The organism is Pseudomonas sp. Marseille-Q1929 (assembly GCF_017316265.1).
Lineage (GTDB): Bacteria > Pseudomonadota > Gammaproteobacteria > Pseudomonadales > Pseudomonadaceae > Aquipseudomonas.
This window is the reverse complement of the sequence record NZ_JAFLWU010000038.1, coordinates 1-46,684: the sequence shown is the minus strand read 5'-3', so window position 1 is coordinate 46,684 and position 46,684 is coordinate 1. Positions and strand designations below refer to the sequence as shown.

44 protein-coding genes are annotated in these 46,684 nt (G+C 61.4%); 7 read left to right on the top strand and 37 right to left on the bottom strand.

Features of this window, described 5'->3' with window-relative positions; all coding sequences use genetic code 11:
* Positions 1-236: 236 nt before the first annotated feature.
* The 5 genes from araH to J1G37_RS26410 all read right to left on the bottom strand — a co-directional run bounded on the left by araH (position 237) and on the right by J1G37_RS26410 (position 5,308).
* Positions 237-1,202, bottom strand: a complete 966-nt coding sequence (araH, locus tag J1G37_RS26430; protein ID WP_026137114.1) for an L-arabinose ABC transporter permease AraH — start codon at positions 1,200-1,202, stop codon at positions 237-239.
* Positions 1,203-1,219: 17 nt separating this feature from the next.
* A complete protein-coding gene (araG, locus tag J1G37_RS26425; RefSeq protein WP_207046472.1) occupies positions 1,220-2,719 on the bottom strand; it encodes an L-arabinose ABC transporter ATP-binding protein AraG in 1,500 nt (499 codons plus the stop codon).
* On the bottom strand, positions 2,716-3,696 hold the full coding sequence (locus J1G37_RS26420) for a substrate-binding domain-containing protein (RefSeq protein ID WP_124526699.1): 981 nt from the start codon (positions 3,694-3,696) through the stop codon (positions 2,716-2,718). Before J1G37_RS26420 ends, araG begins: the two co-directional genes overlap by 4 nt.
* Before the next feature lie 30 nt (positions 3,697-3,726).
* Positions 3,727-4,548 (bottom strand): SDR family oxidoreductase, encoded by an 822-nt coding sequence (locus J1G37_RS26415; RefSeq protein WP_207046471.1) that lies wholly within the window; start codon positions 4,546-4,548, stop codon positions 3,727-3,729.
* A gap of 280 nt (positions 4,549-4,828) precedes the next feature.
* Complete coding sequence (locus J1G37_RS26410) at positions 4,829-5,308, bottom strand: GNAT family N-acetyltransferase (protein WP_010208407.1); 480 nt, start codon at positions 5,306-5,308, stop codon at positions 4,829-4,831.
* A 184-nt stretch (positions 5,309-5,492) separates the two neighbouring features.
* Between J1G37_RS26410 and J1G37_RS26405 the strand changes: the two genes are divergently transcribed.
* Both J1G37_RS26405 and J1G37_RS26400 read left to right on the top strand, forming a co-directional pair.
* Positions 5,493-6,695, top strand: coding sequence for an MFS transporter (locus tag J1G37_RS26405; RefSeq protein WP_207046469.1), 1,203 nt, complete (start codon positions 5,493-5,495; stop codon positions 6,693-6,695).
* Positions 6,696-6,729: 34 nt separating this feature from the next.
* Positions 6,730-7,056: a hypothetical protein gene (locus J1G37_RS26400; protein WP_207046467.1), complete on the top strand. Its 327-nt coding sequence runs from the start codon at positions 6,730-6,732 to the stop codon at positions 7,054-7,056.
* Positions 7,057-7,165: 109 nt separating this feature from the next.
* On the opposite strand, the gene J1G37_RS26395 is transcribed toward J1G37_RS26400, so the two are convergent.
* The 20 genes from J1G37_RS26395 to J1G37_RS26300 form a co-directional block, all read right to left on the bottom strand.
* Positions 7,166-8,071: a PfkB family carbohydrate kinase gene (locus J1G37_RS26395; RefSeq protein ID WP_207046465.1), complete on the bottom strand. Its 906-nt coding sequence runs from the start codon at positions 8,069-8,071 to the stop codon at positions 7,166-7,168.
* Positions 8,064-9,530, bottom strand: coding sequence for a cytosine permease (locus J1G37_RS26390; RefSeq protein WP_207046463.1), 1,467 nt, complete (start codon positions 9,528-9,530; stop codon positions 8,064-8,066). Before J1G37_RS26390 ends, J1G37_RS26395 begins: the two co-directional genes overlap by 8 nt.
* 200 nt (positions 9,531-9,730) lie before the next feature.
* Positions 9,731-10,732, bottom strand: coding sequence for an ADP-ribosylglycohydrolase family protein (locus tag J1G37_RS26385; protein WP_207046461.1), 1,002 nt, complete (start codon positions 10,730-10,732; stop codon positions 9,731-9,733).
* A complete protein-coding gene (locus J1G37_RS26380) occupies positions 10,729-11,442 on the bottom strand; it encodes a GntR family transcriptional regulator (RefSeq protein ID WP_207046459.1) in 714 nt (237 codons plus the stop codon). The genes J1G37_RS26385 and J1G37_RS26380 overlap by 4 nt, the downstream gene beginning before the upstream one ends.
* A 70-nt stretch (positions 11,443-11,512) precedes the next feature.
* Positions 11,513-12,073 (bottom strand): DUF1285 domain-containing protein, encoded by a 561-nt coding sequence (locus J1G37_RS26375; protein ID WP_207046457.1) that lies wholly within the window; start codon positions 12,071-12,073, stop codon positions 11,513-11,515.
* A gap of 16 nt (positions 12,074-12,089) precedes the next feature.
* Entirely contained in the window at positions 12,090-12,695 is a 606-nt protein-coding gene (locus J1G37_RS26370; protein WP_017737748.1) for a DUF4823 domain-containing protein, read from the bottom strand.
* A 203-nt stretch (positions 12,696-12,898) separates the two neighbouring features.
* Positions 12,899-13,867, bottom strand: a complete 969-nt coding sequence (locus J1G37_RS26365; protein WP_207046455.1) for a radical SAM protein — start codon at positions 13,865-13,867, stop codon at positions 12,899-12,901.
* Positions 13,868-13,982: 115 nt separating this feature from the next.
* Positions 13,983-14,636 carry a TetR/AcrR family transcriptional regulator gene (locus J1G37_RS26360; RefSeq protein WP_124526710.1) on the bottom strand — a complete coding sequence of 218 codons (654 nt, stop codon included), beginning with the start codon at positions 14,634-14,636 and terminating at the stop codon, positions 13,983-13,985.
* A 429-nt stretch (positions 14,637-15,065) separates the two neighbouring features.
* Complete coding sequence (locus tag J1G37_RS26355) at positions 15,066-15,851, bottom strand: TatD family hydrolase (protein ID WP_124526711.1); 786 nt, start codon at positions 15,849-15,851, stop codon at positions 15,066-15,068.
* Between the two features lie 63 nt (positions 15,852-15,914).
* Positions 15,915-16,904: a DNA polymerase III subunit delta' gene (locus tag J1G37_RS26350; RefSeq protein WP_207046453.1), complete on the bottom strand. Its 990-nt coding sequence runs from the start codon at positions 16,902-16,904 to the stop codon at positions 15,915-15,917.
* Positions 16,897-17,529 carry a dTMP kinase gene (tmk, locus tag J1G37_RS26345; RefSeq protein WP_207046451.1) on the bottom strand — a complete coding sequence of 211 codons (633 nt, stop codon included), beginning with the start codon at positions 17,527-17,529 and terminating at the stop codon, positions 16,897-16,899. The genes J1G37_RS26350 and tmk overlap by 8 nt, the downstream gene beginning before the upstream one ends.
* A gap of 19 nt (positions 17,530-17,548) precedes the next feature.
* Positions 17,549-18,649: an endolytic transglycosylase MltG gene (mltG, locus tag J1G37_RS26340; RefSeq protein WP_207046449.1), complete on the bottom strand. Its 1,101-nt coding sequence runs from the start codon at positions 18,647-18,649 to the stop codon at positions 17,549-17,551.
* A 1-nt stretch (position 18,650) separates the two neighbouring features.
* Positions 18,651-19,466 carry an aminodeoxychorismate lyase gene (pabC, locus tag J1G37_RS26335; protein WP_207046447.1) on the bottom strand — a complete coding sequence of 272 codons (816 nt, stop codon included), beginning with the start codon at positions 19,464-19,466 and terminating at the stop codon, positions 18,651-18,653.
* Entirely contained in the window at positions 19,466-20,710 is a 1,245-nt protein-coding gene (gene fabF / locus J1G37_RS26330) for a beta-ketoacyl-ACP synthase II (RefSeq protein WP_026136914.1), read from the bottom strand. The genes pabC and fabF overlap by 1 nt, the downstream gene beginning before the upstream one ends.
* 125 nt (positions 20,711-20,835) lie before the next feature.
* Entirely contained in the window at positions 20,836-21,072 is a 237-nt protein-coding gene (gene acpP / locus J1G37_RS26325) for an acyl carrier protein (protein WP_003175607.1), read from the bottom strand.
* 191 nt (positions 21,073-21,263) lie between these two features.
* Positions 21,264-22,007 carry a 3-oxoacyl-ACP reductase FabG gene (gene fabG, locus J1G37_RS26320; RefSeq protein ID WP_207046445.1) on the bottom strand — a complete coding sequence of 248 codons (744 nt, stop codon included), beginning with the start codon at positions 22,005-22,007 and terminating at the stop codon, positions 21,264-21,266.
* 31 nt (positions 22,008-22,038) lie between these two features.
* Positions 22,039-22,977: an ACP S-malonyltransferase gene (gene fabD / locus J1G37_RS26315; protein WP_122514644.1), complete on the bottom strand. Its 939-nt coding sequence runs from the start codon at positions 22,975-22,977 to the stop codon at positions 22,039-22,041.
* A 126-nt stretch (positions 22,978-23,103) separates the two neighbouring features.
* The gene (plsX, locus tag J1G37_RS26310) at positions 23,104-24,114 is read right to left on the bottom strand and encodes a phosphate acyltransferase PlsX (protein WP_207046443.1); all 1,011 of its coding nucleotides are present in this window, start codon (positions 24,112-24,114) and stop codon (positions 23,104-23,106) included.
* Positions 24,115-24,118: 4 nt separating this feature from the next.
* Complete coding sequence (gene rpmF, locus J1G37_RS26305) at positions 24,119-24,301, bottom strand: 50S ribosomal protein L32 (protein ID WP_008152339.1); 183 nt, start codon at positions 24,299-24,301, stop codon at positions 24,119-24,121.
* Positions 24,302-24,314: 13 nt separating this feature from the next.
* On the bottom strand, positions 24,315-24,845 hold the full coding sequence (locus J1G37_RS26300) for a YceD family protein (protein WP_017737760.1): 531 nt from the start codon (positions 24,843-24,845) through the stop codon (positions 24,315-24,317).
* A 105-nt stretch (positions 24,846-24,950) separates the two neighbouring features.
* Between J1G37_RS26300 and J1G37_RS26295 the strand changes: the two genes are divergently transcribed.
* Positions 24,951-25,529 carry a nucleoside triphosphate pyrophosphatase gene (locus J1G37_RS26295; RefSeq protein WP_207046441.1) on the top strand — a complete coding sequence of 193 codons (579 nt, stop codon included), beginning with the start codon at positions 24,951-24,953 and terminating at the stop codon, positions 25,527-25,529.
* Between the two features lie 134 nt (positions 25,530-25,663).
* Here J1G37_RS26295 and J1G37_RS26290 read toward each other — a convergent pair whose 3' ends face one another.
* Genes J1G37_RS26290 through rluC form a run of 3 tightly spaced genes read right to left on the bottom strand, consistent with a single transcriptional unit; the run spans position 25,664 to position 28,277 of the window.
* A complete protein-coding gene (locus tag J1G37_RS26290) occupies positions 25,664-26,647 on the bottom strand; it encodes a S49 family peptidase (protein ID WP_207046439.1) in 984 nt (327 codons plus the stop codon).
* Positions 26,648-26,668: 21 nt separating this feature from the next.
* A complete protein-coding gene (locus tag J1G37_RS26285; RefSeq protein ID WP_207046437.1) occupies positions 26,669-27,331 on the bottom strand; it encodes an HAD-IA family hydrolase in 663 nt (220 codons plus the stop codon).
* Positions 27,318-28,277 (bottom strand): 23S rRNA pseudouridine(955/2504/2580) synthase RluC, encoded by a 960-nt coding sequence (gene rluC / locus J1G37_RS26280; protein ID WP_071483181.1) that lies wholly within the window; start codon positions 28,275-28,277, stop codon positions 27,318-27,320. The genes J1G37_RS26285 and rluC overlap by 14 nt, the downstream gene beginning before the upstream one ends.
* A 759-nt stretch (positions 28,278-29,036) precedes the next feature.
* Between rluC and rne the strand changes: the two genes are divergently transcribed.
* Positions 29,037-32,165, top strand: coding sequence for a ribonuclease E (rne, locus tag J1G37_RS26275; protein WP_207046435.1), 3,129 nt, complete (start codon positions 29,037-29,039; stop codon positions 32,163-32,165).
* A 187-nt stretch (positions 32,166-32,352) separates the two neighbouring features.
* Here the strand turns inward: rne and J1G37_RS26270 are convergent, their stop codons facing one another.
* From J1G37_RS26270 to J1G37_RS26260, 3 genes are all read right to left on the bottom strand, one after another.
* Positions 32,353-32,937, bottom strand: a complete 585-nt coding sequence (locus J1G37_RS26270; protein ID WP_207046433.1) for a nucleotidyltransferase family protein — start codon at positions 32,935-32,937, stop codon at positions 32,353-32,355.
* On the bottom strand, positions 32,934-33,887 hold the full coding sequence (locus J1G37_RS26265) for an XdhC family protein (protein WP_207046431.1): 954 nt from the start codon (positions 33,885-33,887) through the stop codon (positions 32,934-32,936). Before J1G37_RS26265 ends, J1G37_RS26270 begins: the two co-directional genes overlap by 4 nt.
* A gap of 136 nt (positions 33,888-34,023) precedes the next feature.
* The gene (locus J1G37_RS26260) at positions 34,024-35,355 is read right to left on the bottom strand and encodes a dicarboxylate/amino acid:cation symporter (protein WP_017738180.1); all 1,332 of its coding nucleotides are present in this window, start codon (positions 35,353-35,355) and stop codon (positions 34,024-34,026) included.
* A 339-nt stretch (positions 35,356-35,694) separates the two neighbouring features.
* On the opposite strand from J1G37_RS26260, the gene J1G37_RS26255 reads away from it, so the two are divergent.
* A complete protein-coding gene (locus tag J1G37_RS26255; protein ID WP_207046429.1) occupies positions 35,695-36,693 on the top strand; it encodes an AraC family transcriptional regulator in 999 nt (332 codons plus the stop codon).
* A gap of 120 nt (positions 36,694-36,813) precedes the next feature.
* Here the strand turns inward: J1G37_RS26255 and J1G37_RS26250 are convergent, their stop codons facing one another.
* The 3 genes from J1G37_RS26250 to J1G37_RS26240 are packed head-to-tail and all read right to left on the bottom strand — an operon-like array spanning position 36,814 to position 39,161.
* Entirely contained in the window at positions 36,814-38,160 is a 1,347-nt protein-coding gene (locus J1G37_RS26250; RefSeq protein ID WP_207046427.1) for an ATP-binding protein, read from the bottom strand.
* On the bottom strand, positions 38,157-38,834 hold the full coding sequence (locus J1G37_RS26245; protein ID WP_207046425.1) for a response regulator transcription factor: 678 nt from the start codon (positions 38,832-38,834) through the stop codon (positions 38,157-38,159). The genes J1G37_RS26250 and J1G37_RS26245 overlap by 4 nt, the downstream gene beginning before the upstream one ends.
* An 18-nt stretch (positions 38,835-38,852) precedes the next feature.
* On the bottom strand, positions 38,853-39,161 hold the full coding sequence (locus tag J1G37_RS26240) for a hypothetical protein (RefSeq protein ID WP_207046423.1): 309 nt from the start codon (positions 39,159-39,161) through the stop codon (positions 38,853-38,855).
* A 111-nt stretch (positions 39,162-39,272) separates the two neighbouring features.
* Between J1G37_RS26240 and J1G37_RS26235 the strand changes: the two genes are divergently transcribed.
* The gene (locus tag J1G37_RS26235; RefSeq protein ID WP_207046421.1) at positions 39,273-39,989 is read left to right on the top strand and encodes a 4'-phosphopantetheinyl transferase superfamily protein; all 717 of its coding nucleotides are present in this window, start codon (positions 39,273-39,275) and stop codon (positions 39,987-39,989) included.
* An 88-nt stretch (positions 39,990-40,077) separates the two neighbouring features.
* Here the strand turns inward: J1G37_RS26235 and J1G37_RS26230 are convergent, their stop codons facing one another.
* Both J1G37_RS26230 and J1G37_RS26225 read right to left on the bottom strand, forming a co-directional pair.
* Entirely contained in the window at positions 40,078-41,688 is a 1,611-nt protein-coding gene (locus tag J1G37_RS26230) for an ATP-binding protein (protein ID WP_207046419.1), read from the bottom strand.
* Positions 41,685-42,410, bottom strand: coding sequence for a response regulator (locus tag J1G37_RS26225; RefSeq protein ID WP_207046417.1), 726 nt, complete (start codon positions 42,408-42,410; stop codon positions 41,685-41,687). Before J1G37_RS26225 ends, J1G37_RS26230 begins: the two co-directional genes overlap by 4 nt.
* Positions 42,411-42,977: 567 nt before the next feature.
* Here J1G37_RS26225 and J1G37_RS26220 point away from each other — a divergent pair.
* Positions 42,978-45,872: a ribonucleoside-diphosphate reductase subunit alpha gene (locus J1G37_RS26220; RefSeq protein WP_124528211.1), complete on the top strand. Its 2,895-nt coding sequence runs from the start codon at positions 42,978-42,980 to the stop codon at positions 45,870-45,872.
* A gap of 72 nt (positions 45,873-45,944) precedes the next feature.
* On the opposite strand, the gene J1G37_RS26215 is transcribed toward J1G37_RS26220, so the two are convergent.
* Positions 45,945-46,684 (bottom strand): hypothetical protein (locus J1G37_RS26215; RefSeq protein ID WP_207046414.1); only part of this gene is annotated, 740 nt, incomplete at its 5' end.

Sequence of the window (46,684 nt, the reverse complement as noted above, 5' to 3'; positions counted from 1 at the left end):
GTGTCTTTGGTGGGGGTGGGGGCGTTTTCCTGCATGTCGGGCCTATGTGGTGGTACGAAAACTTGCGGCATTATGGCAAATACCATCCTCCAGAACAGAGGAGATCCATTGTGGGAGCTGGCTTTTGTGGGAGCTGGCTTGCCTGCGATGCGGGCGCCTCGGTGAGTCAGGTGTACCGAGGTGATGCTATCGCAGGCAAGCCAGCTCCCACATTTGGAACTTCATTTGACCGGAGATCAGCGTTGCTTCATGCGGTCGATGATGACGGCCAGCAACAGGATCGAACCGCGAATCACATACTGGTAAAAGGTATCGATATTCTTCAGGTTCATCGCATTCTCAATGATCGCCAGAATCAACACCCCGGCAATCACATGCCGGATCATCCCAATCCCGCCGCTCAACGACACCCCGCCCAGCACGCACGCCGAGATCACCGTCAACTCGAACCCTTGCCCAATCATCGGCTGGCCCGAGGTCATGCGCGAGGCGAGGATCACCCCGGCCAACGCGCCCACCAAGCCGTGCACGGCAAAGATGATGATCTTGGTGCGATCAACGTTCACCCCCGCCAGCAACGCGGCTTCCTGGTTGCCGCCGATGGCCATGGTGTTGCGCCCGTAGGTGGTGTAGTTCAGCAGCCAGCCGAAGAACACGAAGCACAGCACGGTGATGATGATCGGCACCGGCACGCCCAGCAGTTGGCCGTTGCCGAACACGAAGAAGCGCTCATCCATCACCCCCACCGCCTTGCCGTTGGAGAAGATGTACGCCAGGCCCCGCACGATCTGCATGGTCGCCAGCGTCGCGATCAACGCGTTGATGCGCAACTTGGCAATGACGATGCCGTTGATCAACCCCACCACCAGGCCCATGGCCAACGCCGCCGACACGCCGAGCACCACGCTGTCCGTATCGCGAATCACGATGCCCGCCACCACGCCGGCGCAGGCGATCACCGAGCCCACCGACAAGTCGAAGTGCCCCGACGCCAGGCAGAACAACATGGTGCACGCGGCAATGCCGACGGTGGAAATCGCCAGGCCCAGGCCGCGCATGTTCAGCGGCGAAAGGAAGTTGTCGATAAACAGCGCGCTGAGCACAAAGATGCCCAGCGCCGCGAGCAGCATCACCCAGTCATCAAGGAACTTGCGTTGGTTGAAACCCGGCCAGAAGCCCTTTGCAGTTTTTACGTCGGACATCATTCACCTCGAATTCTTCAAGCCCGCGAACGCGGGAGAGCCAGTTGCAACAGCCGCGCTTCATCCGCCTGGTCGCGGCTCACTTCGCCGGTCAGGGCGCCTTCGCTCATCACCAGGATGCGGTCGCTGATGCCCATCACTTCCATCAGGTCGCTGGACACCACGACCACCGCGATACCCTGGGCCGCGAGGTTATGGATGATCTGGTAGATCTCCGACTTGGCGCCGATATCGATACCGCGCGTGGGTTCATCCAGCAGCAGGACTTTCATCGGCATCGACAGCCAGCGGCCGAGAATCGCCTTCTGCTGGTTGCCGCCCGAGAGGTACATGATTTTCTGCTCGGCATTCGGCGTCTTGACCTTGATCGCCTTGATCTGCTGCGCCGCGTTGCCCTTTTCCCAGCCTTCACGCAACAGCCAACCGAATGCGGAGTGGGCGCCACGGGCACTGATATTGATGTTCTCGGCAACGCTGGACAGCGGGATGATGCCTTCCTTTTTGCGGTCTTCGGGGCACAGCAGCACCCCGGCGCCGATGGCATCGCGCGGTGAATGCAATTGCAGTTTTTTGCCACAGAGTTCCAGGCTTCCGGCGGTGCTGCGGGTCAAACCGCTGAGCAAGCGGAACAGCTCGGTGCGCCCTGCCCCCACCAACCCGAACAGGCCGAGGATCTCGCCCTTGCGCACCTGAAAACTGATCGGCTCGCGCACGCCGGGGCCGAGTAAATCCTTGGCCTTGAGCGCCACCTCGCCATGCTCGCGGGGCCGATAGTCGTAGATGTCCTGGATATCGCGGCCGACCATGCACGTCACCAACTGGTCATGGCTCAGCGCACTCATGTCGTCGAAGGTGCGTACAAAACGGCCGTCCTTGAACACCGTCACCGCGTTGCAGATGCGGAACACCTCTTCCATGCGGTGGGACACGTAGAGCACCACTTTGCCCTCGTCGCGCAGGCGCGTGATGATCGCCATCAAGCGGTCGATCTCCCGCGCGGAGAGGCTGCTGGTGGGCTCATCAAAAGCAATCACATGCGCGCCACGGGACAACGCCTTGGCGATTTCCACCAGTTGCCGTTGGCCCAGGGACAGGCGCCCCAATTTCTCCGCCGGATCGATTTCATCCGCCAGGCCCTTGAGGCACGCCAGCGCCTGCTCGCGCAGTTGCCGACGATTCACCACACCAAACCGCGACGGCAAATGCCCGAGGAACAGGTTCTCGGCCACGGTCATTTCCGGCACCAGGTGCAGTTCCTGGTGAATCACCGCCACGCCGCTGGCGATGCTGTCGGCGGCGCATTTGAAGGCCATCGTCTGCTCGCCAATCTGCACCGTACCGCTGCTGGGAATGTAGGCGCCGCCGAGGATTTTCAGCAGCGTCGACTTGCCCGCGCCGTTCTCGCCCATCAGCGCATGCACCTGATGCGGCCGCGCTTCAAAGCTGATCTGCGCCAGGGCCTTGACCCCGGGAAACTCCTTGCCGATGCCGTTGAAGCGCAGGGCCGCGCCGGTCATTTCCACAGCCCGATCTTGGTCAGTTCTTCCTGGAAGTTGGCGCGGGTGATCAGGGTCACTTCGTCCATCGCCGTGTACTTCGCCGGCTCCTTGCCGGTGGTGACCCACTCGTACATCGCCAGTGCGGTGTTGTAGCCCTCGATATGCGGGCTCGGCAGCATGGAGCCGAAGAAGCCACTGTCGGCTTTCTTCAATTCACCGATGGCGTCGGTGCCGTTGATGCCGATGCCGATCACATTGGCCGCCTTGAAACCGGCGCTTTCCGTGGCGCGCACGCCGCCGAGCACGGTGTTGTCGTTCATGCCGCCGATGATCAGGTTTTTCGCAGCGCTGGGCAGCTTGACCAGAGCCGAGTTGGTGGCGTCCATGCTGCCGGGCACGTCGAGGGTTTTCAGCGCGGCGGTAAGGATGTGGTCCTTGGGAATGCCGGCGTCTTCGAGGGATTTGATCGAGCCGTCGGTGCGTTTTTTACCGGTGTCGAGTTCGTTGTAGGTGTTGATCACGGCGTAGGTGTCTTTCCAGTCCCAGCCGCGTTTTTTTGCTTCGGCGGCCATGGCCGCGCCTTGCTTCTGACCGACTTCGAAAGCGGCCATACCGAGGTACGGCACGTCTTCCATGAAGTTGCCCTTGGCATCGACGAAGCGATCATCCACCGCCATCACTTTTAGGCCGTTGGCCTTGGCCTTGGCGACAATGGCCGGGCCGAGGGACACGTCCGGTGGGCAGATCACAAAACCTTTGGCGCCGTTGGCGGCGAGGCTGTCGATGGCTGACAGGGTTTTCTCGCCATCGGGCACGGCAATCTTGATCACCGTGAACCCGTGTTCCTTGCCGGCTTTTTCGGCGAAGGCCCATTCGGTCTGGAACCACGGCTCTTCGGCCTGCTTGACCAGGAAGCCGATCTTCACTTCTTCGGCGAATGCCACACCGCTGAAGGCCATCGCAAGGGCCAGGGTGCCGAGTGTCTTCTTCAACATGAACCACCTCTTCTTGTTATTGGAAAAGTGTTAGTCGTGGTACATCACAGACCGCCCGCCATCGATCATCAGGCAGGTGGCATTGATAAAGGGCGCCTCGTCGGTGGCCAAAAACAGCGCGGTCATCGCCACCTCGACCGGTTGGCCGATGCGCTTGGGCGGGTGCAGGTCGAAGGCGCGCTGGCGCTCGGCGTGGGGGTCGGCAAAGCCGTTCCAGTAATCGACGTTGAGCTGGGTCTCGATATAGCCCGGCGCGATGGCATTCACGCGGATGCCCTTGGGCGCGTATTCGATGCCCAGCGCCCGGGTCAGGCCGAGCAGGCCATGCTTGGCCACGGGATAGGGAAAGCAGCCGGGGATGATGTGGCTGGAATGGGTGGAGGCGATATTGATGATGTTGCCGATGCCCTGCGCAATCATGTGCGGCAACACCGCGCGGCAGCCGAACCAGGCACCGTCGAGGTCGATGGCAAAGCAGCGACGCCAGTCTTCGTCGCTCATTTGCAGCGGGTCGCGGAACACGTTGACCCCGGCGCAGTTGACCAGCACGTCGACGCGACCGAAGCGTGCGATGGCCAGGTTGACCAGCGACTGCCATTGCTCGTTTGAGGTGATATCGACGGGTTGCGCGTAGATTTCAGCGCCGCGTTCGCGCCAGCGGGCGGCGACTTTCTCGACTTTTTCAGCCTGGATATCAGCGATGACCAGGCGCGCCTGCTGGGCCTGGAAGCACGCGACGATGGCCTCGCCAATGCCTTGGGCGGCACCGGTGATAATCACCACCTTGTCTTTGAGACGCTCGCCATAGGTTGGCTCGGGCACGGCGGGGAGTGACAACGGTTGTGCCTGCATCGCTTCACCTGTTTTATTTTTGGTAGTGAGTGCTGATGCAGGCGACTATAAACCGATCTTTTGGAATATCTCAATATATAAATTCTCATCCCATATATTGAACATATCTCGAAAAAAATGTGACAACCCAATCCCAATGTGGGAGCTGGCTTGCCTGCGATAGCGGTGGGTCAGCTAAAGATGTATCAACTGACAGACCGCCATCGCAGGCAAGCCAGCTCCCACAGGGGATTGGGTTCCCACAGGGAGTTGGGTTGCCACATTTGAACTTCAGCGTTTTCTAGCCCAGCGCAAAATCCCGCAGCGCATCGCCTTCCATGCGATAACGCACCCACTCTTCCTGCGGCTGCGCGCCAATGGATTTGTAGAAGGCAATCGCCGGTTCGTTCCAGTCCAGCACGCTCCACTCGAACCGCCCGCAACCGTTGTCAAAGGCGATCTTGGCCAAGTGGCGCAGCAACTTCTTGCCCGCCCCGCCGCCGCGTTGTTCCGGGTTGATATACAGGTCTTCGAGGTACAGGCAGTTGCTGCCCAACCACGTGGAATAGCTGAAAAAGAACACTGCGAAGCCAATCGGCAAGCCGTCGCGCAAACAGATCAGGCCATGGGCGGTGGCGCCCTCGCTGAACAGGCTGCGCTCGATGTCCACCACGCTGGCGATCACTTCGTGCCGGGCCTTCTCGTACTCGGCCAGCTCAGTGATGAAAGTCAGGATCTGCGCAGCATCGCTGGGCACGGCGGGGCGAATCTCGATGGTCATGGGCGAGCCTTGGGCAATTGCAAAGCACACATACTAAGGGGGTTTGATGACTGATTGCAGTGCATTTTCATGGGCAGCGTTACTCCGTCGCCTGGTAACGCTGGCACCAGCAACCACACAACAATCGCCCTGAGCGTGCGTGGTAAAAAGTTGCGCATAATTCCAACGACGTCCAGGCCTTCCCATGCATGCCTCATCCCCGGTGAGCACCAAGCTGTTCGCCCTGTTTTGCCTTGCCAGTTTTTTGCTGTCGCTGTCTTACGGCTCGACCTTTTTGCTGTCGCTGCTGATTCACACACGCGGCGGTGACGAGCACGATGCGGGCAGTGTGATTTCCACGGCGATGCTCAGCACCTTTGTGGCGGTGATGATCTCCGGGCACTTGTCCGATGCCTGGGGCGCGGCCCGCACAATTGCCGGGATGGGCTTGCTGTTGGTGGTGGCCTGCCTGGGTTTTGCGCTGATGCCCGGCTTTGGCCAGGGCTTGCGGGTGTTTGGCCTGGCCTTGGGCCTGGGTTGGGGAGTGTTCTATACCTTGGGTCCGATCATCGTCGCGATGCTGGTTGCACCAGAGCAACGGGCCAAATATTTCGCGTTGCTGTCGGGCAGCATGATGAGTGGCATCGGTGCCGGGCCATTGCTGGGGCGGGCGGCAAGTGCGTTGGGGCTGCCGCTGACCACGGCGTTTTATATCGCCGCACTGGCCAGCCTGGTCGGCGTGCTGGTGTTTTGGCGCCTGAGCCGGCATCTCAAGCAAGAAGCGACAGTGGCGAAAATCTCCTGGGCCGCCACGCGCCAGGTGCTGTCCTCCAAAGCAGCGTGCGCGATCATCATGGTCGGCCTCGGCGGTTGCGTGTTTGGCGGGTTGTCGTCGTTCCAGACCAGCTATGCGGCGGCGCGCGCGCTGGACTATTCGCTGTTCTTTGGCGGCTTCCTGAGCGCGGCGATCACCAGCCGCTTGCTGATCGCCGGGTGGGTGGTCAAGCGTGATGCCTACGCGGCGGCGTGTGTGTTGTCGGGGCTGATGCTGCTGTCGGTGCTGATGTTTGGCTTTACGGTTTCGGGCCCCTTCAGTTACCTGCTGGCGGCGGTCACCTTGGGCGTGGGTTATGGCCTGACGTACTCGGTGATCAATGGGCTGGTGGCCAATGAAGCACCGGCGGGCACCACGTCCCAGGCGCTGTTGCTGTTCAGCCTTGGGTACTTTGTCGGGGTGTTCGGGTTTCCGTTGCTGGCGGGTCGGATCATCGTCGAATACGGGATGGCGACCTTGCTGCTGACGATCGTGGCAGTGGCGCTGTGCAACTGGATGATCAGCGTGGTGCGGCTGATCGTGCGCCGTTCGTCGCCAGCCAGGCACCAACAGGCAATGGGGGCGGACCAATAGAGGGTAAGGACAATAATCCTAAGGAGACACACTCATGAAGCATTCCCAGTTTGCTGCCCTCGCCCTCACCGGCCTGCTGTCTGCGGTTTCCCTGAGTGGTTTTGCAGCCACGTCGTCCACCGGCCCGACCAATTCAGACGCCACCACCAAGTCCCTGGATTCCATGGGCACGGGGCTACAAATCAATAATGGTGCGGTGATCGAAAACCCCAACGGCGCCGACCCACACACCAAGGGCCACGACGCGGAACGTCAAGCGCCTGCAGCCGTGGGCAATGGCAAGATGGGGCCGGCGGTGAATGAGCCGAAGGTGAATAAAGATGACAATCTGCCGGGGGCGCCGAAGCAGCCGGCAGAATAAAACCAAATGTGGGAGCGGGCTTGCCCGCGATGGCGTCCTGTCAGCCGATGATGATGTGGCTGATACACCTCTATCGCGGGCAAGCCCGCTCCCACAGTTTTGATTGGGTTTATTCAGCCAGTAGTGCGTCGACTTCGGCAGTTCCCGGGGATGTGGCCGGGCCCCAGCGGGTCACGGCCAGCGCCGCTGCGGCATTCGCTCGGCGCGCGGCTTGGGCCGGTGTCAAACCCTTCGCCAACCCAGCGATAAATACGCCCGCATGGGCGTCCCCTGCGCCATTGCTGTCCACGGCCTTCACCTTGAAACCCGGCACATGCTCGGCATTCACCCAGCACCCGTTCGGCCCATCCCGAACCACGCGCAATGCGCCCTCGGGCAGATGGCGTTGCAGGTCGCCCAAGGCTTGCGCCAGCGAATCCGCACCGGTGAATGCCAAGGCTTCCGGGCCATTGCTGGTCCAGATGTCGATGCGCGGCAGCAGCGCCACCATCAACGGCGAATCCGGCGCCCTGACCAGCGGGCCCGGGTCGAACACCACGCGGATTTCACGCGGCAGCGCCAGCAACCAATCGAGCAACGCCTGCGCCTTGCCGTCCAGCAACAAGCTGTAGCCGCTGACGTAGACATAGTCGTCCGCACGCGGCACCACACCGGCCAAATCCTCGGCGCTCAAATCGCCCTCGGCGCCGAGGTGGGAAATGAACGTTCGCTCGGTGCTCGCCTCGGTCAGAGACACACATAAGCCGGTGTCTTTATCGGTGCTGGCCGCCAGGGCCATCTCCACGCCTTCGGCCTGCATCGCCGCGCGCGCCAGGTCGCCAAAACGCCCGCTGCCATGGCGCCCGAGGTACACCACCGGCATGCCGTTGCGCTTGGCGGCGGCCATCACGTTGAAGCCACCACCGGTTTCAAAACTGGCGGATTGCGCCAGCACATCGCCGCCGCTTACGGGTAGGGAATCCAGGCCCATGACCAGATCAACGATGACCTGGCCGGTGTGCAGCAATCTAGACATGGTGGCTCTCAACTAACGCCGGGCGACGATCAGCCGCGCCGCCCAGTACCGCATAAATCCCACCGGCCACCAGGAAGGTCACGATCCAGCCCAGGCCGTTGTGGCCCAGCCAGGAGTCGGACAACGGCCCGGCAAACCAGATATTTTCGGCGGTGGTGCCGATGGTGGTGAAGCTGAAGCCCAGCACAATCGCCACGGCCCACGCGCCAAACGCACGCCATTCCACGCCGCCGCGATACCAGTAGGCGCTGCTGGGGCTGACGTCCAGCAGGTCCTTGGGGCTGTAGTAGTGACGATGGATCAAATCGACCACGAAGATCCCGACCCACGCGGTAATCGGCACCGCCAGCAGCGAGATGAACGTAATGAACGGGCCGTAGAAGCTGTCGGCGATCAGCATGAAGTAGATGGAACCGGCAAAGATCGCGACGATATCGACGATCACCGCGTGCACGCGCTTGACCTTCAAACCGAGGGTCAAGGTGGTGAGGCCCGCCGAGTACACCGAGAGGTTGTTGGACAGCAGCAACCCGCCGAAGGCCGTGATCAGGTACGGCACGGCCATCCAGGTCGGCAGCATGTCGCGGATCGCGATGATCGGGTCGGTGGCCGAGGCCAGGTCATTGTTGCCCACCGACAGCAGGCCGCCGAGGGTAATCAGCAACACCAGCGGAATGCCCGCGCCAAACGCCGCCGACGCCACCAGGCGCACGGCCTTGACGCTGCGGTGCTGGTAACGCGACATGTCGGCGCCGGCGTTGGCCCAACCGATCCCGGTGCCAGCGGCCATGGTGCCGACGCCGATGATCATCGCGCTGAGCGGCGCCGGGGTCGCATTGAACACGGCGCTCCAGTCGATGGTGGCGCACAGGAAGCCGCCCACCAGCAGGTTCAGCGCGCCGAACACGTAGGTCGCCCACTTCTGGATCACCAGCAAAGTGGCGTGGCCCAGGCCGGAGACCGCCAGGGTCAACAGCACAAAGATGGCGATGAACAGCAGGGTCAGCAGGGGTGCGCTTTTCGCCGCGACGGGCGAACCAAACAGGATGGAACACAACGACAGCAGCACGAACGCGGCGGTGGTGGTGTTGACGGTTTCCCAACCCAGGCGCGACATCAGCGAGACCAGCGTCGGGCCGATATTGCCGCGCACGCCGAAGATCGCCCGGGACAGCGTCAGGCTCGGCGCCCGCCCACGTCGGCCGGCGATGGAAATGATGCCCACCACGGCGAATGAACCGGCCGCGCCCAGGATTGCGACAATGATCGCCTGCCAGATGGCCAGGCCACGAAACGCCACCAGCGTCGCGCCCAAGGGCAAGCCGAGGATGCTGATATTGGCCGCGAACCAGACCCAGAACAGTTGCAGCGGATGGCCGTTGCACTCGCCTTCCGGGACCGGCTCGATGCCGCGTGTTTCCAGTTGCCCGGCGCTTTGGCCGGAAGAGGTGTTGCTCATGAAGGAATACTCCGGGTGCCGATATTGTTGTGGTTGTGGCAAATGTTCTATTCAACTCGGTCGAATGTGGGAGCGGGCTTCTGTGGGAGCTGGCTTGCCTGCGATTGCATCACTGCAGTTCTACTGATAGACCGAGGTGTCTGCATCGCAGGCAAGCCAGCTCCCACAGAAGCCAGCTCCCACATTTTTATCGGTGGTGCTTATCGAATTGCGAGCAGCCCTTCGACCAGCGGCTGCAAGTCCAAACCATTCACCCGCCTGACCTGCTCCACCATCGCCTCCGGCCAGCACTGCATGCCCAGGCAGGCACCGAGCATGGCGCCGAGAATCGCGGCAATGGTGTCGGTGTCGCCGCCAAGGCTGGCGGCCAGGCACAGGGCTTCGAAGGCATTCATCTCGCCCACCGCCACTTGCTGGGCCAGGGCAAACGACACCACCACCGACTCCTGGGACGCGACCGAGGTGCCGATCAATTCGTAGAGCAAATCGGCAAACAACGCTTTATCACCACTGCCGACACTCAAGGTGCGCGCCCAACTGATACGGGTGGAGATGCGCCCGCCGGCGATCCAGTGGCCATGGTGCTCGGCCTGCTGGGCGACCTGGGTGCCGATGTTCAGTGCTTCGCCCAGGTCCACGCCGTTGATGCCGGCCGAGACCACGGCCGCCACCGCAGCGGCGCTGGAGATGCCCAGGCTGGTGTTATGGGTAACCTGGCACGCCTGGATCACGGCCTGGATAAAATGCGCGGGGTCGCTGACATCGGCGGCAATGCCGACGGGCGTGATACGCATCGCCGCGCCGTTGGTGGTGCCATAACGCCCGGACTCTTCCGGCGTGTGGCCGGCGAGGATCATGTCGATTGCGCGTTTGGTCGAGGGGCCGAGCAAATCCTGGGAGCCCTTGGCACGCATCACCGCTTCCCAGTCGATCAGGCGCTGGGCGAGCACGGTGGGTTCGATGCGGCCTTGGCCTGCCACCAGCAACTCGCCCACCAGGATCGCCTGCTCGGTGTCATCGGTGATTGAACCGGCGGGCATGTTTGGCGCGATGGGTTGGTCGGCGCCGGCGTCTTCCAGCGCGGTGATGGCACCGAAGCGGGCGCGCACTTGCTCGCGGCTCAACGACTGGGTCGGCATGCCCAGGGCATCGCCTAAAGCCAGGCCGTAGAAGGCGCCGAGGGCGCGGTTGTGCGGGGTCATTTCGAATTCCCAAATTGCAGGTGCAGGCGGAAATGCAGTGGGTCGAGCAGGCTTTCGACATGTTCCATAAAGCGCTCGCGGCGGTCATAGGTGGTGCGCGAGGCCTTGAGAAACACGCTGCCGGCCGGACGGCCGAGCAATTCGGCATCGCCATCACTGAGGGGCTCGGCACCTATCCACTGGTCACCTTCCGCACCCACATAGCCGTAGGCCGCCAGGGTGATGGTCAGGGAGTTTTCGATCAGGCCGACGGTGGGCAGGCTTTCCAGGCCGCCGGACGCTGGCATCAGCGAGCGCTCCAGGGACACGGCGGTGCCATCGGTGGTGTAACGCAGGCGGTCGAGGGCAATGAATTGTTCGCTGCCGAAACGGCTGAGCAGGTCCGGCCGGGTCACGGCTTCGAGGCGCAGGATATCGGTGTTGACCCGCGCGCCAGTGTCGGCCAAAGCCTGGGCCCAGCCACTGCGTTGGTCGAGCACCATACCGTCAAAGGTGACGATGGAGCCGACGCCGCTCTGGGTGGCGATGTAGTTGCGGCGTTTGAGCTCGGCGAGGGCTTCACGCAAGGTACCGCGACTGACCGAAAACTCTTCGGCCAGTTGGTGCTCGCCGGGCAACAGAAAGCCGTCGACCATCACCCCACCTTCGATTCGGCGGATCAGTTCGTCGACGACGCGTTTTTTCTTATCAAATCGGACATGTCTAATCATGTACAAATTGATAACCGAAAGCCGCCGTTGGCAGCAAGCGAATTATGTCAGGGAGATGAAAAAACCGGCCTCAGGGTTCCAGGCCAATGGGGAAGAACTCCCCGCCACTCCACACGCCCAGCCAGTTCTGACCGTTGATCGGACGGCTCACCGCCAGCTCCACCAATTGGTAGAACACGTTGCGATGGACGAGGGCTTCGAGGTTGGTGCGCACCCGCAGGTACGGCGAAGGCTCTTCGGTGAGCGGGTCGATGACCACACGCAGCGGATGCTCCAGGCCGGCTTCGATCGTCTCGTCGACATTGGTGGTAAAGCGCAGCACCTGGCTTTCGCCCTGCCCTTCAACCTCCAGGGTCAGCGCGACAAACGGCGCATCTTCGACGCTGATCCCGACTTTTTCCACGGGGGTGATCAGGAAGTAATCATCGCCATCGCGGCGGATGATGTTGGAGAACAGCTTGACCATCGGCTTACGCCCGATCGGCGTGCCCTGGTAGAACCAGGTGCCATCGCGGGCGATGCGCATGTCGATATGGCCGCAGAACTCCGGGTTCCACAGGTGTACCGGCGCCGGTCCCTTGCCCTTGGGCAGTTGGGCCAACAGATCGTTGGCCTTGGCGGAATCGGTCATGGGCATCTCCTGTGTCTTACTGATCGCTCATGCCCAGCAGGCCACGGGCGTATTTGGCCAGGGGGCGGGCGATCAGGTCTTCTGGCTTGTTGTCGTGGAACGTCAGTAAACCGCCACGGCTGCGAATACGCACAGTATCAATCAAATACTGGGTGCTGGTCTCGATCAGCATGACCTGGATCACACCGCTGTCGAGGCCGACGCGGTCGAGGGCTTCCTGGTCGGCCCACTCGTCGGCGTTGCCGATGCGGTCATCCGCCTTGGCGAAACGGCAGTACAGCAGGTAATGCGCGCCGGCGGCACGGGCTTCAGCCATTGCCTGCTCCAGGCCTTCCGGCTGGCGGGCACGGCGCACCATGGGGAAATATTCGATGAAGCCGTTGAAGGCTTCTTCGGCCACCACGTTCGGGCGCGGGTAGGCGCTGCCGGGCGGCACGAAGGCGCCCTGGGCGATAAAGATAAAGGAGTCCGGCTGCACGCGGATCGAGTTGGTACGACGGGTATCGCTGTGGTCCAGCAAGCCGGCGTCGCTCATCTGATAGCGGGTGCCTTCGGCCATATCGCTGACGGTCATGCAACCACTCAGCGTCAATGACGCCAGCAACAAAACCAGACTACGCATCCTAATCCTCCAGAAGCCGGTGACGGAAAACCGGCGAATGGGCGTGAGATGCAGAATCCGCGCCATTCACAGACGACACAAACCAAATGTGGGAGCGGGCTTGCCCGCGATGCAAGCACCTCGGTCTAACAGTGACACCGAGTTGATGCTATCGCAGGCAAGCCAGCTCCCACAGGAGATTGCGGGTGGATTTGGAAATCGCGTCAGCCGCCGATGATCTTCATGATCGTCGCACCGCCCGAAAACGCCACTTCCTGCTTGTCGCCCAGGGCTTTCATCAGCAGCCCTTGCAACGCCGGCAAGGCCTGGTGGCGCGGCTTGTCCAGCAGGTCGCCGACGTAGTGGCGGTTGCTGGATGACAGGCAGCCATGCAGCCAGCCGGTAGACGACAGCCGCAGGCGCGAACAGGTCCGGCAGAACGGCACGCTTTCATTGGCGATCACGCCAAAGTAGCCCTTGCCGGGGATTTCATATCGCACGGCGGTGGCGTCCACCGGGGCATTGGCTTGCAGGTATTCGTGGCGCTCGCCAATCAGGCTGAGCAACTGCTGCAAACTGACGAATTGCTGCAAAAACGCATTGGAATCCTTGGCCAGGTGGCCCATGCGCATCAACTCGATAAAGCGCAGCTCGTAGCCACGTTCCAGGCAGTAGTCGAGCAACGGCATCACCTGGTCCAGGTTCTGGCCGCGCAACGGCACCATGTTGACCTTGATCTTGATCCCGGCAGCGCGGGCCTGGTCCATGCCGTCGAGCACAGTGGCGAGGTCGCCGCCACGGGCGATGCTACGGAAGGCGTCGGCGTCCAGGGTGTCGAGGGAGACGTTGATGCGCTTGATGCCGGCATCCACCAGCAGTGGCAGTTTGCGCGCCAGCAACTGGCCGTTGGTGGTCAGGCTGATGTCACTGAGGCCCATCTGCCCCACTGCGCCCATGAAGGCTTCCAGCTTGGGGCTGACCAGCGGCTCGCCGCCGGTAATGCGCAGGCGGTCGATGCCCGCCGCTTCGATCAGATACTCGACGCCCCGCGCCATGGCCTCGGCCGAGAGTTCGTCCTGGGCAGCCACCAGCCGCTTGCCGTTGGGCACGCAGTAGGTACACGCATAATTGCAGGCTGAGGTCAGGCTGATCCGCAAATTGCGAAAACGCCTGCCTTGACGATCAACGATCATGGATCACTCCGGCAGAGGATGATTCGGGCGCGCTAAAAGCTGACTGATAAATCAGCTTTTAGCAAGAGTCCTTGCCTGAGTATATTCCTGGGGTACTGCGTCTGGCAGTAAATCCTTACGCAGCAGGCGGTTCAGCCGGCGGCAATTCGCTGCTGTGCTTGCGCTTGTTGCCCATGCGCACGCCGATATCCATCAGGAACTGGAAGAAACCTTCCTGATCTTCCAGCACATTGCTCCAGAACGGCGAGTGGTACAGCGCCACTGCGCCGTGTACCAACGCCCAGGCGGCGCAGTAGTGGAAATACGGCGGCACGTCTTCCAGCTTGCCTTCGCTGATACGGCCCTTGATGAGCAGGGTCAAGCGTTCGAAGTTCGAGGCACGGATCTTGTGCAGCTCCTCGACCATTTCCGGCACCTGATGGCCCTTGACCACCTTCTCTTCCAGGCGGTCGAACAGGCGGTAGCGCTGGGGGTCGCGCATGCGGAATTCGAAGTAGGCGCGGGACAGGGCTTCCTTGTCCTTGTCCACATCGGCCGAATGCAGCAGCTCGTTCAAGTCGCGCTCGTAGTCGAGCATCAGGCGCAGGTAGATCTCGGCCTTGGACTTGAAGTGCTTGTAGATCGTGCCTTTGCCGATACCCACGGCATCCGCGATCATCTCGACGGTGACGCTGTCTTCACCTTGTTCGAGAAACAACTTGAGCGCGGTGTCGAGAATTTCCTGCTCACGGCGGCGAAACTCACGGACCTTACGGGGTTCTTTGTGCATGAGAAAGAGGTCTGCAAAGGTGACTGTGGGGAGGGTTGCGCAGGGCCACGAACACGTGGCGATACGATTTACCCGGTGCGAGGGATTATCCCGACTGAACGGTCGTTGGGCAACGCCTATGTGAACCCGCCGCACACTTAAGTTTCAGCGCGCCAACGATTTCATCGCTTGCAGTCAGAAATAATACGCAACAACGGCACCTGTGCACCCGCTTAATGAGAACTCAAGCGAAGCGCGAGTATTCCAAATCTGTTTAAAAAACGACCAGTCGCGACTGGACTGAATCAGATACTGATCAATACTTGAACTGTCGGCGCGGCATCTCCCCCAAGTGACGCGTTGACCCTGGGTACCGACGGACTGTGTGCCCTGTTTTACTCCTAATGGTCTTAGCCCGGATTCACCCCCCAGAACCCGGGTTTTTTTTGCCTACGATTTAACGTGGGCCAACGGGAACAGGCGCTTGAAGTTCTCGGTCGTCTGTTCGGCAAAGCGCTCAACGGACTCACCGCGCAACATCGCCAGGTAATCCGCCACATCCCGTACGTACTCGGGCAGGTTCGGCTTGCCGCGATGGGGGATGGGCGCCAGGTACGGTGAGTCGGTTTCCACCAGCAGGCGGTCGGCCGGCACTTGACGTGCCACGTCACGCAGCGCGTCGGCATTGCGGAAGGTAACAATCCCCGACAGGGAAATGTAGAAACCCAGGTCCAGGGCCGCCTTGGCCATGTCCCAGTCTTCGGTAAAGCAATGCAGCACGCCGGCCTGGGGCAGCGCGGCTTCGCGCAGCAGCGCCAGGGTGTCGGCGCGGGCGCCACGGGTGTGGACGATCACCGGTTTGCCGGTCTGCTGGGCGGCTTGCAGGTGCAGGCGGAACGAGGCCTGCTGCAACTCGGCGGCTTCGGGCTCGTAATGGTAGTCCAGGCCGGTTTCGCCAATCGCCACCACGCGCGGGTGGTTGAGTTCACCCAGCAACCAGTCGAGGGCCGGGGCTTCGCCGGGCTTGAGGTCCAACGGGTGGATGCCCACAGAGCAATCCACATCGGCATAACGCTCGGCCAGGGCTTTGACATCGGCGGCGTTGTCGGCGCTGACGCCGATGCACAGGAAGTGCCCTACCCCGCGCTGGCGCGCTGCTTCAAGGGCGGCGTCAAGGGAACCGCCGTGTTGGGCAAGGTCGAGGCGATCAAGGTGGCAATGGGAATCTACGAGCATAGGTAGTTACGACTTAAATCACAGAAAGTGTCTGGCCGACGATACACCCGTCGGCCACGGAAATTAACGGCGGCCGAGCAAGCCCACCCACTGCACCAGCAGCGCTTCGAGCAACAGCACGCGGTTGAGGTTGGCCTTGCCGAGCACCTTCTGGCGCTGGGCAAGGATCCAGTCCTGAATATTGAGCACCTTGTCCTGGGCGCTTTTCTGCGCGAGGTACTGCACGACTTTGCGCATGTCCGGCAAGCCCAGGCCGTTTTCGTCTTGGGTCAACTGGTAGCGCAGGACCAGGCTCGACCAGTCGCAGAACCAGTCGAACAGCAGCAACAGCGGAATATCCTTCCAGGCTGTTTCGGCCAGTTGGGTGGCAGACAGTTCCTGCTTGAGCAGTTTCTTCACCCCGTCCACCACCAACGCGCGTTGTTCACGCACGCCTTGGGCCTGCAATTTCACTGCGGCCAGCGGCGAACCGGCGGCCAGGGTCAGCAGTTCGCCGCGCTCATCGCTGCTGCATTCCGGCAACGCCTGCGCCAGCCACTCAAGGCTCATGGCCTCGCTCGGCAACGGACACGCCTGCTGGACACAGCGGCTGCGGATCGTCGGCAACAAGCGACTGGACTGGTGACTCACCAGCAGCAACACCGTATCGCCGGACGGTTCTTCCAGGCTCTTGAGCAAGGCGTTGGCGGCGTTGATGTTCATCGCCTCCACCGGCTCGATCAACACCACTTTGCGCCCGCCCATCTGCGCGGTCTGTACCACGAAGCTGACGAGGTCGCGGACCTGATCGACCTTGATCGCCTTGTCGGCTTCTTCGGGTTCCAGCAGGTAATTGTCCGGGTGGCTGCCCGCCTTGAGCAGCAGGCAGGATTTGCACTCGCCACAGGCTTCCAGGTTGACCGGGCGCTGGCACAACAGGCTGGCCATCAGGCGTTCGGCGAGTGCGCGCTTGCCGATGCCAATCGGGCCGTGCAACAGATAGGCGTGAGCATGCTGGGCACGTCCCGCCAATTGCTGCCAGAGGCTGTCCTGCCACGGGTAGGCTTCAGCCACGGGCGCGCTCCAGCAGGGTCGGCAGCAAGGCATCGATCGCCTGTTGTACCTGGGTCAGCGGCTGGGCGGCATCCAACAGGTAATAACGCGCGGGCTCGGCCTTGGCGCGGGCAAGGAACGCACTGCGCACCGCGTCGAAGAAGGCGCGGCCTTCCAGTTCGAAGCGGTCCAGGCGACCCCGGGCGCTGGCGCGGGCCAGGCCGACTTCCACCGGCAGGTCGAACACCAGGGTCAGGTCCGGGCGCAGATCGCCTTGCACGAAGGTTTCCAGCATGGCGATGCGCTCCAGGGATAAACCCCGGCCGCCACCTTGGTAGGCATAGGTGGAGTCGGTGAAACGGTCACAAATCACCACCGCACCACGGGCCAGCGCTGGGCGGATCACTTCGGCCAGGTGCTGGGCGCGGGCGGCGAACACCAGCAGCAGCTCGGTGTCCGGGTTCATCGGCTCGTCACCCGGGGCCAGCAGCACGTCGCGGATTCGCTCGGCCAGCGGCGTGCCACCGGGCTCACGGGTCAACACCACCTCGATGCCATCAGCGCGTAAACGCTCGGCCAGGTAATCGCGGTTGGTGCTTTTGCCGGCGCCTTCGGGGCCTTCCAGGGTAATAAACAAGCCAGTCACAGGCAGTCCTTAGTCAGAGTCATTGCGGGCTTTGCGGCTCGGCGGGCGTGTCGGCGGGAGGCGTTGCCTCTTGCACCGGTTTTACCACGGGCGCCGGGCTGGAGCGGTAATCGGCGCGGCGCTTGAGTTGGAACTCACGCACGGCGGCATTATGCGCATCCAGGTCATCGGAGAAAATATGGCTGCCATCGCCACGGGCGACAAAATACAGGCTGCTGCCTGGCACCGGGTTCAGCGCGGCATGGATCGCTTCGCGGCCGACCATGGCGATCGGCGTCGGCGGCAGGCCAGCAATCATGTAGGTGTTGTAGGGGTTGGCTTCCTTGAGGTGGGCGCGGGTCAACTTGCCGTTGTAGCGCTCGCCCAGGCCGTAGATCACCGTCGGGTCGGTCTGCAGCAACATGCCGATCTTCAGGCGGCGCACAAACACGCCGGCGATCTGGCCGCGTTCTTCCGGCACGCCGGTTTCTTTCTCCACCAGGGAAGCCATGATCAGTGCTTGATAGGGCTCGGTGTAGGGCGCATCCGAGGCGCGCTTGCTCCACTCCTGGGCGAGGACATCGTCCAGGCGGTTGTAGGCTTTTTTCAGGAACTCGACGTCGGTCATCCCGCGTACGAAGCGGTAGGTGTCGGGAAAGAATCGCCCTTCAGGGAACACGCCGGGGTGGCCGAGTTTCTCCATGACTTCGCTGTCAGTCAGGCCCGACAGGGTTTGTACGATCTTTTCATGCTTGGCCAGGGCCGAGCGCACCTGGCGAAAATTCCAGCCTTCCACCAGGGTCAGGCTGTATTGCACCACTTCGCCGCGCTGCCACAGGCCGATCAAGCCCTGCGCCGTCATGCCGGGGGTCATGCGGTATTCGCCGCTGTGCAGAGGCTGGCCATCAAGGTTGAAGCGCCAGTACAGGCGCAGCCAGAACGCGCCGTCGAGCACGCCGTCGGCTTCCAGGCGATTGAAGGTGCCAGTGGGAGTGGCCCCGGCCGGTACGTCGAGCAATTGCTCCTGGGTCAGGTTCAGGGGCTGCTTGAGGGCAGCGTCGTATTTCCAGGCGCCATAGCCCAACAGCAAGGCCGCCGAGAACACACCGACCAGCAGCAGTACAACCAGTTTTCGTATCAACTCAAATATCCAATAGCGCGCGAACAATGCCCTGCAGTTTACGGGTGAGCGGCCCAACCGGCCAGCTCATCGCAGCGCAGCCGCGCACCGGCCAGATGCCATAAACGCTGTTGCAGACAAACACTTCATCGGCCTGTTGCAACTGCTCAAGGCTGATATCGGCCACGGCCACCGGGACGCCCAGGGTTTGCGCCTGGGCCAGGATCTCGGCACGCATGACGCCGGCAACCCCGCAACGATTCAGATCGGCGGTTAGTAACAAGCCGTTGCACACGAGGAACAGGTTGCTGAACACACCTTCGATGACGCGCCCGGACACATCCAGCATCAAGCCTTCGGCGTGCTCGGCATCCTGCCATTCAGCGCGGGCAATCACTTGCTCCAGGCGATTGAGATGCTTGAGGCCAGCCAGCAAGGGTTGCTCGGCCAAACGGGTGGCACAGGGAAACAGGCGGATACCGTCGGTTCCATGGGCGGGGGGATAGGTTGCGGGCGGACTGCCCTGCAAGATACGGCGCACCGGGGCGCCGGGGTTGATGCCATAACCGCGCAGGCTGTCGCCGCGGGTGAGGATCAACTTGAGCACACCATCACCAAGGGCGGCGGCATAGGCCAGCACTTCGCTGCGGATCAAGCCGTGATCCGCAATGAAAGCGAGGCGCCTGCAACCGTCGTCGAGACGGTGCAGGTGACGGTCGAGCAGCACAGGCTGCCCGGCCTTGACGGCGATGGTCTCGAACAGCCCATCGCCATAGGCCAGGCCGCGATCTTTCAGGGGCACGCTGTCCGCTGGCTGACCGTCGACCCAGCTGTCCATCACTCGGCGAACCGGCGGAACACCAGGGAGCCGTTGGTGCCACCAAAGCCGAACGAGTTGGAAATCGTCACGTCAATCGGCATCGGCTGCGCTTCGTGCGGTACGAAGTTCAGGTCGCACCCTTCGTCCGGCTCATCCAGGTTGATGGTCGGCGGAGCGACCTGGTCCTTGATGGCCATGACGCTGAAGATCGCTTCGACCGCGCCCGCCGCGCCCAACAGGTGGCCCGTCATGGACTTGGTCGAGCTGACCGCCAGCTTGTAAGCGTGCTCGCCGAACACCGATTTGATGGCCTCGGCTTCCGCCAGGTCGCCAGTCGGCGTCGAGGTGCCGTGGGCGTTGATGTACTGCACCTGGTCGGCATTGATCTTCGCATCGCGCAGAGCATTGGTGATGCAACGCGCAGCACCGGCACCGTCGGACGGTGGCGAAGTCATGTGATAGGCGTCGCCGCTCATGCCAAAACCGATCAGCTCGGCGTAGATGGTGGCACCACGCGCCTTGGCGTGTTCCAACTCTTCCAGCACCAGGGCACCGGCACCGTCGGACAGCACGAAGCCGTCACGGCCCTTGTCCCAAGGACGGCTGGCACGGGTCGGCTCGTCGTTGCGGGTGGACAACGCACGGGACGCGCCGAAGCCGCCCATGCCGAGGCCGCAGGCAGCCATTTCAGCGCCACCGGCAATCATCACGTCCGCTTCGTCATAGGCGATGTTGCGCGCCGCCATGCCGATGCAATGCGTACCCGTAGTGCACGCCGTGGCAATCGCGTAGTTAGGCCCCTGTGCACCCAGGTGGATGGACAGGAAACCGGAAATCATATTGATGATCGAGCCCGGCACGAAGAACGGTGAAATTCGACGGGGGCCAGTATCGTGCAGGATGCGGCTGGTTTCTTCGATATTGGTCAGACCACCAATTCCCGAGCCCATGGCCACGCCAATGCGGTCACGGTTGGCGTCGGTGACTTCCAGGCCGGCGTTGCGCACTGCCTGAAAACCGGCTGCCAGGCCGTACTGAATGAACAGGTCGAGCTTGCGGGACTCTTTGACCGAGAGATATTCCTCGACATTAAAACCCTTTACCGAGCCGCCAAAACGGGTGGAATAGGCAGAAAGGTCCGTGTGTTCGATCAGACCAATACCACTGCGGCCAGCCAGAATGCCCTGCCAACTGCTCGGCACATCCGTACCCAGTGGCGACAACATACCCATACCGGTGACTACGACGCGTCTACGCGACACAGCACTCTCCTTTTTCTAATGACGACACTTCGCTTCAAAACCACTTTTCGTCAGAGCTAAAGAAAAAACCGCACGCTGTAACAGCAGTGCGGTTTTTCCCAACAGCAAGCGACGACTAAAAACTATTACGCCTGATGGCTGGTAACGTAGTCGATAGCAGCTTGAACAGTAGTGATTTTTTCAGCTTCTTCGTCCGGGATTTCGGTCTCGAATTCCTCTTCCAGAGCCATCACCAGCTCAACGGTGTCAAGGGAATCGGCACCCAGGTCTTCTACGAAGGAAGCAGTGTTGACTACTTCTTCTTCTTTAACGCCCAGTTGCTCGGCAACGATTTTCTTGACGCGCTCTTCGATGGTGCTCATACCTTGTTTAACTCCTAATGGACAAATTCAGGCAGCTGGCCAGTGGGTAAGTGTATAGAAAGGCTTTTCAGTTTTTCAACTGAAAGCTTCACCCACGTACCCGGTGGCCACCCGCCTCTAAATTAAGTTGCAGCTTTATAACGGATTTTAGACAGCTCGTATGACATTTTTTTGAAGCGATCCGTCACAATTTAACTCATGTACATCCCGCCGTTAACCGGGATTGTAGCCCCAGTCACGTATGCCGCACCGTCGGATGCCAGGAAAGACACCACATTCGCGATCTCTTGAGCCTGGCCCAGACGGCCCAGCGGAATCTGCGTCAGCAAGGCTTCACGCTGTGCTTCCGGCAGTTCGCGGGTCATATCGGTGTCGATGAACCCAGGGGCCACCGAGTTGACCGTAATCGACCGCGAACCGACTTCACGTGCCAATGCCCGGCTGAAACCTTCCAGACCGGCCTTGGCGGACGCATAGTTTACTTGGCCTGCGTTGCCCATGGCACCCACTACGGAGCCAATATTAATAATTCGGCCCCAACGCGCCTTGGTCATGCCGCGCAGAACGCCCTTGGACAGGCGAAACAGACTGTTCAAGTTGGTATCGACCACGTCGTACCACTCGTCGTCTTTCATGCGCATCATCAGGTTGTCGCGGGTGATACCGGCGTTGTTTACCAGAATAGCCGGCGCGCCGAACTCTGCGCTGATCTGGGCCAGTACAGCAGCCACGGACTCATCGCTGGTCACGTTCAGCTCCAGGCCGGTGCCTTGCACGCCGTTTTCCTTCAGGGTCGCGGCGATACGCTCGGCGCCCGAAGCGGAGGTGGCGGTGCCGATCACAACGGCGCCCTGACGGCCCAGTTCCAGGGCGATCGCCTGGCCAATGCCACGGCTGGCGCCGGTAACCAGTGCAACTTTACCTTGCAGACTCATGCAGGCTTCTCCCAAGTTCGTAAATAAAGGCTCAGGCCAGTGCTGCACGAGCGGCAGCGAAGGCATCCGGGGTATTGAGGTTGGCAGTCGACACACCGTCGGCGCAGCGCTTATTCAGGCCGGCCAGGACTTTGCCCGGGCCGCACTCGACCAGCTCGGTGGCGCCATTGGCAGCCAGGGTCTGGACCGATTCAACCCAGCGCACCGGTTTGTAGAGCTGCTCCAGCAGGTCGCGCTTGAGGGTGTCGAGATCAGCGGCAACGGCCGCGCTGACGTTCTGCACCAGCGGGATCTGCGGCGCCTGCCAGTTGATGGCGGCAATGGACTCGGCAAAACGCTCGGCGGCCGGGCGCATCAGCTCGCAGTGCGACGGCACGCTTACCGGCAACGGCAGGGCGCGCTTGGCGCCACGGGCCTTGCAGCCTTCGATGGCACGCTCGACAGCGGCCTTGGCACCGGCGATCACGACCTGGCCAGGCGAATTGAAGTTCACCGCGCTGACCACTTCGCCCTGGGCCGCTTCGGCGCAGGCTTCGATCACCACGGCGTCGTCCAGACCCAGGATAGCGGCCATGCCGCCCTGCCCGGCCGGAACGGCTTCTTGCATCAATTGGCCACGGCGCTCGACCAGCTTGACCGCTTCCGCGAGTGTCAGGCTGCCCGCCGCCACCAGGGCGCTGTATTCGCCCAGGCTGTGACCGGCAACAAATGCCGGGCGCGCGCCGCCCTCTGCCAGCCACAAGCGCCACAGGGCGATCGAAGCGGTCAGGATGGCCGGCTGGGTTTTATCGGTTTGATTGAGTTGCTCTTCCGGCCCTTGCTGGGTCAGTGCCCACAGGTCGTAACCCAGGGCGTCGGAAGCTTCCTTGAAGGTATCCAGGATCAGCGGGTATTGCGCGCCCAGCTCGGCCAACATGCCGAGGGACTGCGAACCCTGCCCTGGAAAGACGAATGCGAGGGATGTAGACATGTAACAAGCCCCTAATGATCTGGTCGTCAAAAATGAACGCGCCTACGGTGGGAGCGCACGAAACTGACAAATTGGATGGTCAATTGAACTGGCCGGTCACATTTAAGCATTTTCGGGCCGATTCGCCTAAGGCAACAGGTCCCCGAGACGGCCGTGCAAGCGTTGCGGCAGGTTTTCCTGGATCTCGATCACGGCCCGCGCAATGGCACTTTGAAAGCCTTCCACCCCCGCCGAGCCATGGCTTTTCACCACAATGCCCTGCAAGCCAAGAAAGCTCGCACCGTTATGCCGTGCCGGCGCGAGGTCGGCCTGCAAGCGGCGCATCAATGGCAGCGCCAAAGCACCCACCAGGCGTGAAGCGATGTTCTGCTTGAACAGCGCTTCAATGCGCGTGGCGATCATCGTCGCCAAGCCTTCACTGGATTTAAGCAGGATATTGCCGACAAAGCCGTCACACACCACCACATCCGCTTCGCCACGGTACAAACCGTCCCCCTCGACAAAGCCGATGTAATTCAAGCCGCGCGCGCCCTGCAACAAGGTAGCGGCGAGCTTGACCTGCTGGTTGCCCTTGATGTCTTCGGTGCCGATATTCAGCAGGGCCACCCGCGGCCGGGCCACGCCCAGCGCTTCGGCGGCCACCGAGCCCATCACCGCGAACTGGAACAGATGCTCGGCACTGCAATCGACGTTTGCGCCCAGGTCCAGCAGTTGGCAATAGCCTTTCTGCGTCGGAATCGCCGCGACCATCGCCGGCCGATCAATGCCCGGCAAGGTCTTGAGCACATAACGCGACAACGCCATCAGCGCGCCGGTGTTGCCGGCACTGACACAGGCTTGCACCTTGCCATCGCGCAACAGCTCCAGGGCCACCCGCATTGAAGAGTCAGGCTTGCCACGCAGGGCAGCCGCCGGCTTTTCATCCATGGTGATGGTTTCGCTGGCTGGCGTAATCGTCAGGCGCGCGCGATCCACCGCCGGATGGCTGGCAATCAGGTCTTCAAGTAAGGAGGGTTGACCGACGAGGGTCAGGTGCAGCGAGGGCGTTGCAGACAGGCTGGCAATGCAGGCCTGAACAATGCTGCGGGGACCGAAGTCCCCGCCCATTGCGTCTATCGCGATGACTAGAGCAGACAAGTGATTACTCGTCAGCGCCCTTGTCGATCACTTTACGACCACGGTATACGCCTTCTGGCGATACGTGGTGACGCAGGTGAATTTCACCGGTGGTTTTTTCTACAGACAGAGTGCTCGCCGTCAGGGCGTCGTGCGAACGACGCATGTCACGGGCAGAGCGGGATTTTTTGTTCTGCTGAACAGCCATAATTGATTAACTCCTAAACGTTTGGGTCACGCTTTAACTGCGCCAATACACTGAACGGGTTGGACCGCGTTACCTCGTCCTCGCTCGGTTCGGGCTCGTCATCGAGCCCCTCCGGCTGCTGGCATTCTTCCGGATGATGAGCAGGCACAATGGGCAAGGCGAGCAAGAGCTCCTCCTCGATCAGTGCATGCAGATCCAATGGATCTTCGCCCAGTTCCAGCACGTCATAACCTTTCGGTAACGACTGGGTATTCGCACCCTCCTTCACCACAGCGTAACTGCATTCGCTGTGAATCGGCAGGGTGACCAGCTCAAGACAACGCTGGCAAACCATTTTGACCTCGGTGTCGATAAAGCTGTGAATTACCACAGATTTACGTTCATCTCGTTCAAAAACGAATTTCGCCTGCACCGTACCGACAGTGTCGGAAAGCGGGTCGCAGAGTCTCTCCAAATCGGCCAGCAGCAATTCACCTTGAAGGGAAGTGCCACGATCTGCCAATTTGCGCGGGTCAACGTGAGGTGGAATCGGGTCATTCAACATAGGCGCAGCATTATAGGGATGCACCCAGCCATGTCAAAGGAAATTCAGCCCTGTCCGTCACCTGGACTCCTCGCTAGAATCCGCGACTGCCTTGAGGAGACGCCCATGCTGCCTTTATTACTCGCTTCCAGCTCGGTTTATCGCCGGGAATTGCTCGGCCGCCTGCACTTGCCGTTCATCTGCAGCTCGCCGGATATCGACGAAAGCCATCGCGCCAATGAGTCCGCCGTCGAACTGGTCAAACGCCTCGCCGAAGAAAAGGCCCGCGCCCTTGCCGCCACTCACCCGGGGCACTTGATTATTGGCTCAGACCAGGTGGCAGCGCTCGACGGACGCATCATCGGCAAACCCCACACCTTCGAGAACGCCCGCGAACAGCTGCTGGCCGCCAGCGGCAAGCACGTGAGCTTCCTGACCGGCCTGGCACTGCTCAACAGCGAGACGGGGCACTGCCAGGTGGACTGTGTGCCGTTTACGGTGCAGATGCGCATACTGGATGCCGAGCGAATCGAGCGTTACCTGCGGATCGAGCAGCCGTATGACTGTGCGGGCAGCTTCAAGGCTGAAGGGTTGGGGGTGAGTCTGTTCCAGAGCACCGAAGGGCCAGATGCGACCAGCCTGATCGGGCTGCCACTGATTCGCCTGGTGGATATGCTGCTGGCCGAAGGTGTGCAAATACCTTAAACACACCGCAAAACAAATGTGGGAGCGGGCTTGCCCGCGATGAGGGCGGACCAGCCAAAATTGATATTGACTGACCCACCGCTATCGCGGGCAAGCCCGCTCCCACATTTTGGATCTAAACCTGCCTTGAGGTATCAGCGCAGGGTCGGGCCTTGGAAGCCCATATACAACGCCAACTTCTCCGCCACGCTGGCACCCAGCTTCTTGGAGAACCGGTCAAACGGCGATTCCTGCACAGTGAAGTCCACCAGCTCTTTCTCGCCGATGACATCGCGCGCCACCGAGCTGGCACTGCCCAAGCCATCGATCAAGCCCAGCGGCAACGCTTGCTCGCCCGACCAGACCAACCCGGAAAACAGCTCTGGATGATCCTTATCCTTCAGGCGATCGCCGCGCCCTTGCTTCACGCTGGCAATGAACTGGCGATGGGTGGTGTCGAGCACGCCCTGCCAGAACTGGGTTTCATCCGCCTTCTGCGGCTGGAACGGATCAAGGAACGATTTGTGCTCACCCGAGTTGTAGGTGCGACGCTCCACCCCCAGCTTCTCCATGGTACCGACAAAGCCGTAACCGGCCGCCGTCACACCAATGGAACCCACCAGGCTGGCCTTGTCGGCATAGATCTGGTCGGCGGCACTGGCGATGTAATAGGCGCCGGAGGCACCCAGGTCGGAAATCACCGCGTATAGCTTGGTATCCGGGTGCAGGGCACGCAGGCGACGAATCTCGTCATACACATAACCCGACTGCACCGGGCTGCCGCCAGGGCTGTTGATGCGCAAGATCACGCCCTTGACCTTGGGGTCTTCAAACGCGGTGCGCAGGCTGCCGACAATATTGTCGGCACTGGCGGACTCCTTGTCGGCAATCACCCCGCGCACTTCGATCAAGGCGGTGTAATGGCTGCCACGGGTGGCGCTTTTCTCCATGTCCACCAGCGGGCTGAATAACACCAGCATGCCGAGCAGGTAAGTGAACGTCAGCAGCTTGAAGAAAATCCCCCAACGCCGCGAACGACGCTGCTCCTGGACGCTGGCCAGGAGGGTCTTCTCCAGCAGCTTCCAGCTCTTGTCGTCACCACTCTGGGCCTTTTCGGGCGCTTTCCACTCATCACTCATGCCATTAACCCCAGCAAAGACTTATTGGGCCCGGCCGAGCCAGGCCTGCAATTCGGAAAAATGATCGATCGTCAGCCGCGGCTCGTATTGCTGCAAGGCCTCGGCGGCCTGGGCACCATAGCTGACCGCGACACTGTCCATGCCCGCATTGCGCGCCATCATCAGGTCGAAGGAGGCATCACCCACCATCAGCGCCTGGCGCGGCGATACGCCGCAATGGGCCAGGATCTGCTCCAGCATCAGCGGGTGCGGCTTGCTGGCGGTTTCATCGGCGGCGCGGGTGATGTCGAAATAATCTTCAAAACCATGGGCCTTGAGCACGCGATCCAGGCCCCGACGGGCCTTGCCGGTGGCGACCGCCAGGTGATAGCCCTGGGCACGAAACGCGTCGAGAGACTGCACCACACCGTCAAACAGCGGCGAAGGCGTAGCCTCTAGGGCAATGTAGTGATCAGCGTAGTGATCACGATAGGTCACCAGCTCAGCATCACTGATTTCGGGATACAGGGTACGAATCGCCTCAGGCAAACCCAGTCCGATGATACCCTTGACCGCAAAATCGCTGCACAGCGCGTAACCCGAACGGGTCGACGCGGCGTGCATCGACTCGACGATCCGGCCAATCGAATCGGCCAGGGTGCCGTCCCAATCAAAAATCAGCAGCTTGTAGTCAAGGTGCGACACTCAAACGCTCCACGGTCTTGGCCCACATCTCATCGACCGGGGCCTGCAACTTCAATTCGCCGCCATCGGGCAGCGGTACGGTGAGCATGTAGGCGTGCAGGAACAGGCGCTTGCCGCCCAGGTCGCGGATCTCCTTGGAGAAGTCCTCGTCGCCATACTTGGTGTCGCCGGCAATGCAATGCCCGGCATGCAGCGTGTGCACACGGATCTGGTGAGTACGACCGGTCACCGGCTTGGCCTCGACCATCGTGGCGAAGTCACCGAAGCGGCGCAGCACCTTGAACAGGGTCAGGGCTTCTTTGCCTTCCTCGTCCACTTCGACCATGCGTTCGCCGGAGCGCAGGTTGCTCTTCTGCAACGGCGCACGCACGCTTTTGATCGAACTGGCCCAGTTGCCACGCACCAGCGCCATGTAGCGCTTGTCCACGCCATCGCCACGCAGGGCGGTGTGCAGGTGGCGCAACATGCTGCGTTTCTTGGCGATCATCAGCAGGCCGGAGGTGTCACGGTCCAGGCGATGGACCAGCTCCAGCTCCTTGGCATCCGGGCGCAACTGACGGAAGGCTTCGATCACGCCGAACGTCAGGCCGCTGCCACCGTGCACGGCAATGCCGCAGGGCTTGTTGATCACGATCAGCTTGTTGTCTTCGAAGACAATCGAGGCTTCCAGGCGCTGCAACAAGCCCTGGGCCAATGGCACAGGCTCGTCACGCTCGGGCACGCGCACCGGCGGCACACGGACGATATCGCCCGCCTGCAACTTGTACTCGGGCTTGATCCGGCCCTTGTTCACCCGCACTTCACCTTTACGCAAGATGCGGTAAATCAAGGTCTTGGGCACGCCTTTGAGCCTGGCCAGGAGAAAATTGTCGATGCGTTGGCCGGCATATTCCGGCGAGACCTCAAGCAGCTGGACGCTGGGGGTCTGGGGGGCGGTAGTCGTCATGCCGGCGATGATAACAATTTTTTATGGAATTGAAGCACTTAATCATTGCTGCTATAGTCGCGAACGCCGCCAAAAGCGGCCTGGCCAGAGGACATGCGGCACACAGCCGGCCCTGACCATCGCAATTCATCAGGACGCGAGGCCGTCCTACGGGGCTTTCGCCACCTTGGAAAGCTCAGGATTGTAACGAGCGCAGGTGACATGAGGCCTGAAGCGAGTGCAGAAAGCAGAGTGAATACTCGCGTTTTGCGCCGATATTTACGGCCAGTTCACAAAGTGCAGTCAGTCTTGAGCCAGACCATGGCGAATGCTTCGGAAACAACGCCTGTTAAGAGCTGAGTGGGAGCGCAATCGCCCACACCCAGTCTTGTTTAGCCATGAGCGTGTTCTCCCCATTGGAAAACACGGTAAATGCCAACCCGCTGCGGATTCTGCGCGCGGCAGCACCCGAATTATCAGGGATACGTGTAGGGTGGAGATGCACAACCGTCGGACCGTGTAGCACTAGGCTTATATTTAGACGCTTCATCTCGTCCACAGTCGCCGGTTGATTCCTCCTCCTGACCTTAGCTTTTGTTGAAGTGGTGCCTTTGTCACCACCGCTAACAAGCAGGACGCGTCCGTCGCGATACCGGCCCAATTGGCCTGTATTTGCTGGACACTGGAGTGGCCAACCACTCTTGACGCACCTGACACCGACCGTGAGAAGTCGTGTGTGCCGAACGCCGTTTCCGGCAGCCCGGAAACCGACGGTACAACATGAAAAGAATGCTGATTAACGCAACTCAACCCGAAGAGTTGCGTGTTGCACTGGTAGATGGCCAACGCCTCTACGACCTGGACATCGAATCCGGTGCACGCGAGCAAAAGAAGGCCAACATCTATAAAGGCCGTATTACTCGCATCGAACCAAGCCTTGAGGCTGCCTTTGTCGATTTCGGCTCCGAGCGCCACGGCTTCCTGCCCCTCAAAGAAATCTCCCGCGAATACTTCAAGAAAGCCCCCGAAGGCCGCGTGAACATCAAGGACGTCCTGAGCGAAGGCCAGGAAGTCATTGTCCAGGTCGAAAAAGAAGAACGTGGCAACAAGGGCGCCGCCCTGACCACCTTCATCAGCCTGGCTGGCCGTTACCTGGTCCTGATGCCGAACAACCCACGTGCCGGCGGTATTTCCCGTCGCATCGAAGGCGAAGAGCGCAACGAACTGCGTGAAGCGCTGAACGGCCTGATCGCACCGGCCGACATGGGCCTGATCGTGCGCACTGCCGGCCTGGGCCGCAGCAGCGAAGAAATGCAGTGGGACCTCGACTACCTGCTGCAACTGTGGACCGCCATCAAAGAAGCGTCCCTGGATCGTTCCGCGCCGTTCCTGATCTACCAGGAAAGCAACGTGATCATCCGCGCCATCCGCGATTACCTGCGCCAGGACATCGGCGAAGTGCTGATCGACAGCGTTGAAGCCCAGGACGAAGCCCTGACCTTCATCCGCCAGGTGATGCCGCAGTACGCCAGCAAGATCAAGCTGTACGAAGACAGCGTGCCGCTGTTCAACCGTTTCCAGATCGAAAGCCAGATCGAGACCGCCTTCCAGCGCGTCGTCGAACTGCCTTCCGGCGGCTCCATCGTGATCGACCCGACCGAAGCCCTGGTGTCCATCGACATCAACTCGGCGCGCGCCACGAAAGGTAGCGACATCGAAGAAACCGCCCTGCAGACCAACCTGGAAGCGGCTGAAGAAATCGCCCGCCAGCTGCGCCTGCGTGACATCGGCGGCCTGATCGTGATCGACTTCATCGACATGACCCCGGCCAAGAACCAGCGCGCAGTGGAAGAGAAAGTCCGCGAATGCCTGGAAGCCGACCGTGCCCGCGTACAAGTCGGCCGTATCTCGCGCTTCGGCCTGCTGGAAATGTCCCGTCAGCGCCTGCGTCCATCCCTGGGCGAAAGCAGCGGCATCGTCTGCCCGCGTTGCAACGGCACCGGCATCATCCGTGACGTTGAATCGCTGTCCCTGGCGATCCTGCGCCTGATCGAAGAAGAAGCCCTGAAAGACCGCACCGCCGAAGTCCGCGCGCAAGTGCCGATCCCGGTTGCAGCTTTCCTGCTCAACGAAAAACGCAACTCGATCACCAAGATCGAACTGCGTACCCGTGCCCGTATCGTGATCCTGCCGAACGATCACCTCGAAACGCCGCACTTCGAAGTGCAGCGCCTGCGTGACGACAGCCCGGAAGCCCACAGCGGCCAGTCCAGCTACGAAATCGCCGCTGCCGCTGCCGAAGTGGAAGAAGTCCAGCCAGCCGCCGCGACCCGCACCCTGGTTCGCCAGGAAGCAGCGGTCAAGACTGCCCCGGCCCGCGCCAACGCTCCGGTTCCGACCGAAGTTGCCGCACCGGTTGCCGCGCCGGCCGCGCTGCCTGAGCCAAGCCTGTTCAAAGGCCTGGTGAAGTCGCTGGTCAGTCTGTTCGCCACTAAAGAAGAGCCTGCTGCTCCGGTTGTGGTTGAAAAACCAGCCGCCGAGCGTCCAGCACGCAGCGAAGAACGTCGCAACGGCCGTCAACAGAGCCGTAACCGCAACGGTCGCCGTGACGAAGAACGCAAGCCGCGCGAAGAGCGTGCGCCACGTGAAGAACGCGCACCGCGTGAAGAACGTGCCCCACGCGAAGCCCGTGAAGAAACCCCGGCCGTAGCCCGCGAAGAACGTGCACCGCGTGAAGAACGCGCACCACGTACGCCACGTGCCCCGCGTGAAGATCGCAAGCCACGTGGCGAGCGTGAAGAACGTGTACGTGAACTGCGCGAGCCGCTGGACGCAGCACCTGCTGTTGCCGCTGCAGGCGCCGCCGTTGTCGCTGAAGAGCGCCCGGCTCGCCAGCCACGCGAAGAACGCGCGCCACGTGAAGAACGTGCTCCACGCCCACCGCGTGAAGAGCGCCAGCCGCGTGCCGAACAAGCCGCTGCCAGCGAAGACGAAGAAGTGCTGACCGCTGAAGAGCAGTCGCAGGAAGACGGTCAGGACGGCGCCGAAGGCGATCGCCCACGCCGCCGCTCCCGTGGCCAGCGTCGCCGCAGCAACCGTCGTGAGCGTCAGCGTGATGCCAATGGCAACGTGATCGAAGGCTCGGAAGAAACCGGCGAGAACGCCGAAGCTGCTACCGGTGAAGCCACTGGCAGCGAACTGGCTGCCGGCCTGGCCGTGACCGCCGCCGTTGCCAGCTCGATCATCAGCGCACCTGCTGAAGCCCAGGCCCACGAGCAAGCTGAGCGTGCTACCGCTGCTGTCGAAGAAACCGCTGCAGTTGAAGCGCCAGTCGCCGAGACCCCAGTGGTAGAAGCGCCGGTGGTTGAAGCGCCAATCGTGGAAGCAACCACTCCAATCGAAGCTCCGGTTGTTGCCGAAGTGGAAGTTGCACCGGTACAAGAAACCCTGCCAGAAGTTGAAGTGGTTGCGGTTGAGCCAGCCCCAGTGGTTGAGCCTGAGCCAGTGGTTGAAGCTGCGGTTGTCGAAGCTGCTCCAGAAGTGCGCGAAGTTCGTGAAGAACAGACCGCCTTCCAGTGGACTGCCGAACCTGCCGCTCCGGTTGAAGCGCCAGCGCCTGCCCCTGTGGTAGAAGAAGCGCCGGCTCCGGTGGCCGAAGAAGTCGTGGTTGCAGAACCTGCACCCGTGGCTGAACCTGCACCGGTAGTCGAGCCTGCGCCAGTGGTTGAAGTGGCCGTGGTTGCCGAGGTCGCCGCCGTGGTGATTGAAGCAGCTCCAGCCAGTGCCCTGACCGAAAACGGCCGTGCGCCGAACGACCCACGTGAAGTGCGTCGTCGTCGCAAGGAAGCTGAAGCAGCGGCAGCCGCCGCTGCACAGGAAGCAGAACACGAGACCAAACCTCTCGTCTGATTCCATCAGCGACTAAAAAGCCCCGCCTGAGAGATCAGGCGGGGCTTTTTTATATGTCCTGCAAAACACAGGAGATCCAATGTGGGAGCTGGCTTGCCTGCGATAGCGGTGGTTCAGTCAGCGCATCTTTTACTGATACACCGCTATCGCAGGCAAGCCAGCTCCCACACAAACCGTGTTCCCACATTCAAATCGGTGCGAAGCTCAACGACTGCGGCACGTCTACGTCCCACAGCACGCCAGGATCTTCCACTACAACCTCACGCACCGACGTCTGCGCAAACAACGACCTGGCCCCACGATCCCCCCTCAGCGCCCTCAACCCCGGCCCAAACGCCCGGCCAAACGCCACGGGATGCCCATACTGCCCCGCCTGCACCGGCACACTGATGCCATCGACGGCCAGCCCATTGATCACCCGCTCAATACTCGCCGACTGAATGAACGGCATATCCCCCAGCACCACCAACCAACCATCCGCCGCGCCACTGGCCGCAACGGCCGCAGCCAGGCTGTCACCCATGCCTGCCGACTCCAGCAGGAGCACCTCGCAACCATAGGCCTCTGCCAGCCGAATGACTTCATGCCGCTCCGGCAAGGTCACCACCCAGCGCTGCACAATGCACTCCGGCAGATTCAGCAACACCTGCTCGATCACCGGCCGCGTCACGCCGTCCAATCCCACGCAATCCGCGAGCAACTTATCCTGACCTGCCTCAGCCCGGAACCGGCTCCCCTGCCCCGCCGCCAGCACAATCGCCGTGACCGTCACGCCGCTACGCCATTCTTGATCGCCACAATTTGCGCCAGCAACGACAAGGCAATCTCCGCTGGCGTATGGCTGCCGATATACACGCCGATCGGCCCATGCAAACGCGCAATCGCCTGCGCCGACAACCCCAGCGCTGCCAGGTCTTCCCGGCGTTTCTGGCTGTTGACCCGCGACCCGAGGGCGCCGATATAGAACGCATCGGAGTTGAGCGCCGTGAGCAACGCCATATCATCCAGGCGCGGATCATGGGTCAGGCAGACGATGGCCGTGCGTTCATCGGTCTGGATAGTCAGCACCGCTTCATCAGGCATGCCCGGCACAAAGCGGCCGTGCTGTTCTTCCCAGCCATGGACGAACTCGGTACGCGGGTCGCAGATCAACACCTCGAAATCCAACAGTCGCGCCATCTGCGCCACATAGCGCGACAGCTGGCCGGCGCCGATCAACAGCAGGCGCCAGCGCGGGCCGTAGATGGCGCGCAGGCGTTCGCCGTCGAACGTCAGCGCATCGGCCTTGCTCGCGGCGCTCAGCGTGACTTCGCCGGTAACCAGGTTCAGCTCGCGGGCGACCATCTGATGATCCTCACAGCGCGCCAGCAGCTCTGCCACCCACGCCCACTCCTCCACCCGCTCCTCGGTCAGGCGCAGGGTGCCGCCGCACGGCAGGCCAAAGCGCGCCGCCTCATCGCGGGTGACACCGTAGGTCACCAACTGCACGGGCGGCCCATCATCGGCTAGCCGACCGTCGTACAACCGGGCGATCAAGTCATCCTCGATGCAACCACCCGACACCGAGCCGATCACCACCCCGTCGCCACGCAAGGCCAGCATCGCCCCCGGTGGGCGCGGCGCACTGCCCCACGTCTGCACGACGCTGTACAACATCACGCGCTGCCCGGCACGGCGCCATTCGAGCACGCTGCGCAGGACATTCAGATCCACGCTGTCCATCAGACCTCCAGCAGGCGTTACCCCGCAAAACAGATGCACTCACTGTAAAACAAAAAAACCGCCAGAAACGCAAACGCCCCGAACAGGTCGGGGCGTTTGTGCGTAGCGGTGGGCGTCAGTTCACGCCATCAGCGCCTTACTTGACGGTAGGTGCAGGGCCTTCGGCCACGCCCAGGTCGTCCAGTTCGCGGGTTTCCGAGATACCGGTACCGCCAGACGCCAGCTCGCTTTGCAGCTTGTCGGTGTCCAGTTCCTTGACCCACTTGGCCACGACGATGGTGGCAACGGCGTTACCGACCAGGTTGGTCAGTGCGCGGGCTTCGGACATGAAGCGGTCGATACCCAGGATCAGCGCCAGGCCGGCAACCGGCAGGTGGCCTACAGCCGACAGGGTGGCAGCCAGTACGATGAAGCCCGAACCGGTCACGCCAGCAGCGCCTTTGGAGGACAGCAGCAGCACCAGCAGCAAGGTGATCTGGTGAGTGATGTCCATGTGGGTGTCAGTCGCCTGGGCGATGAACACGGCAGCCATGGTCAGGTAGATCGAAGTACCGTCGAGGTTGAAGGAGTAGCCAGTTGGAATCACCAGGCCTACTACGGATTTCTTCGCGCCCAGACGCTCCATCTTGATCAGCATGCGTGGCAGTGCGGATTCGGAGGAGGAAGTACCCAGTACGATCAACAGCTCTTCACGGATGTAGCGGATCAGCTTGATCACGCTGAAACCGTGAGCGCGGCAGATACCACCCAGCACGACCAGCACGAACAGGATGCAAGTGATGTAGAAGCAGATCATCAGCTGGCCCAACTGCACCAGCGAACCGACGCCGTAGGCACCGATGGTGAACGCCATGGCGCCCAGGGCACCGATTGGCGCGAGCTTCATGATCATGTTGATGATGTTGAACATCACGTGGGCGAAGCGATCGATGAAGTCCAGTACCGGCTTGCCGTAGGCACCCAGGCGGTGCAGGGCGAAACCGAAGATCACCGAGAACATCAGCACTTGCAGGATGTCGCCGTTGGCGAAGGCGCCGACGATGGTGTTCGGGATAACGTTGAGGATAAAGCCGACGATGCTCTGGTCTTTACCGGCGGTCACGTAGGCCGCGACTTTGGACGCATCCAGGGTCGCTACGTCGATGTGCATGCCGGCGCCCGGTTGCACGACGTTCACCACGATCAGGCCGATCAGCAGCGCGACGGTGGAAACGATTTCGAAGTACAGCAGCGCGTAGCCGCCGGTCTTGCCCACCGATTTCATGCTTTGCATGCCAGCGATGCCGCTGACAACGGTGCAGAAGATGATCGGGGCGATGACCATTTTGATCAGTTTGATAAACCCGTCACCCAGCGGCTTGAGGGCCACGCCGGTGTCCGGGTAAAAGTGACCGAGCAAGATGCCGATTACGATGGCAACGATCACCTGGAAATACAGGGATTTGTAGATTGGCTGACGAGTCGTCATTGCAAAGTTCCTCAATCGTCCCGTGTGGCAAAGATCCGCCATTGCCCACGACACTTCAATTGCGAACCCTCCTGCACTGGAGGGATTTGTTGTTTGCGAAGCCTGTAGGTCCAGGCCTGCGCTGTAATCCTTATCGCAAACGCCGTGCCACTTTCCTGAAAACGCCTGAAGGCCTTTAGACATCGGGGCTGCGGGTTTTCAGGCGCCTTCCAGAGCGCCGAATCAGGTGGCGGATTTCCGCCCGCCCATCCAATCCCGTCCTACAATTTGGCGGATATCCGCCTTGTCGCCCCATCCGCCGATGGCTAAGATCCGCCACTCCATGGACGAGGCCTTCGCATGCGTGAACGTACCATCGCCAGTCACTACGCCCGGGCCGCGCTCGGCGGTGCACGCCGGGCGGGTTACGACTATTCGGGGCTGTTGCAGCAGGTGGGGATTACCCCGGAACTGCTGAGCGAACCGCGCGCGCGCATTGCCCCAGAGCAATTCACCCAACTGCTGCAAATGCTCTGGCTGGGGCTGGATGACGAATACCTGGGCTTCGCCGAGGGCCCAAGCAAACGCGGCACCTTTGCGATGATGTGCCACGCGCTGATCCACTGCCGCACCCTGGAGAAGGCGCTGGAGCGCGGCTTATTGTTTTATAGCCTATTCCCACAGGGCCCGCGTTGGCAGCTGACGCGCGACGGCGACATGGCCCGCTTGAGCCTGGACGACTCACAGCTATGGGACCCGGATCACTTCCTCAGTGAATGCCTGCTGGTGATCTGGCATCGCCTCGGCAGTTGGCTGATCGGCCAGCGCATCCGCCTGCACCAGGCCACGTTCAGCTACCCGATGCCAGCCCATGCCAGCGAATACGACCTGCTGTTCCCCTGCGCCCTGGTATTCGGCGCACCGAACAGCAGCCTGGTGTTTCCCGCGCGCTACCTGAGCCTGCCGCTGTTGCAGGATGAGCGCACGCTCAAACACTTCCTGGAGCGCTCACCGGCCGACCTGCTGTCGCGACCTGACGAAGGCGACAGCTTGAGCAGCCAGCTGCGCCGCCTGCTGAGCCGCGACCGCACACCCTGGCCGGATCTGGAGGCCGTCGCCCAGCACCTGCACATCAGCCCGCAGACGCTGCGCAGACATTTGCGCGAAGAAGGCACCAGCTTTCAGGCACTCAAGGATGAGCTGCGGCGGGACATCGCCATCTATCATCTGGGACGGGCGGATTTGTCGTTGCAGGAGATTGCCGAGCAGTTGGGGTTTTCGGAGCCGTCGGCGTTTCACAGGGCGTTCAAGAAGTGGACGGGGGTGACGCCGGGGGCTTATCGGGCGCAGGAGAGTTAGAGGGGTGTTGGCTGGGCGGGCCTCATCGCGGGCAAGCCCGCTCCCACATTTTTGATGTGTGAACGCATTCAAGTGTGGGAGCTGGCTTGCCTGCGATAAGGCCAGCACAGGCAATAAAGATCAAACCGCCGGAAAATGAATCTTGAACGCCGCCCCACCCAACGGCGAGTCCCCCAAAGTCAGCCGCGCGCCGTAACTTTCTATGATGTCCTTGACCACCGCCAACCCGATCCCCTGCCCCGGGTGCTGACGGTCCAACCGCTCGCCCCGTTGCAGAATCCGTGCACGCTGGTCCGGCGGTACGCCCGGCCCATCATCTTCGATGCATAACTCGCTGCCTTCGAGGCTTTCCACCAGACGGACGCGCACTTCGCGCAAACACAGGCGATAGGCGTTTTCCAACAGGTTGCCGAGCATTTCCAGCAAGGCGCCCTTCTCGATGGGTACGTAGCACTCGTCCGGCAAATCGAAGGCCACAGTGACCCCCTTGTCGCGGTAGACCTTATCCAAGGTGTCGCACAGGCTTTGCAGCACCGGTTGCAGGCGCACCTGATGACGCACCAGGCCGCTTTTGCGCAGGCTGGCGCGCTGCAATTGATAGCTGATCTGTTGGCTCATGCGCTCGATCTGCGCTTGCAGCACCCAGGCCTGATCGCGGTCTTCGGGGCGCTGGGCCATGTCTTCGCTGACGCCCTGCAACACAGCGAGCGGGGTTTTCAGGCTGTGGGCCAGGTCATCCAGGGAATCGCGATAGCGTGCCCGTTGCTCGCGTTCGCTGGCGAGCAAACGGTTGAGGGAGCCGGTGAGGCGCAGCAATTCACGCGGGTGTTCTTCGGAAAGACTCTCGCGGGTGCCTCCTTCGATCTGGTCCAGCTCCTGGCTCAAGCGCCGCAAGGCTTGCAGGCCCCAGGTCAGGCCCAGCCACAGCAACGTCAGCAGCACCAGCAAGGCCGCGCCGAAACCCAGGTAGAGGTTTTCCCGCAGGCCTTCGAGGGTCAGCTGGTATTCACGCACCGGTTGCAGGGCGACGATACTGAACGCCGCGCTCTTGCCGCCGAGCAGCTTGACCTCGACGTCATAGACGAAGAATTCCTGGCCATTGGCCTCGCGAATCCGCGCAAACTCATTACCACGCCCGTCGTAGCGCGGCTTGTAGTTGATGTTTTCTTCCTTGGTCGCCCGCGAGCGCCACACTAGATGGCCTTCGCGGTCGTAGATATAGCCGAGCAGGCGGCTGTCAGTCAGGTTGAAGCGTTCGTCGGGCAACTGCGCCGGCATCAGCAGGCGGTTGTTTTCCACGCGGGCGGCGGAGATCAGCGTGGTGACGTCCGACGCCAGGCGTTGCTCGATGGAATCCTGCAACGCCAGGCTGAACGCGCCTTGCATGGCCGGCAGCAAGCCCAGCATAAACAGCACGGCCAGGGTGGCGGCCGCCAGCATCAGGCGCACGCGCAGCGAACGAATCAACGGCAGCGCTCATTGAACAGGTAGCCCAGGCCGCGCACGGTGTCGATCGGCTTGAACCCCGCCGGGCCTTCCAATTTGCGGCGCAGGCGGCCAACCAACACTTCGATGACGTTTGGATCACGCTCGTCGTCATCCGGGTAGAGCTGCTCCATCAGGCGGTCCTTGGCGACCACTTGCTGGTGATGACGCATGAGGTATTCGAGGATGCGGTATTCGTAGGCCGTCAGCGCCAGCGGTTGTTCGTCGAGGGACGCCTGCTTGCGGTTGAGGTCGAGCATCAACGGCCCGGCCACGATGGTGGACTGGGTAAACCCGCTGGAGCGGCGCAGCAAGGCGTTCATGCGCGCCTCCAGCTCTTCGAACTGGAAGGGCTTGACCACGTAGTCGTCGGCGCCGGCGGCGAGGCCTTCGACCTTGTCCTGCCAGTTGCCGCGCGCGGTGAGGATCAGGATCGGAAAGGTCTTTGCCTGGGTGCGCAACTGGCGGATCAAGTCCAGGCCGCCCATGCCGGGCAGGCCCAGGTCGATGATCGCCAGGTCATGGTTGAATTGGCCGGTCTGGTACAACGCCTCTTCGGCGTTGGCCACGGCTTCAACCACGTGGCCGCTGTCGGTCAGGCGGGTCAACAGGTGATGACGCAGCAGCGCCTCATCTTCCACCACCAGCAATTTCATAAGGCTCTCCAAAGCAAATCAACTGTCCGACAGAGGGATATCATAGCGGCCCTGCAGGTCTTGCGGGCGCAGTTTAGTGCCATTGTAGTGGCCCGTCAGGTGTTCGTAGCCGGTGCGATACGCCGGCTGTGGCGCGGTAACGCCCAGGGATTGGCCCCACGGCGTCGGCTGGCCGCCCGCGTCTTCGACGCTGACCCGCTGGATCAGCGTGCTGGATTTCTTGCTCTTCTCGCTGCCAAATGCCGGAAAGAATCCGTCGACGGCCTGGGCCCCAGAGGTGGCACTGAGCATGGTTAACGCCAACATCAGCTTTTTCATCGCAGTCATGGTGCTTGCCTCTACGCGTTTGGCGGTTGAGGCCAGATTACGCAGGCGCCCCTGAACTCCCCCTGAACAGCGGGCTATCCTCTGGCCTATCAACTCGGCAGAATACCGCCCATGACTCACCTACCCGCCTGCTGCACCCCACTCGACGCCCATTGGCCGCTGCCCGCCCCCTTGCCCGGCACGGTGCTGCTCAGCACCCGGTTCGACCCGGCTTTATTGGCCGAAGGCGACTTCCAGCGCAGCGCCGTGCCGCCACCGCCAAGCATCCAGCGCTCAGTAGCCAAGCGCCAGGCCGAATTCCTTGCCGGTCGCCTGTGCGCTCGCGCGGCGTTGCAACAACTGGATCAGCTCGATTGCATCCCCGCCATCGGGGATGACCGGGCACCGGTGTGGCCTGGGCATATCAGCGGCTCCATCACCCACAGCACCGGGCATGCGGCGGCGATTGTCGGGCATAAGGCGCAATGGCGCGGGCTGGGCATGGACCTGGAAAATGTGCTGCCGCTGGAGCGGGCGGAGCGCCTGGCGGGGGAAATACTCACAGGCGACGAACTCAAGCGCATGGCCGATGGGTCGCGTGAACAGCACGCGCTGCTGGTGACGCTGACGTTTTCGGCCAAGGAGAGTTTGTTCAAGGCGCTTTATCCGATTGTGCAGAAGCGCTTTTATTTTGAGCATGCCGAGGTGGTGGAGTGGAATGAGTCAGGGGCTGTGCGGTTGCGGTTGCTGACGGATCTGTCCAGTGAGTGGTGTTATGGCAAGGAGTTGGTGGGGCAGTTTGTGGTGGCGGATGGGCAGTTGTTGAGCCTGGTGGCTGTCAGCGCCTGATAGATCGCTATCGCAGGCAAGCCAGCTCCCACAGTTTGATTTGTGAATACATTCAAATGTGGGAGCTGGCTTGCCTGCGATGACGGCCTCAGGGTTTCTCCTGATCCCTGGGCCAACTCAGGCTGAAACAAGCCCCACCCAAATTGTTGCTCTTGCCAATCAACGCCCGCCCGCCATGCCAATAGATGATCCGCCGCACAATCGACAACCCCAGCCCATGTCCACCGGAAGCACGGGTGCGGCTGTCATCCAACCTCAAGAACGGCGTAAAGATCCGCTCCCAGGCGCTTTCCGGCACGCCCGGGCCGTCGTCCTCCACATCGATGCGGCAACGCACCTGCCCCACCTGGTAACTGATCATCACCTGACCCTGGGCATGGCGCATGGCGTTGCTCACCAGGTTTTGCAGGGCGCGGTGCAAGTAGCGCGGTTCGGCGTCGACCCAGGCGTCGTCCCAATGCGCCGAGGACAGGCAAATGCCCCGGCTGACCGAGACCTGCGGGCGCAGTGGCGATAATTCGCCGATCACCTGGTCGAGCAACGCACTGAGGTCCACGCGCTGGAAATTCAGCTCCGGCGCGCCCTGCTCCAGGCGGGCATAGGTGAGCATTTCGTCCACCAGGCCATCGAGGTCCTGGATGTCGCTGTCCATGCCCTCCAGGTATTTGTGCCGGGCTTCTGGCGTGGTGGCATCGCCGACCATCTCCAGGCCGAAACGCAGGCGCGCCACCGGCGTGCGCAATTCGTGGGACACGGCACGCACCAGCTCGCGCTGGATCGCCAGCAATTGCTGCAAGTGCTCGGCCATGCCATTAAAGGCCGCAGCCAGGCGCCCCACCGAGTCGGCACCACGGGCGGGCACGCGCACTTCCAGGTTGCCTTTGGCGATCCGTGTAGCGGCAGCCTCCAGGCCTTTGAGGCGCCGCTCCAGCTGGCGCACCAATAGATAGACGATCAAGCCGATCAGGGTCAGGCCGATCAACGCGATCAGGATCAGCCATTGCGGCGGGTAAGGGTTCATTTGATACAGCGGGCCGATTTCCAACACCCACGGCGTGCCGACCATGCCGGCGAACACGCGGATCGAGTCGCCGCCCTTGCCCAAGGCCATCACCGTGTCGCCTTCCGCGACGCGACGGCGCTGGTCGTCATCCATATCGGCCTGGTCGAGGACCAACAAGTGCATCTCAAAGCCAAAGCCCTTGGCTTCCTTGATGTCGGCCAGGCGTTGCGGCTGTTCGGCGACGGGGTAGCGCACCAGTTCATCGGCCAGCAGGTAAATGGTCGCGCGGGCCAACTGCTCGCTGATCTGCTGCACTTCACCGGTCAACACCAACGACTCTTGCTCACTGACCAGGCGCAGCACCCGCGCCGCATGGGGGCCGGTCTGCTGCACCAGCACCTGGCCGCGTTGCAGGCGATTGCGCTGGCTCAAGTCCAACTGCGCGTCGCTGAGGCTGCGCAGTTCCAGGGGAATGCCGAGCAAGCGCTCCCACACTGCCAGGGCGCGCTGGCGCTCGATGGGACTCATCGGCTTGAGGTTGTCGCCCATCAGCGCAAAGGTGCCGTGGGCCAGGCGCTCGCGGTACTGGCCGCTGCGCACTTCATTGAGCAGGTGCAGGGCCAGCACGCCCAGCAGCGCCACGAGGATCAGGGCCGCGCACATGCCGCCGTAGATACGCAGGAAGATCGAATTCACAGCGGCATATCGGCAGCGGCTTCGGGGACGAACAGATAGCCTTTGCTGCGGATGGTCTTGATCAGGCGCGGATGGATCGGGTCGTCGCCTATTTTTGGGCGGATGCGAGAAATACGCACGTCAATGGAGCGGTCCTGGCCGTCGTAGCCGATACCGCGCAGGGCGATGAAGATCTCTTCGCGGGACAGGATGCGCCCGGCATTTGCCACCAGCAGCCATAAAAGGTCGAACTCGGCACTGGTCAGCTCGATGCCGCCGTCATGCAACCAGGCTTCGCGCAAGGCGTTGTCCACCACCAGCGGGCCGAATTGCAGGCGGCGCAGGTTTTCGACAATGGCCGGCTCGGCTGGCTCGCTGCGCCGCAGCAGGGCCTGGATGCGCGCCAACAAGAGGCGTGGACGCACGGGTTTGCACACGTAGTCGTCGGCACCCATGTCCAGGCCAAGCACCTGGTCCATGTCGTCGGTGCGCGCGGTGAGCATCAGGATCACGCCGTCATAGCGCTCGCGCACCTTGCGGCAGATGCTCAGGCCGTCTTCGCCGGGCAGCATGAGGTCGAGGATCACTAGATCCGGTTGTTCGCCGATGATCCGCGCCGCGGCCAGGGCGCCGTTGCCTTCCACCGAGACGCGCAGGCCGTTGCTTTCCAGGTAATCACGGGTCAACTCGGCCAATCGTTCGTCGTCCTCGACGATCAGTATTTGCCAGGCTTCTTGCTCCACGGGTGGTCCTCGTTGTTATTAGAAAGTTGTCGGGATAGCACAGCTTATTTGTAATCTTTTGAGGGCATAACAGAGGCCGATTGTAGCCATGCTCACGGCCTGTAGCACAAGGCGGGAAATCCATTCGGCGATCGGGATATTTTGTGATAGGGTTCGCGCCCTTCGAAAATGGCCCAGCTGTTTTGAGCCGGAAATATTTCATGACAAACGGCGTAACGCAGCAGTAATGCGGCCTACACGCAGGTTGGACCTTTCATACACATTTTACCCACAGCGTTATCCACAGGTTACTGCGTTGCCAACCCTTCCGAAACGCATTATCTTGTACCTCGGCGACACGACAGACCCTATATGTGGGGTTTTTGACCGAATCGCCCAACCACACAAGTGGTTCGAAATTCAAGGGTTTTATTGCTGACGCAGTAGGGAACCAACCGATTTTTCAGTAGACCAAACCGCTCACGCGGATGGCAGCTGTTTCCCATTCCCCGATATGGAAAACGGTACGGGTGTTGCAGGAAGAGCCTGGCACTCGCAATCAAATATAGAACGTGGAGACAACCCCCCATGCAAACCGACACAACTCGCGAGAACCCGCAAGGCTCCGTGACGCAGGCCGCTGATTCGAACCTGGATCTGTCCGCCACCGCACCTGGCCAATTGCGCGTGATCAAGCGTAACGGCACTGTCGTTCCTTACACCGATGACAAAATCACCGTCGCCATCACCAAAGCGTTTCTTGCAGTTGAAGGCGGCACCGCTGCCGCCTCGTCGCGCATCCACGACACCGTTGCCCGCCTGACCGAACAAGTCACCGCGACCTTCAAGCGTCGCATGCCATCGGGCGGCACCATCCACATCGAAGAAATCCAGGACCAGGTTGAACTGGCCCTGATGCGTGCCGGCGAGCAGAAAGTGGCCCGCGACTACGTGATCTACCGTGACGCCCGCTCCAAAGAGCGCGCCGTGCGCACCCCGGCTGAAGAAGCGGCCGTGCAAGCTCACCCGTCGATCCGCATCACCCTGGCCGACGGGACGTTTGCACCGCTGGACCTGGGCCGCCTGAACACCATCATCACCGAGGCCTGCGAAGGCCTGGAAGAAGTCGATGGTGACCTGATCCAGCGCGAAACCCTGAAGAACCTGTACGACGGCGTGGCCCTGACCGACGTCAACACCGCCCTGGTGATGACCGCCCGTACCCTGGTTGAACGTGAGCCGAACTACTCGTTCGTGACCGCGCGCCTGCTGATGGACACCCTGCGTGCCGAAGGCCTGGGCTTCCTCGGTGTTGCCGACAGCGCCACCCACCACGAGATGGCCGACCTGTACGCCAAGGCCTTGCCTGCGTACATCGCCAAGGGTATCGAATTCGAATTGCTGAACCCGATCCTGGCCACCTTCGACCTGGAAAAACTCGGCAAGGCAATCAACCACGAGCGCGACCAGCAGTTCACGTACCTGGGCCTGCAAACCCTGTACGACCGTTACTTCATCCACAAGGACGGTATCCGCTTCGAACTGCCGCAAGTGTTCTTCATGCGCGTGGCCATGGGCCTGGCGATTGAAGAGAAGCACAAAGAAGACCGCGCCATCGAGTTCTACAACCTGCTGTCGTCCTTCGACTACATGTCGTCGACCCCGACGCTGTTCAACGCCGGCACCTTGCGTCCACAGCTGTCCAGCTGCTACCTGACCACCGTGCCGGATGACCTGTCGGGCATCTACCACGCGATCCACGACAACGCCATGTTGTCCAAATTCGCTGGCGGCCTGGGCAACGACTGGACGCCAGTGCGCGCACTGGGTTCTTACATCAAGGGCACCAACGGCAAGTCCCAGGGCGTCGTACCGTTCCTGAAAGTCGTGAATGACACTGCCGTAGCGGTCAACCAGGGCGGCAAGCGCAAAGGCGCAGTGTGTGCCTACCTGGAAACCTGGCACATGGACATTGAAGAGTTCATCGAGCTGCGCAAGAACACCGGTGATGATCGTCGTCGTACCCACGACATGAACACCGCCAACTGGATCCCTGACCTGTTCATGAAGCGCGTCTTCGACGACGGCCAGTGGACCCTGTTCTCGCCTTCCGAAGTGCCGGACCTGCACGACCTGACCGGCAAGGCCTTCGAAGAGCGCTACGAGTACTACGAAGCGCTGTCCCAGTACCCGGGCAAGATCAAGCTGTTCAAGACCATCCAGGCCAAAGACCTGTGGCGCAAAATGCTGTCCATGCTGTTTGAAACCGGCCACCCATGGCTGACCTTCAAAGACCCGTGCAACCTGCGCAGCCCGCAGCAGCACGTGGGCGTGGTCCACAGCTCGAACCTGTGCACCGAGATCACCTTGAACACCAACAAGGACGAGATCGCCGTTTGCAACCTGGGCTCGATCAACCTGCCGAACCACATCGTCAACGGCAAGCTGGACACCGCCAAGCTGGAACGCACCGTCAACACCGCAGTACGCATGCTCGATAACGTAATCGACATCAACTACTACTCGGTGCCACAGGCGCAGAACTCCAACTTCAAGCACCGTCCGGTCGGCCTGGGCATCATGGGCTTCCAGGACGCGCTGTACCTGCAGCACATTCCTTACGGTTCGGATGCTGCGGTCGAGTTCGCCGACAAGTCCATGGAAGCGGTCAGCTACTACGCGATCCAGGCTTCCTGCGACTTGGCCGACGAGCGCGGCGCCTACGAGACGTTCCAGGGTTCGCTGTGGTCCAAGGGCATCCTGCCGCTGGATTCGCAACAGATCCTGATCGAAGCCCGTGGCCAGAAGTACATCGACGTTGACCTGAACGAAACCCTGGACTGGGCGCCGGTACGTGCCCGTGTGCAGAAAGGTATTCGTAACTCCAACATCATGGCCATCGCACCGACCGCGACCATCGCCAACATCACCGGCGTATCGCAGTCGATCGAACCGACCTATCAGAACCTGTATGTGAAATCGAACCTGTCGGGCGAATTCACCGTGATCAACCCGTACCTGGTTCGCGACCTCAAGGCTCGCGGCCTGTGGGACTCGGTCATGATCAACGACCTGAAGTACTACGACGGTTCCGTGCAGCAGATCGAGCGCATCCCGCAAGAACTCAAAGAGCTCTACGCGACTGCCTTCGAAGTGGACACCAAGTGGATCGTTGACGCCGCCAGCCGTCGTCAGAAGTGGATCGACCAGGCCCAGTCCCTGAACCTGTACATCGCCGGTGCATCGGGCAAGAAGCTGGACGTGACCTACCGCATGGCTTGGTACCGTGGCCTGAAAACCACTTACTACCTCCGTGCCCTGGCTGCGACCAGCACCGAGAAATCGACCATCAACACCGGCAAGCTGAACGCTGTTTCCAGCGGTAACCACGGTGATGATTCGGTTCTCGCTGCCCCTGCCGGCCCGGCGCCAGTGCCAAAAGCCTGCGCGATCGACGAGCCGGATTGCGAAGCTTGCCAATAAGCTGAGCGGTTTGTTGAAAGCCCGTCACCCTTTGGGGTGACGGGCTTTTTCGTTTTATACGCTGCTGGCACTTTATATAAACGCGTAGGCCTGTCCCCAATCCTCCCTCTGAGGCCGACCACCTCGCCCGCCCCATAGCTCTATTTGTCCTCCAATGACTGCCATTGAATGGCCACCGTAGTTCACCACGCCCAACGCCCCGCTTCCAAGCTCGCCACTCGAAGACTGCCGATACAGGCCTTTGAGGCCCAAACGATCCAGCCCCTCACTCCCGTGCTCACCGTCGTTCAAGCTCACCAATGCGTCCATGTAGCTTCGCTTGGCATTATGGTCGTTACCATGGCCAAACCCATTGTTACCCTCCATATGAGCCCGCTTCGCACTGGCGGCGTACAGGAAGTTGGCATCGGTCATCATGGCCGGGTCATCGCCCATGAAGCGCGCCTGCTGTGCTGCCTGCTGCAATTCGCCCTTGCTCAAATGGAGCTTGAACCCATCCCTCATTTCCACGTCATAACCGTCGCCTGACGCTTTTACGCTCTTGAAAATATCGGTTGGTTTCTGGCCGAACTTCATCATTGCGGCCTTGATTGCTGAAACAGTAACGCAGTTCCCATCTGGCCCCTGCTTGAAACCAGACCAAATATTGCCAGCCTCTCTGCCCATACCGGGCTTTTTGCCGGGGTTGCTCTTATCTGGCTTGTAATCCGTGTAACGAGCCCCCTCAGTAAATGGCTTGTTACTCATTGACTCCACGGTGCCAAAGTCAGCCGGGTTAACTCGACTGCCACCGCCCCCACCGCCACCTCCAC

What these genes read in the sequence shown, in the direction of transcription:
- araH (WP_026137114.1), bottom strand. Translation starts at nt 1,202, where the DNA reads ATGTCCGACGTAAAAACTGCAAAGGGCTTCTGGCCGGGTTTCAACCAA.
- araG (WP_207046472.1), bottom strand. Translation starts at nt 2,719, where the DNA reads ATGACCGGCGCGGCCCTGCGCTTCAACGGCATCGGCAAGGAGTTTCCC.
- J1G37_RS26420 (WP_124526699.1), bottom strand. Translation starts at nt 3,696, where the DNA reads ATGTTGAAGAAGACACTCGGCACCCTGGCCCTTGCGATGGCCTTCAGC.
- J1G37_RS26415 (WP_207046471.1), bottom strand. Translation starts at nt 4,548, where the DNA reads ATGCAGGCACAACCGTTGTCACTCCCCGCCGTGCCCGAGCCAACCTAT.
- J1G37_RS26410 (WP_010208407.1), bottom strand. Translation starts at nt 5,308, where the DNA reads ATGACCATCGAGATTCGCCCCGCCGTGCCCAGCGATGCTGCGCAGATC.
- J1G37_RS26405 (WP_207046469.1), top strand. Translation starts at nt 5,493, where the DNA reads ATGCATGCCTCATCCCCGGTGAGCACCAAGCTGTTCGCCCTGTTTTGC.
- J1G37_RS26400 (WP_207046467.1), top strand. Translation starts at nt 6,730, where the DNA reads ATGAAGCATTCCCAGTTTGCTGCCCTCGCCCTCACCGGCCTGCTGTCT.
- J1G37_RS26395 (WP_207046465.1), bottom strand. Translation starts at nt 8,071, where the DNA reads ATGTCTAGATTGCTGCACACCGGCCAGGTCATCGTTGATCTGGTCATG.
- J1G37_RS26390 (WP_207046463.1), bottom strand. Translation starts at nt 9,530, where the DNA reads ATGAGCAACACCTCTTCCGGCCAAAGCGCCGGGCAACTGGAAACACGC.
- J1G37_RS26385 (WP_207046461.1), bottom strand. Translation starts at nt 10,732, where the DNA reads ATGACCCCGCACAACCGCGCCCTCGGCGCCTTCTACGGCCTGGCTTTA.
- J1G37_RS26380 (WP_207046459.1), bottom strand. Translation starts at nt 11,442, where the DNA reads ATGATTAGACATGTCCGATTTGATAAGAAAAAACGCGTCGTCGACGAA.
- J1G37_RS26375 (WP_207046457.1), bottom strand. Translation starts at nt 12,073, where the DNA reads ATGACCGATTCCGCCAAGGCCAACGATCTGTTGGCCCAACTGCCCAAG.
- J1G37_RS26370 (WP_017737748.1), bottom strand. Translation starts at nt 12,695, where the DNA reads ATGCGTAGTCTGGTTTTGTTGCTGGCGTCATTGACGCTGAGTGGTTGC.
- J1G37_RS26365 (WP_207046455.1), bottom strand. Translation starts at nt 13,867, where the DNA reads ATGATCGTTGATCGTCAAGGCAGGCGTTTTCGCAATTTGCGGATCAGC.
- J1G37_RS26360 (WP_124526710.1), bottom strand. Translation starts at nt 14,636, where the DNA reads ATGCACAAAGAACCCCGTAAGGTCCGTGAGTTTCGCCGCCGTGAGCAG.
- J1G37_RS26355 (WP_124526711.1), bottom strand. Translation starts at nt 15,851, where the DNA reads ATGCTCGTAGATTCCCATTGCCACCTTGATCGCCTCGACCTTGCCCAA.
- pabC (WP_207046447.1), bottom strand. Translation starts at nt 19,466, where the DNA reads ATGGACAGCTGGGTCGACGGTCAGCCAGCGGACAGCGTGCCCCTGAAA.
- acpP (WP_003175607.1), bottom strand. Translation starts at nt 21,072, where the DNA reads ATGAGCACCATCGAAGAGCGCGTCAAGAAAATCGTTGCCGAGCAACTG.
- fabG (WP_207046445.1), bottom strand. Translation starts at nt 22,007, where the DNA reads ATGAGTCTGCAAGGTAAAGTTGCACTGGTTACCGGCGCCAGCCGTGGC.
- fabD (WP_122514644.1), bottom strand. Translation starts at nt 22,977, where the DNA reads ATGTCTACATCCCTCGCATTCGTCTTTCCAGGGCAGGGTTCGCAGTCC.
- rpmF (WP_008152339.1), bottom strand. Translation starts at nt 24,301, where the DNA reads ATGGCTGTTCAGCAGAACAAAAAATCCCGCTCTGCCCGTGACATGCGT.
- J1G37_RS26300 (WP_017737760.1), bottom strand. Translation starts at nt 24,845, where the DNA reads ATGTTGAATGACCCGATTCCACCTCACGTTGACCCGCGCAAATTGGCA.
- J1G37_RS26295 (WP_207046441.1), top strand. Translation starts at nt 24,951, where the DNA reads ATGCTGCCTTTATTACTCGCTTCCAGCTCGGTTTATCGCCGGGAATTG.
- J1G37_RS26290 (WP_207046439.1), bottom strand. Translation starts at nt 26,647, where the DNA reads ATGAGTGATGAGTGGAAAGCGCCCGAAAAGGCCCAGAGTGGTGACGAC.
- rluC (WP_071483181.1), bottom strand. Translation starts at nt 28,277, where the DNA reads ATGACGACTACCGCCCCCCAGACCCCCAGCGTCCAGCTGCTTGAGGTC.
- rne (WP_207046435.1), top strand. Translation starts at nt 29,037, where the DNA reads ATGAAAAGAATGCTGATTAACGCAACTCAACCCGAAGAGTTGCGTGTT.
- J1G37_RS26265 (WP_207046431.1), bottom strand. Translation starts at nt 33,887, where the DNA reads ATGGACAGCGTGGATCTGAATGTCCTGCGCAGCGTGCTCGAATGGCGC.
- J1G37_RS26260 (WP_017738180.1), bottom strand. Translation starts at nt 35,355, where the DNA reads ATGACGACTCGTCAGCCAATCTACAAATCCCTGTATTTCCAGGTGATC.
- J1G37_RS26255 (WP_207046429.1), top strand. Translation starts at nt 35,695, where the DNA reads ATGCGTGAACGTACCATCGCCAGTCACTACGCCCGGGCCGCGCTCGGC.
- J1G37_RS26245 (WP_207046425.1), bottom strand. Translation starts at nt 38,834, where the DNA reads ATGAAATTGCTGGTGGTGGAAGATGAGGCGCTGCTGCGTCATCACCTG.
- J1G37_RS26240 (WP_207046423.1), bottom strand. Translation starts at nt 39,161, where the DNA reads ATGACTGCGATGAAAAAGCTGATGTTGGCGTTAACCATGCTCAGTGCC.
- J1G37_RS26235 (WP_207046421.1), top strand. Translation starts at nt 39,273, where the DNA reads ATGACTCACCTACCCGCCTGCTGCACCCCACTCGACGCCCATTGGCCG.
- J1G37_RS26220 (WP_124528211.1), top strand. Translation starts at nt 42,978, where the DNA reads ATGCAAACCGACACAACTCGCGAGAACCCGCAAGGCTCCGTGACGCAG.